Source organism: Nonomuraea sp. NPDC049480, assembly GCF_044465905.1.
Lineage (GTDB): Bacteria > Actinomycetota > Actinomycetes > Streptosporangiales > Streptosporangiaceae > Nonomuraea.
In genome coordinates, this window is the sequence record NZ_JBITMD010000012.1 from 1 (window position 1) to 56914 (window position 56914).

50 protein-coding genes (1 of these 50 cut by a window edge) are annotated in these 56914 nt (G+C 71.1%); 28 read left to right on the plus strand and 22 right to left on the minus strand.

Going from position 1 to position 56914, the window contains the following annotated elements; all coding sequences use genetic code 11:
• The first annotated feature begins 120 nt into the window (after positions 1 to 120).
• Positions 121 to 1629: an AAA family ATPase gene (locus ACIBX3_RS31160; protein WP_397123163.1), complete on the plus strand. Its 1509-nt coding sequence runs from the start codon at positions 121 to 123 to the stop codon at positions 1627 to 1629.
• Positions 1630 to 1664: 35 nt separating this feature from the next.
• Here the strand turns inward: ACIBX3_RS31160 and ACIBX3_RS31165 are convergent, their stop codons facing one another.
• Positions 1665 to 2216 carry a hypothetical protein gene (locus ACIBX3_RS31165; protein WP_397123165.1) on the minus strand — a complete coding sequence of 184 codons (552 nt, stop codon included), beginning with the start codon at positions 2214 to 2216 and terminating at the stop codon, positions 1665 to 1667.
• A 139-nt stretch (positions 2217 to 2355) separates the two neighbouring features.
• On the minus strand, positions 2356 to 3642 hold the full coding sequence (locus tag ACIBX3_RS31170) for a hypothetical protein (protein ID WP_397123167.1): 1287 nt from the start codon (positions 3640 to 3642) through the stop codon (positions 2356 to 2358).
• 150 nt (positions 3643 to 3792) lie between these two features.
• Between ACIBX3_RS31170 and ACIBX3_RS31175 the strand changes: the two genes are divergently transcribed.
• A complete protein-coding gene (locus ACIBX3_RS31175; protein ID WP_397123169.1) occupies positions 3793 to 5901 on the plus strand; it encodes an alpha/beta hydrolase-fold protein in 2109 nt (702 codons plus the stop codon).
• Here the strand turns inward: ACIBX3_RS31175 and ACIBX3_RS31180 are convergent.
• Positions 5898 to 7376, minus strand: a complete 1479-nt coding sequence (locus ACIBX3_RS31180) for an Nramp family divalent metal transporter (protein WP_397123171.1) — start codon at positions 7374 to 7376, stop codon at positions 5898 to 5900. The two genes, ACIBX3_RS31175 and ACIBX3_RS31180, sit on opposite strands and share 4 nt — an antisense overlap.
• Before the next feature lie 275 nt (positions 7377 to 7651).
• Here ACIBX3_RS31180 and ACIBX3_RS31185 point away from each other — a divergent pair, with 275 nt between their 5' ends.
• On the plus strand, positions 7652 to 8485 hold the full coding sequence (locus tag ACIBX3_RS31185) for a hypothetical protein (RefSeq protein WP_397123173.1): 834 nt from the start codon (positions 7652 to 7654) through the stop codon (positions 8483 to 8485).
• A gap of 260 nt (positions 8486 to 8745) precedes the next feature.
• On the opposite strand, the gene glgC is transcribed toward ACIBX3_RS31185, so the two are convergent.
• On the minus strand, positions 8746 to 9981 hold the full coding sequence (glgC, locus tag ACIBX3_RS31190) for a glucose-1-phosphate adenylyltransferase (RefSeq protein ID WP_397123175.1): 1236 nt from the start codon (positions 9979 to 9981) through the stop codon (positions 8746 to 8748).
• Positions 9982 to 10145: 164 nt separating this feature from the next.
• On the opposite strand from glgC, the gene glgA reads away from it, so the two are divergent.
• A complete protein-coding gene (gene glgA, locus ACIBX3_RS31195; protein ID WP_397123177.1) occupies positions 10146 to 11318 on the plus strand; it encodes a glycogen synthase in 1173 nt (390 codons plus the stop codon).
• 220 nt (positions 11319 to 11538) lie between these two features.
• Here the strand turns inward: glgA and ACIBX3_RS31200 are convergent, their stop codons facing one another.
• Positions 11539 to 11910 carry a zinc ribbon domain-containing protein gene (locus ACIBX3_RS31200; RefSeq protein ID WP_397123734.1) on the minus strand — a complete coding sequence of 124 codons (372 nt, stop codon included), beginning with the start codon at positions 11908 to 11910 and terminating at the stop codon, positions 11539 to 11541.
• A gap of 11 nt (positions 11911 to 11921) precedes the next feature.
• Here ACIBX3_RS31200 and ACIBX3_RS31205 point away from each other — a divergent pair, with 11 nt between their 5' ends.
• The gene (locus tag ACIBX3_RS31205) at positions 11922 to 12458 is read left to right on the plus strand and encodes a hypothetical protein (protein ID WP_397123179.1); all 537 of its coding nucleotides are present in this window, start codon (positions 11922 to 11924) and stop codon (positions 12456 to 12458) included.
• Here the strand turns inward: ACIBX3_RS31205 and ACIBX3_RS31210 are convergent.
• Positions 12401 to 12805 (minus strand): nitroreductase family deazaflavin-dependent oxidoreductase, encoded by a 405-nt coding sequence (locus ACIBX3_RS31210; RefSeq protein ID WP_397123181.1) that lies wholly within the window; start codon positions 12803 to 12805, stop codon positions 12401 to 12403. The two genes, ACIBX3_RS31205 and ACIBX3_RS31210, sit on opposite strands and share 58 nt — an antisense overlap.
• A gap of 146 nt (positions 12806 to 12951) precedes the next feature.
• On the opposite strand from ACIBX3_RS31210, the gene ACIBX3_RS31215 reads away from it, so the two are divergent.
• From ACIBX3_RS31215 to ACIBX3_RS31250, 8 genes are all read left to right on the plus strand, one after another.
• On the plus strand, positions 12952 to 13950 hold the full coding sequence (locus ACIBX3_RS31215) for a LacI family DNA-binding transcriptional regulator (protein WP_397123183.1): 999 nt from the start codon (positions 12952 to 12954) through the stop codon (positions 13948 to 13950).
• Positions 13947 to 15224 (plus strand): sugar ABC transporter substrate-binding protein, encoded by a 1278-nt coding sequence (locus ACIBX3_RS31220; RefSeq protein ID WP_397123185.1) that lies wholly within the window; start codon positions 13947 to 13949, stop codon positions 15222 to 15224. The genes ACIBX3_RS31215 and ACIBX3_RS31220 overlap by 4 nt, the downstream gene beginning before the upstream one ends.
• A 67-nt stretch (positions 15225 to 15291) precedes the next feature.
• Positions 15292 to 16191 carry a carbohydrate ABC transporter permease gene (locus ACIBX3_RS31225; protein WP_397123187.1) on the plus strand — a complete coding sequence of 300 codons (900 nt, stop codon included), beginning with the start codon at positions 15292 to 15294 and terminating at the stop codon, positions 16189 to 16191.
• A complete protein-coding gene (locus ACIBX3_RS31230) occupies positions 16188 to 17009 on the plus strand; it encodes a carbohydrate ABC transporter permease (RefSeq protein ID WP_397123189.1) in 822 nt (273 codons plus the stop codon). The genes ACIBX3_RS31225 and ACIBX3_RS31230 overlap by 4 nt, the downstream gene beginning before the upstream one ends.
• Positions 17010 to 17021: 12 nt before the next feature.
• Positions 17022 to 18536, plus strand: coding sequence for a glucoamylase family protein (locus tag ACIBX3_RS31235; protein WP_397123191.1), 1515 nt, complete (start codon positions 17022 to 17024; stop codon positions 18534 to 18536).
• Entirely contained in the window at positions 18523 to 20361 is a 1839-nt protein-coding gene (locus ACIBX3_RS31240) for a hypothetical protein (RefSeq protein WP_397123193.1), read from the plus strand. The genes ACIBX3_RS31235 and ACIBX3_RS31240 overlap by 14 nt, the downstream gene beginning before the upstream one ends.
• A gap of 59 nt (positions 20362 to 20420) precedes the next feature.
• Entirely contained in the window at positions 20421 to 26531 is a 6111-nt protein-coding gene (locus ACIBX3_RS31245; RefSeq protein WP_397123195.1) for a CHAT domain-containing protein, read from the plus strand.
• Between the two features lie 60 nt (positions 26532 to 26591).
• Positions 26592 to 26846, plus strand: a complete 255-nt coding sequence (locus tag ACIBX3_RS31250; RefSeq protein WP_397123197.1) for a hypothetical protein — start codon at positions 26592 to 26594, stop codon at positions 26844 to 26846.
• A gap of 9 nt (positions 26847 to 26855) precedes the next feature.
• On the opposite strand, the gene ACIBX3_RS31255 is transcribed toward ACIBX3_RS31250, so the two are convergent.
• Together ACIBX3_RS31255 and ACIBX3_RS31260 are read right to left on the minus strand one after the other, a co-directional pair.
• The gene (locus tag ACIBX3_RS31255) at positions 26856 to 26981 is read right to left on the minus strand and encodes a hypothetical protein (RefSeq protein WP_397123199.1); all 126 of its coding nucleotides are present in this window, start codon (positions 26979 to 26981) and stop codon (positions 26856 to 26858) included.
• Between the two features lie 22 nt (positions 26982 to 27003).
• Positions 27004 to 27459, minus strand: a complete 456-nt coding sequence (locus ACIBX3_RS31260; RefSeq protein ID WP_397123201.1) for a hypothetical protein — start codon at positions 27457 to 27459, stop codon at positions 27004 to 27006.
• Between the two features lie 98 nt (positions 27460 to 27557).
• Between ACIBX3_RS31260 and ACIBX3_RS31265 the strand changes: the two genes are divergently transcribed.
• Complete coding sequence (locus ACIBX3_RS31265) at positions 27558 to 28076, plus strand: hypothetical protein (protein ID WP_397123203.1); 519 nt, start codon at positions 27558 to 27560, stop codon at positions 28074 to 28076.
• On the opposite strand, the gene ACIBX3_RS31270 is transcribed toward ACIBX3_RS31265, so the two are convergent.
• Together ACIBX3_RS31270 and ACIBX3_RS31275 are read right to left on the minus strand one after the other, a co-directional pair.
• Positions 28073 to 28621 (minus strand): GNAT family N-acetyltransferase, encoded by a 549-nt coding sequence (locus tag ACIBX3_RS31270; RefSeq protein ID WP_397123205.1) that lies wholly within the window; start codon positions 28619 to 28621, stop codon positions 28073 to 28075. The two genes, ACIBX3_RS31265 and ACIBX3_RS31270, sit on opposite strands and share 4 nt — an antisense overlap.
• 43 nt (positions 28622 to 28664) lie before the next feature.
• Positions 28665 to 29372, minus strand: a complete 708-nt coding sequence (locus ACIBX3_RS31275; RefSeq protein ID WP_397123207.1) for a sirohydrochlorin chelatase — start codon at positions 29370 to 29372, stop codon at positions 28665 to 28667.
• Positions 29373 to 29632: 260 nt separating this feature from the next.
• On the opposite strand from ACIBX3_RS31275, the gene ACIBX3_RS31280 reads away from it, so the two are divergent.
• Complete coding sequence (locus ACIBX3_RS31280; RefSeq protein WP_397123209.1) at positions 29633 to 30955, plus strand: MFS transporter; 1323 nt, start codon at positions 29633 to 29635, stop codon at positions 30953 to 30955.
• Here ACIBX3_RS31280 and ACIBX3_RS31285 read toward each other — a convergent pair.
• Together ACIBX3_RS31285 and ACIBX3_RS31290 are read right to left on the minus strand one after the other, a co-directional pair.
• A complete protein-coding gene (locus ACIBX3_RS31285) occupies positions 30903 to 31835 on the minus strand; it encodes an SPFH domain-containing protein (protein ID WP_397123211.1) in 933 nt (310 codons plus the stop codon). The two genes, ACIBX3_RS31280 and ACIBX3_RS31285, sit on opposite strands and share 53 nt — an antisense overlap.
• Positions 31836 to 31897: 62 nt before the next feature.
• Positions 31898 to 33232: an MFS transporter gene (locus ACIBX3_RS31290; protein WP_397123212.1), complete on the minus strand. Its 1335-nt coding sequence runs from the start codon at positions 33230 to 33232 to the stop codon at positions 31898 to 31900.
• Positions 33233 to 33326: 94 nt separating this feature from the next.
• Here ACIBX3_RS31290 and ACIBX3_RS31295 point away from each other — a divergent pair, with 94 nt between their 5' ends.
• From ACIBX3_RS31295 to ACIBX3_RS31315, 5 genes are all read left to right on the plus strand, one after another.
• The gene (locus tag ACIBX3_RS31295) at positions 33327 to 34007 is read left to right on the plus strand and encodes a GntR family transcriptional regulator (protein ID WP_397123214.1); all 681 of its coding nucleotides are present in this window, start codon (positions 33327 to 33329) and stop codon (positions 34005 to 34007) included.
• Between the two features lie 9 nt (positions 34008 to 34016).
• Complete coding sequence (locus ACIBX3_RS31300) at positions 34017 to 34376, plus strand: DUF2203 domain-containing protein (RefSeq protein ID WP_397123216.1); 360 nt, start codon at positions 34017 to 34019, stop codon at positions 34374 to 34376.
• Positions 34377 to 34452: 76 nt separating this feature from the next.
• The gene (locus ACIBX3_RS31305) at positions 34453 to 35205 is read left to right on the plus strand and encodes an SDR family NAD(P)-dependent oxidoreductase (protein WP_397123218.1); all 753 of its coding nucleotides are present in this window, start codon (positions 34453 to 34455) and stop codon (positions 35203 to 35205) included.
• Between the two features lie 11 nt (positions 35206 to 35216).
• Complete coding sequence (locus tag ACIBX3_RS31310) at positions 35217 to 35558, plus strand: ArsR/SmtB family transcription factor (RefSeq protein WP_397123220.1); 342 nt, start codon at positions 35217 to 35219, stop codon at positions 35556 to 35558.
• Entirely contained in the window at positions 35551 to 36021 is a 471-nt protein-coding gene (locus ACIBX3_RS31315) for an SRPBCC family protein (protein WP_397123222.1), read from the plus strand. The genes ACIBX3_RS31310 and ACIBX3_RS31315 overlap by 8 nt, the downstream gene beginning before the upstream one ends.
• A gap of 3 nt (positions 36022 to 36024) precedes the next feature.
• On the opposite strand, the gene ACIBX3_RS31320 is transcribed toward ACIBX3_RS31315, so the two are convergent.
• Positions 36025 to 36726 carry a hypothetical protein gene (locus ACIBX3_RS31320; protein ID WP_397123224.1) on the minus strand — a complete coding sequence of 234 codons (702 nt, stop codon included), beginning with the start codon at positions 36724 to 36726 and terminating at the stop codon, positions 36025 to 36027.
• Between the two features lie 166 nt (positions 36727 to 36892).
• Between ACIBX3_RS31320 and ACIBX3_RS31325 the strand changes: the two genes are divergently transcribed.
• Positions 36893 to 37438, plus strand: coding sequence for a CGNR zinc finger domain-containing protein (locus ACIBX3_RS31325; RefSeq protein ID WP_397123226.1), 546 nt, complete (start codon positions 36893 to 36895; stop codon positions 37436 to 37438).
• A 10-nt stretch (positions 37439 to 37448) separates the two neighbouring features.
• Here ACIBX3_RS31325 and ACIBX3_RS31330 read toward each other — a convergent pair whose 3' ends face one another.
• A complete protein-coding gene (locus ACIBX3_RS31330; RefSeq protein WP_397123228.1) occupies positions 37449 to 38630 on the minus strand; it encodes an MFS transporter in 1182 nt (393 codons plus the stop codon).
• 241 nt (positions 38631 to 38871) lie between these two features.
• Between ACIBX3_RS31330 and ACIBX3_RS31335 the strand changes: the two genes are divergently transcribed.
• Positions 38872 to 39753: an alpha/beta fold hydrolase gene (locus tag ACIBX3_RS31335; protein ID WP_397123230.1), complete on the plus strand. Its 882-nt coding sequence runs from the start codon at positions 38872 to 38874 to the stop codon at positions 39751 to 39753.
• A gap of 40 nt (positions 39754 to 39793) precedes the next feature.
• On the opposite strand, the gene ACIBX3_RS31340 is transcribed toward ACIBX3_RS31335, so the two are convergent.
• Positions 39794 to 40561 (minus strand): VOC family protein, encoded by a 768-nt coding sequence (locus tag ACIBX3_RS31340; protein ID WP_397123232.1) that lies wholly within the window; start codon positions 40559 to 40561, stop codon positions 39794 to 39796.
• Between the two features lie 169 nt (positions 40562 to 40730).
• Here ACIBX3_RS31340 and ACIBX3_RS31345 point away from each other — a divergent pair, with 169 nt between their 5' ends.
• On the plus strand, positions 40731 to 41360 hold the full coding sequence (locus ACIBX3_RS31345) for an alpha-ketoglutarate-dependent dioxygenase AlkB (protein WP_397123234.1): 630 nt from the start codon (positions 40731 to 40733) through the stop codon (positions 41358 to 41360).
• Positions 41361 to 41438: 78 nt separating this feature from the next.
• Here ACIBX3_RS31345 and ACIBX3_RS31350 read toward each other — a convergent pair whose 3' ends face one another.
• The 4 genes from ACIBX3_RS31350 to ACIBX3_RS31365 all read right to left on the minus strand — a co-directional run bounded on the left by ACIBX3_RS31350 (position 41439) and on the right by ACIBX3_RS31365 (position 45650).
• A complete protein-coding gene (locus ACIBX3_RS31350; RefSeq protein WP_397123236.1) occupies positions 41439 to 42500 on the minus strand; it encodes a WD40/YVTN/BNR-like repeat-containing protein in 1062 nt (353 codons plus the stop codon).
• Positions 42501 to 42620: 120 nt separating this feature from the next.
• Positions 42621 to 43502 carry a D-alanyl-D-alanine carboxypeptidase family protein gene (locus ACIBX3_RS31355; protein ID WP_397123238.1) on the minus strand — a complete coding sequence of 294 codons (882 nt, stop codon included), beginning with the start codon at positions 43500 to 43502 and terminating at the stop codon, positions 42621 to 42623.
• Positions 43503 to 43629: 127 nt separating this feature from the next.
• The gene (locus ACIBX3_RS31360; protein WP_397123240.1) at positions 43630 to 44808 is read right to left on the minus strand and encodes a glycosyltransferase family 4 protein; all 1179 of its coding nucleotides are present in this window, start codon (positions 44806 to 44808) and stop codon (positions 43630 to 43632) included.
• A complete protein-coding gene (locus tag ACIBX3_RS31365; RefSeq protein ID WP_397123242.1) occupies positions 44805 to 45650 on the minus strand; it encodes a sulfotransferase family protein in 846 nt (281 codons plus the stop codon). The genes ACIBX3_RS31360 and ACIBX3_RS31365 overlap by 4 nt, the downstream gene beginning before the upstream one ends.
• Before the next feature lie 472 nt (positions 45651 to 46122).
• Between ACIBX3_RS31365 and ACIBX3_RS31370 the strand changes: the two genes are divergently transcribed.
• Both ACIBX3_RS31370 and ACIBX3_RS31375 read left to right on the plus strand, forming a co-directional pair.
• Positions 46123 to 46596 (plus strand): nitroreductase family deazaflavin-dependent oxidoreductase, encoded by a 474-nt coding sequence (locus tag ACIBX3_RS31370; protein WP_397123244.1) that lies wholly within the window; start codon positions 46123 to 46125, stop codon positions 46594 to 46596.
• Between the two features lie 109 nt (positions 46597 to 46705).
• Positions 46706 to 49954 (plus strand): BTAD domain-containing putative transcriptional regulator, encoded by a 3249-nt coding sequence (locus ACIBX3_RS31375; protein ID WP_397123246.1) that lies wholly within the window; start codon positions 46706 to 46708, stop codon positions 49952 to 49954.
• On the opposite strand, the gene ACIBX3_RS31380 is transcribed toward ACIBX3_RS31375, so the two are convergent.
• Positions 49924 to 50550, minus strand: a complete 627-nt coding sequence (locus ACIBX3_RS31380) for a hemerythrin domain-containing protein (RefSeq protein ID WP_397123248.1) — start codon at positions 50548 to 50550, stop codon at positions 49924 to 49926. The two genes, ACIBX3_RS31375 and ACIBX3_RS31380, sit on opposite strands and share 31 nt — an antisense overlap.
• Positions 50551 to 51106: 556 nt before the next feature.
• Here ACIBX3_RS31380 and ACIBX3_RS31385 point away from each other — a divergent pair.
• Positions 51107 to 51799 carry a DUF6348 family protein gene (locus tag ACIBX3_RS31385; protein WP_397123250.1) on the plus strand — a complete coding sequence of 231 codons (693 nt, stop codon included), beginning with the start codon at positions 51107 to 51109 and terminating at the stop codon, positions 51797 to 51799.
• Positions 51800 to 51829: 30 nt separating this feature from the next.
• On the opposite strand, the gene ACIBX3_RS31390 is transcribed toward ACIBX3_RS31385, so the two are convergent.
• On the minus strand, positions 51830 to 52774 hold the full coding sequence (locus ACIBX3_RS31390; protein ID WP_397123252.1) for a LysR family transcriptional regulator: 945 nt from the start codon (positions 52772 to 52774) through the stop codon (positions 51830 to 51832).
• Positions 52775 to 52920: 146 nt separating this feature from the next.
• On the opposite strand from ACIBX3_RS31390, the gene ACIBX3_RS31395 reads away from it, so the two are divergent.
• On the plus strand, positions 52921 to 54327 hold the full coding sequence (locus tag ACIBX3_RS31395) for a M20 family metallopeptidase (protein WP_397123254.1): 1407 nt from the start codon (positions 52921 to 52923) through the stop codon (positions 54325 to 54327).
• 39 nt (positions 54328 to 54366) lie between these two features.
• Positions 54367 to 55674, plus strand: coding sequence for an MFS transporter (locus ACIBX3_RS31400; protein ID WP_397123256.1), 1308 nt, complete (start codon positions 54367 to 54369; stop codon positions 55672 to 55674).
• A 15-nt stretch (positions 55675 to 55689) separates the two neighbouring features.
• Here ACIBX3_RS31400 and ACIBX3_RS31405 read toward each other — a convergent pair whose 3' ends face one another.
• A protein-coding gene (locus ACIBX3_RS31405; protein ID WP_397123258.1) for an APC family permease crosses the window boundary here: on the minus strand, positions 55690 to 56914 show its 3' portion. Its footprint extends 128 nt past the window's final position; 1225 of the gene's 1353 nt are visible here — the last part of the coding sequence; its start codon lies off the right edge, out of view; the stop codon is at positions 55690 to 55692.

Consider the following 56914-nt stretch of genomic DNA (forward strand, 5'->3'; position numbering starts at 1 on the left):
CGCCCTCGGCATACCAGACCTCCCCACCGGGCACCACAACTAGCCGTATCTCCGACTTGACAGCCCACCCCCGCCACTTAACTACGTGGCCTTGGACCGTGCGACCCCCGGCTCCACTACGTGTTGCCATCGCAGCCCCGGCTGCCGGAGGCACGCGAGTTGATCGACCTGGATCGCTTCTTCGTGATCCACGCTCCGCGTCAGTCGGGCAAGACGACCTTGCTCCAGTCCCTGGAGTATGAGCTCACCAAGGAAGGCGCCGCCGTCGCGGTGATGATCTCCTGCGAGGAGGCCTCCGTGGCGGGCGACGACTACGAGGCCGCGGAGTTGATCCTGCTGGACGAGCTCCGGTGGGCCACCGACTCGGCGCCCGGCTCCTGGCTTGAGGCCGCCCCAGGTAGGCGGCTGGGCGCCGCCCTCCGGGCACTCGCAGCCCGGTCCGAGCTCCCGCTCGCGTTGCTCATCGACGAGATCGACGCGCTGAGCGGGGAAAGCCTGAAAGTGGTCCTGCGGCAACTACGCAACGGCCACAACAATCGCCCCAGAGGCGTTCCGTTCGCCAACGCCGTGGTGTTGTGCGGGCTGAGGGACGTGCGCGAATACAAGATCGCCTCAGGTGGCGACCCCACCCGGCTCGGCGCGATCAGCCCCTTCAACATCTCGGTCCAGTCGCTTCGCCTGGGCGACTTCACTCGGGAAGACATGGAGGAGCTCTACAGCCAGCACACCGCCGAAACCGGGCAGGACTTCACCAAGGAAGCCCTCGCGGCGGCCTGGGATTTCACCCGCGGACAACCCTGGCTGGTCAACGCCCTGGGTTGGGAGATCACCTTTTGGATGGAAGTCCCTCCGGAGAAACCGATCACCGCCGAGCACATGGAGCAGGCCAAGGAGCGACTCATCCGCGCCCGCGCCACCCACCTGGATTCTCTTGTCGCCAAGCTGTACGAGCCCCGGGTCAAGCGCGTGATCGAACCGGTGCTCGCAGGCACGCAGGTCGACGTCAACGCAACCTTCACGGACGACTTCTCCTACGTGCGTGATCTCGGCCTGGTGGCCATGGGCTCCTCCGTCGAAATCGCCAACCCCATCTACCGCGAGGTCATCCTCCGCGTGCTGGGCTGCGGTGTGGAAGCCAACGTCGTCCTGGAAGATTCGCGGTCCTTCGTCCTCCCCGACGGCCGTCTGGACCTGCTCAAGCTGCTGCGTGAGTTCACCACCTTCTGGAAGCAGCACGGCGAGGTGATCCTCCGCGGCACCACCTATCACGAGGCCGCATGCCAGATCACCCTCATGGCCTACCTGCACAGGATCGTCAACGGCGGCGGCCTCCTCGACAGGGAATACGCGGCGGGCACCGGGCGGCTGGACGTCTACCTGCGCTGGCCGTACGGCGAGCGGCAGGTGCAGCGGGAGGCCATGGAGCTCAAGGTGTGGCGGCCCGGTCAACGGGATCCGGTGGACGAGGGGCTCGCGCAGCTCGACCGTTATCTGGACCGGCTCGATCTGGACACCGGCTACCTGGTGGTCTTCGATCGCCGTCCCGAGGCCTTGCCGATGGAGGAGCGCGTCCGGTTCGATCAGGACCGCACCCCGGCCGGGCGGCAGGTCACCGTTCTGCGGGCATAAGGCGCCCAGGCACGGGCCGGGACGCCCTCACGCGATCAGCGCGCCTGACCGAACTGGTAGAGGAGGGGGCCGTCGAGCTTCCAGCCCGGCTCACCGGCCAGGATCTTCTGGGTGTGGGACTCGATCGCGAGGCGCCACTTGTTGTTGCTGGACAAGCGGAACACCTTCACGTCACCCCCGGCGCCGGCCGACCCGGGCGCGTAGCCGAGAATTCCCTCGTACCGGAAGTCGCCCGAGGTCACGAGCTTCTCCCGCTCCGCGACCGACGCGGTGACGATGTAGGACGCCTTCTTCTCCCAGCGGAGCCGGAAGAGCGGCTTGCCACCGGGGAAGGGGGCGCGGGACACGTAGTAGAGCGGGGTCCGCGTCGTCGACCAGCCGTGCTTGGTGATCGCGTTCTGCTTCTCCGTCTCACTGGCGGTGTAGAAGTACCCGCCGTCCTTCGTCACCAGCTCATGGACCTTCACCCTCTGCTCGGCGACGCTGGTGGCGGACGTCCCGGCGGTGGAAGAAGCCTGCGCGGCGACGCCGAGGGACAGCGTCGCACCCAGCGCCACCGCCAGCCCGAGGCCGGCAGGGCGGGTCATGCGGCCGAATGACGAGGCCATTTATTCGATTCCCTCCGATGAGCTGACACAACGGGCGCCAAGCTAACAGCGCACCGGACGCCGTTGAGATCATTTCGAGTAACCTCGAAGTGTTCGCTCCGTGACGGCGTGTGTCCCCTCACAAGGCGGTGAAGTCGGCGTTGTTCCTCCAGATCCAGCGGTCCGGCGCGTGCTTCTTTTTCAGCTGGTTGCGCCGGCGCGTGTGCTCGGCCAGCGCCGCCTGGACCGCGGGGCCGAGCCCGTCCACGTCGTCCGGAAGCTCCACGCGCAGCAGCAGGTTGTGCTCCTCGTGAAGCAGCGCCAGCTCCCCGGAAGGCGAGCAGCCGACCGGCCGGAAGCGGGTCAGCGGCTTGTACGCCTTGTCGTCCGCCCCCAGCGTGACCAGCGGCCGCCCGTCGCGGCCGAAGACGTGGAACCCGGCCCGGTTGATGTAGTAGATCCGCCCGCGCACGGGATCGGCCGCGACCGCATAGTGCCTGCCGGAGTACGGTGACCGATCCCCCTCGCCCAGCCCTTCCAGCCGCCCCCGCACCGCGCCGGTGTCGTCCACGAGCGCGAACACGTACGGGCTCCACCGCCGCTCGCCCGGATCGAACAGCGGAACGAGGAACAGATCGTCCCCGGCCACGACCGGGCTGCCGAGCCACGGCCTGATCGTCCAGTGCCGCACGTCCGGCCACCGCCCCGCGGTCAGGGCGCCCAGATCGCGCTCCGGCCGGTTGCCGTGCCCGGCGGGCGCGCCGCGGTGGCCGGTGTACGGGATGGCGTGCGCGGCGTCCTGGTGCAGCGGCGCGCTGTCGAGGCAGGCGAACACCTCGATCCGCGGCCTGATCTCTGGCGTGAGCGCCCCGTCGGCCACCCCGAACAGGTTCGGCTCCATCCGCCCATAGCCGCGTGCGCCGTACTCGGAGACCAGGCACAGCAGCCGCCCCGACGGGGTCACCCTGATCGCGGCCGCGAACGAGCGCGCGTGATGCCGCCGCACGTCGTGATGGACGTCGAAGATCCCGATGCCGCCGTCGCCGTCCCACGCCCCAGTCAGCCGGGTCAAGCCGGGATCGAGCAGGTACGTCCGGTTCGCCGCCGAGCTGACCGCGATCGTGCCGCCGGGCAGCACGCACACGTCCCCCAGATGGTCGGGTACCCGCGATCGGACCTCGTCGCCCCGAGAGAACCCGGCGGCCAGGGACGCGGCCACCGTCCCGTCGGGACGGTACCGCGTGATCAGGTAACCGCTGTTCGCCGGGCCGGAGGCCTGGGACTCGTGGACGGAGGAGAGCACGCAGGCGTCGCCGGACGCGTCGAAGCCCACCCCCAGGTGCCGGAACGTGAACACGCTGGTCATCTTCAGCCCGTACGCCGTCGGCAGCCCCGCCGGCAGCGACAGCGGATGAGTCACGATCATGGCGATACTATGCACCGGTCACAGCGGAAGATCTCGTCAACCGTCACATCCGGCCGCCCGCCGCAAGACGGGTTGACACGGCCCCACCTTCGCCACGAAACTCTCCCGAAACGCCCAGTGCTGTAAACGTTTACAGAACCGGAGTGATCGATGTCCCTGTCCCGCTGGATCGGCGCCGCCGCGCTGGCCGCCCTGGCCGCGCTCTCCCTCCTCGCCGTGCCGGGCGAAACGGACACGCGGGCGGGCGGCACGCTCACCACGGGCTCCGCGCCGTCCCCGGCGCTGGGCGGGGAGCGCATCGCCTACACCGCCTACCTCCCGTACGGCTACGACCGCGGCGCCGCCCGCCACCCCGTCCTCTACCTGCTCCACGGCCGCGGCGACACCATGCAGGCGTGGACCCGCGTCAAGACCGTGCTCGACGACCTGATCCGTACCAAACGCATCCCACCGGTCATCGCCGTCATGCCCGACGCGCCGTGGAACGGGCGCGGCAGCTGGTACGTCGACTCCCGCCACACCGGTGCCGATCTGCCGGGGCGGCCGGTGGAGACGGCGCTGGCACGCGACCTGGTCGCGCACGTGGACGGGACCTACCGCACGGCGCCGATCCGTGAGGCGCGCCTGGTGGGCGGCTACTCGATGGGCGGCGCGGGCGCGCTCCGGTTCGCGCTCGCCCACCAGGACGTCTTCAGCGCCGCCGCCGTGCTCAGCCCGGCCGTCTACACGCCGTTGCCGCCGTCCGACTCCTCAACCCGTGACTACGGCGCGTTCGGGCGGGGGGAGGAGAAGTTCTCCGAGGAGGTCTACCGCGAGCTCAACTACCCCGCGCTGCTCCCCGGCCTGGACCCCGACCTGCCGGTGCGGCTGTTCGTGGCCGTCGGCGACGACGAGTACGCCAACCCCGGCCCCGCCGACGCCCGCCACGACCTGGACTTCGAGTCCGCCGCGCTCTACAACGCCGCCCGCCGCTCGCCCGCGGTCTCCGCGCAGCTCCGCGTCATGGACGGTGGCCACGACTGGTCGGTCTGGACGCCGGCCTTCGAGCAGGCCATGGCCGAGCTGGGCCCGGGCCTGAGCGTCACGCCGCCGACCGGACTGCCCGCCCCGCTGCACGGCACGGCCGCCGCCGACTGGGCGGGCGGCGTCGCCGCCCACGCGGACGGCTCGCTGACCCTCGGCTACGCGGCCGGCGGCTCGGTGAACGGGCAACCGCACGCGGGCCGGCTCGACGCCGTGCTCACCCGTGCCGGGGGCTGGACCAGGCAGCTCGGCACGGCGGCGGACGAGCGGCTGTACGGGGTCGCGCCGCTGCCCGACGGCGGCGTGCTCGCGGCCGGGTACACCAAGGGCGACCTCGACGGGCGGCACGCGGGCAACGCCGCCGACGACGCGTTCGTGGCCAGGCTCGGCCCCGACGGCGCGGTCCGCTGGATCACCCAGTTCGGCGCGCCGGACGCCGCCGACCGGCTCTACGGCCTGGCCGCCGCGCCGGACGGGGGCGCGTACGTGACGGGCTACACCAAGGGCGCGCTGGACGGGCCGAACGCCGGTGACAAGGACGCCATCGTCGCCCGTCTCACGCCCGCGGGCGAGCTGTCCTGGCTCCGGCAGTACGGCGGCGCGGGGGAGGACAAGGCCTACGGCATCGCCGCCGGCGCCACCACCCTGTACGTCACCGGCAGCGCCACCGCCGCCCTGCCGGGCACGACCGCCCTCGGCGGCCTGGACGGCTGGCTCGCCGCCTTCACCGCCGCCGACGGGACCAGGTCATGGGCCACGACGATCGGCGGCGGGGACGACGACCGCCTGAACGCGGTGACCGTCACCACGTCCGGCCTGGCCGTCGCCACCGGCGCCTCGAACGGGGACGCGTACACCGTGGCCTACACCGCGCAGGGCCGCCGGCGCTGGCACCACACCCTCGCCACCCCGTCCGCCGACGAGGGAGCCGCCGCGACGCCCCTGCCCGGCGGCGAAGTGCAGATCACCGGCTACACGAGAGGCCGGGCCGGCGTGCAGGCAGGCGGCGCCGACGTTCTGACGATCCGCCTGGACGCACGGGGCACGCAACGCGCCGCCGCCCAGCTCGGCACCGCGCGAGACGACGCCGTCGACCCCTTCGCCGAGCCCAACCTGTACGCCACCGCCACCCCCGGGGGCCAGGTGGCGATCACGGGCCTGACCTACGGCGCCCCCAAGGGCGGCACCGCCCTGGGCAACGGCGACGTCTTCCTGGCCTCGGCCGACCCGGCTTAGAAGGTCACCAGCGGGTCGCCCACGAAGTCGGCGATGAAGTTGACGAAGAAGAAGCCGAAGAACAGGAAGTTCAGGACGAGGATGATGTAATGCCACGGCCGCGGACGGGCCGGGCGTGGCAGCTTGCTGTTCAGATACATCAGCATGAACGGATAGATCAGCGCGCCCAGGTTGGACATGTTGGCCGACCACTCCACCAGCCCCACCGGCAGCGACTGGAAGATGATGATCGAGATGATCACCAGCAGCAGGATCATGAACGGGTAGTAGAACCGGCGCGGGTCGCCCTCGATCAGGCGGCGCAGGCGGGGGCTGGTGGCGTTGGCGGCGTCCGTCGTCACCCGCACCATCGCCTCGAAGATGCCCAGCTGTGTGGAGAACAGGATCAGCACGCCCACCACCAGCGCGACGTAGAACGCCGTGCGCCCGTACTCCTCGCCGAGCGCGCTGGCGACGAACGTCGGGACGTTGGCGCGCGTGGGCCGCTCGCCCGCCATCTGGACCGCTTGTGCCATGAGGATCGTGGGCAGCAGCATGCCGAGGATGGCGCCGACGAAGAACACGCCCCACATGTCCGTCAGCAGCAGCCGGTACCACCGCCGCCACAGGCTCCGGTTGCGTTCGTCGTCGGGGAAGGTGACGCCGCTGGCCAGAATCCGGGTCCGGTCGCCGCGCAGGCCCGAGATGTAGCCGACGCGGTGACCCATGCCGTAGCCCTTGTCGCGGTAGTGACCCATGACGTACCAGTTGAGTCCTGATGCCAGCGCCGTGAACCCGGCCAGCCCGCCGAGCTGGGTCGCGGTGATCCCGGCGGGCGGAGCGGCGGGGGTGACGAAGCCGCGGATGCCCTCCCACCACTGGCTGAACGGCACCACGAGCAGGTCGACGGCCAGCAGCGCGAGCAGGATGCAGCTGACCAGCACCCAGTTCGCCAGCTCCAGGGCGCGGCTGATGCGGCGCGCGGCCGCGGTGATGAGGAACACCAGCACCAGCAGGCCGATGGCCCACCAGCGCGGCTCCGCGGCGTCGGCGGCCGGGGGCACGCCGTGGATCAGCGCGTAGACGCCCTGTCCCGCCGACGCGGCCCAGCCGCCCGCGATGAACGCGAAGATGACGATGAAGACCGAGAGTGGCACCCAGAGCGGCCAGCCCGGCGGCACGCGGCCCCAGCCGACCACCGGCGTCTCGCCCGTGGCGACGACGTACCGGGAGCATTCGACGTTGTAGAAGGTCTGCAGCACCGCTGACACCAGGATGACCCAGCCGACCCCGATGAAGCCGTACTGGCCGACGTTCAGCGGGCCGAGCAGCCATTCGCCGCTGCCGATCGAGATGCCGAGCGCGATCAGGCTGGGGCCGACGGCATATTTGAAGAGTTCCTTGGGGCCGATCTTGGAGACCTTGAAGACCTCCTCCGGTGTGGGCAGGTCGGCGACTTCGAGATCCGGGCGGCTGACTCCGAGCGGGTGCGACATCACTGCCTCCTGCCGTTCAGGGTGATCCAGAACCGGGGCGGCATCAAGACCCAATTGGCAAAGGAGCGGCCGGGCGCACGGGGGTCGGCGCTGACCATGCGCACGACAACGACGCCCATCTCCCGCCAACCCCTGGCAGTCACGACATATCCGTGATCACATCCGACAACTTCCGTAAAGCGACGAGACGTTCTGCGCGTGGCGTTAAACCGCGTTCCGGGATCGATTACTTAGAGTAATGAAGTGATGTCACTCCGTGACTACAGGGAGAGATCATGAAAGGTAACCTCATAGCCGCAGGTGGCGCGCTTGTCGCCGCCGTCGCGATGGCCGGCATGGCGGGGCCGGCGAACGCCACCCCGGCCAACTGCGACCTCAGCAACGACGACCGTACGAACGTGCTCAGCATCACCGCCTCTGGTGTCCACGCCGGACGCCGCGTCACCGAGGCATGCGGGAGCCACAGGCCGGACTACCAGGTTGACCGCATAGACGACGACATCAACGACGATGACAGTGACGACAACATCGAGGACGACATCAACGAGGGCGACGGCTCCAGCCTGAACCCTGACGAGGCCGGCGGATCCGACCAGAGCCTGGGATCCGATCAGAGTCTGGGGTCTGATCAGGGTCTGGGGTCTGATCAGGGTCTGGAGTCTGACCAGGGCGTCGGGTCTGATCAGGGTCTGGGGTCTGATCAGGGTCTGGAGTCTGACCAGGGCGTCAGGTCTGATCAGGGTCTGGGGTCTGATCAGGGTCTGGAGTCTGACCAGGGCGTCAGGTCTGATCAGGGTCTGGGGTCTGATCAGGGTCTGGGGTCTGACCAGGGCGTCAGGTCTGATCAGGGTCTGGAGTCTGACCAGGGCCTGGGATCTGACCAGAATCTGGGGTCCGACCAGGGCCTGGGATCTGACCAGAACCTGGGGTCCGACCAGGGCCTGGGATCTGACCAGAACCTGGGGTCCGATCAAGCCCTGGGGTCTGATCAGGACCGCGGGTTCGGCAACGTCAACGACGTTGGCTTGGCCCAGCCGGTCAACGGCTTGGGGAATGGGGGCGACTGGAGCACCTACCGTATGCCGCACATCTGGTTCGGCTGGTTCTAGAAGCTCTTGACCGATCCGGTCCCGGGACACACCACGTGCCCCGGGACCCCTCGGCTCTCACCCCCGCGCTCCGCACCGCATGTCTCCGCTCCCTGCCCCCCGTCCACCTCGCTCGCGTCCTGTCCTGCCCCGGCACGCCGAGCCGAGCAGTCCCGCCCGTCCGGCCGCGCGACCACATGCCGTCCATCGCCGCCGGGCACCGGCCGTCCCGCCCGGCCCCGACGCGGTGGCCTGGCGGGCGACGGCCGGCTCGGCTGGCGCTAGCGGTCGACGATCTCGTTCTTGCCGATGACCACGACCCCGCCCCGGGTCAGTGCGAACCGGGTGCGGTCGTAGTCCAGGTCGAACCCGATCCGCGCCCCGTCCGGGATCACGACGTTCTTGTCGATGATCGCCTTGCGCACGATCGCGCCCCGCCCGACCTTGACGTTCTCCATCAGCACCGAGTCCTCCACCAGCGCGTGCGAGTGGAGCACCACCTTGGGCGACAGGATCGACCTGATCGCCGTGCCGCCGGAGACGATCACGCCGGGCGACACCAGCGAGTCGATCGCCCGTCCCACCCGGTCGCCCTCGTTGTGCACGAACTTGGCCGGCGGCAGCGGGTCGTGGCCGGTGAAGATCGGCCACTTGTCGTTGTAGAGGTTGAAGATGGGATGTGCCGAGATGAGGTCCATATGGGCCTCGTAGTACGCGTCCAGCGTTCCCACGTCACGCCAGTAGCCGCGGTCGCGTTCGTTCGATCCGGGCACGATGTTGTTGGCGAAGTCGTACACGTCTGCTCCGCCGGACTTGACCAGCATCGGGATGATGTTGCCGCCCAGGTCGTGCTTGCTGGTCGGGTCGAGCGCGTCCTCGCGCAGCGCGTCGATCATCGACTGCGTCTTGAACACGTAGTTGCCCATGGAGGCGTACACCTCGTCGGGCGAGTCCGCCAGCCCCACCGCGTCCTTGGGCTTCTCCCTGAACGCGACGATCCTGCGCCCCTCGGGGTCGGTCTCGATCACCCCGAACTGATCGGCCAGGGAGATCGGCTGCCTGATCGCCGCCACCGTCACGTCCGCGCCGGAGTCCTCGTGCTGCTCGACCATCTGCCGCGGGTCCATGCGGTAGATGTGGTCGGCGCCGAACACGATCACGTGCTCGGGCATCTCGTCGTAGATCAGGTTCAGGTTCTGGAACAGCGCGTCCGCCGAGCCGGAGAACCACCGCGGCCCGAGCCGCTGCTGCGCGGGAACGGGCGTCACGTAGTTGCCCAGCATCGCCGACAGCCGCCAGGTACGCGAGACGTGCCGGTCCAGGCTGTGATTCTTGTACTGGGTCAGTACGACGATCTTCAGGAACCCGCCGTTGGCCAGGTTCGACAGCACGAAATCTACTAGTCGATATATCCCCCCGAACGGCACCGCCGGTTTCGCCCGATCCGCCGTGAGCGGCATGAGCCTCTTACCCTCTCCACCTGCCAGCACAACCGCAAGCACCCTCCGGGACCTCATGCCGGAGACGCTACCCTCAAATGGCCGATCTATCGACGAATCACGGCAGGGTGAACTTCCTTCGTGTCCTGATTTGCCGCTTCATGGCCGATCCCGAGCCACCGTAAGTGCGACACCCGCTACTTGCGGTGGCCCGCTGGACGCGGTCACCGTAAGGTCATCCCATGCGTGTTGATCTGCTCAGCCGGGAGTACCCGCCAGAGGTCTACGGCGGTGCCGGGGTGCACATGGAATACCTGGCCAGGGAGCTGCGCCGGCTGGCCGACGTACGGGTGCGGTGCTTCGGCGCCGACCGCGACGAGCCCGGCGTCTCCGCCCACCGGGTGCCGGACGGGCTGGCGGACGCCAACGCCGCCCTGCAGGTGCTCGGAGTGGACCTGGAGATGGCCGCCGCCTGCGCGGGCGCCGACGTCGTGCACTCCCACACCTGGTACGCCAACTTCGCCGGGCATGTCGCGAAGATGCTCCACGGAATCCCGCACGTGATCACCACGCACAGCCTGGAACCGCTGCGCCCGTGGAAGGCCGAACAGCTCGGCGGCGGCTACACGATCTCGTCCTGGGCCGAGCGGAGCGCGCTGGCGGCCGCCGACGCGGTGATCGCGGTGTCCGAGGGCATGCGGCGCGACGTGCTGGCCGCCTACCCGGAGATCCCGGCGGACAAGGTCAGCGTCATCCACAACGGCATCGACACCGCCGAATACACCCCCGACCCCGGCGTGGACGTGCTGGAGAAGCACGGCGTGGACCCGGCCAGGCCGTACGTGGTCTTCGTCGGCCGCATCACCCGCCAGAAAGGTCTGGTCCACCTCCTGCACGCGGCGCGGTCCTTCGACCCGGACGCCCAGCTCGTGCTGTGCGCGGGCGCGCCCGACACGCCGGAGATCGCGGCCGAGGTGACGCAGCTGGTCCGCGGCCTCGACCGCGACGGCGTCTTCTGGATCCAGGAGATGCTGCCCAAGCCCGAGGTGATCCAGCTGCTGACGCACGCGACGGTGTTCGTGTGCCCGTCGGTCTACGAGCCGATGGGGATCGTGAACCTGGAGGCGATGGCGTGCGAGACGGCCGTGGTCGCGACGGCCACCGGCGGCATCCCCGAGGTGGTGGCCGACGGCGAGACGGGCCTGCTCGTGCCGATCTCCCAAGGCGCCGACGGCACCCCGCACGACCCGGACCGGTTCGCCGCCGACCTGTCCGAACGCGTCAACGCGCTGCTGGGAGACCCGGATCGGGCCCGGACGATGGGCGAGGCGGGCCGGGCCAGGGCCGTCGAGCACTTCTCCTGGGAGCGCATCGCCCACCGCACCCTGGACCTGTACGCCGCTCTTCGGGACTAGCCCCTTGCAGTCCTGTCCCTTCCTGGCCCGGTGTGGCGCGCCCATAGAGGCTCCTTGGATATGGACCAATGTCCCGGGAGGGGGCGGGACGGGGCCGATCTTGCGAAGAACGGGCAAGCCTCACACGAGGCCCCGCCGGCTGGCCTGAGCGCCAGCCTGGGAGCGGGTCTCGGTGTTCAGCTCGTCGAGAAACGTGGCGGCGATGACTTCTACCACCTGGTCAACTACCACCGGCTGAGGCCGGTTGTTTGCTCTCGCGGTCCCGTCTGGGGGAAGGGAGGCCGGTAGCGTGTGGCTGGTTGACAACAGCCCAGCCCGCAGCGCCGCGTGCGGCGATGTTGCGGGCCGCGATGTGGTCGGCGTGCCCAGCGAGGCCACACCCGGTACAGACAAATCGGCCCCGAGCGGGCCGATTTGCCCTGGTGACGCACCCGCAGTCGGGGCAGGCCTGCGAGGTGTAGGCGGGATCGACCAGGAGGAAGGCGATCCCGGCCCGCGCGGCCTTGTAGCGGGTGAACTCGATCTGCTGGGCGAACGCCCAGCCGTGCAGGGTGCGCCGCTGGAGCCGGTGAGCCCTTATCCGGCCGTGAATACCGGCTCACCATGACCGCCGACCGCGTGGCGGCCCAGACCAAGCTGTCCACCCGGGTCAGCGCCGAGTGGCGGTTCTGGTCGAAGGCGGCCAATCCGAGCAAGAGGCGGGTGCTGCCGCTGCTGGCCGTCAAGATCAGCCCGGAGCTGGACGGCCGCAACCTGGCCGCCGCCGGCCACATGCGCATCCCGCTGCGCGTCCAGCGCCAGGACGGCTCTCCCGGCCTGCCGCTGCGCACGCTCACGCTGGAGATCTCCTACGACGACGGCCGCACCTGGCTGCCCACGCCGGTGCACCCGTCGGGCCGGCACGGGTGGGCCGCGGAAACCTCGCATCCGTTCAGCGCCCGCGGGAAGTTCGTCTCGCTGCGTGTCAACGCCGCCGACATCGGCGGCAACGGGTTCAGCGAGACCGTCATCAGGGGCCTATCAGATCAAGTGAGGCCCGTGAGGCCCCGCCGCGCCTTGACCGGGCGCGGCGGGGCCGTTCGTCATGTCACATGCTCGAGGACGACGACCGGGATCTGCCGGTCGGTCTTGCGCTGGTAGTTGTCGTAGTCGGGCCACGCCCTGGCCATCACCTGCCACATGTCCGGTTTCTCGGTCTCGCTCGCCGTGCGGGCGCGGGCCTTGAACCGCTCACCCAGCACCTGCACCTCGACGTCGGGGCCGGCGACGAGGTTCTTGTACCACTGCGGGTGATCGGGATCCCCGCCCTTGGACGCCACGACCAGGTAGTCGTCCCCGTACCGCTGGTAGATCAGCGGCGTGGTGTACGGCTTACCCGACTTGCGGCCGCGGGTCGTCAGGAGAAGCACGGTGGTGCCGTTCCACTCGTGCCCCTCCGCCCCGTCGGTCTCCTGATAACGCCTGACATGTTCCTTGCCGAAGAGCATGCTTGCCTGCTACCCATCGGCGGCGTGACGTCACCGTTACTCGGCCGGGTCTGTACGAGAAGTTAACAAGCCTGGCACACTGCAGTTGTGTAAGCGCTTACACCGCCTCATGATGAAAGCGCTTACACAATGCGAGGAGCAGCTCCATGGACGTGACCATCTACGAGGTGGCCAAGCGGGCCGGCGTGTCGATCGCGACCGTGTCCAGAGCCCTGCGCGGCACCGGCCCGGTGGCGGCCAAGACGCGCGAGAAGGTGCTCAAGGCCGTCGAGGAGCTCAACTTCACGCCGAGCCGCCTCGGCGTCAGCCTCGCCGAGGGCCGGCACGCCGCCAACGGCGTCGTCTTCCCCGACCTCGCGGGCCCGTACTACACCCAGGTCCTGCTCGGCTACGAGGAGGTCGCCGCCGAGCTGGGACGCTCGGTCGTCATCCTGTCGACCAAGGGCCGCACCCGGGTCGGCGACCTCATCAAGGACCTGGCGGGCCGGGTCGACGGCATGCTGATCTTCGGCCACGCCGCCCCCGACCCGCTGATCAGCGAGCTGGTGCGGCTCGGCGTGCGGCTGGTGATCATCTCGCGTGACCCGCTGTCCGGCGCCGACACGCTGCGCAGCGAGAACACCGCTTCGGCGCGGGCGCTGGCCGGGCACCTCGCCGGCCACGGCTACGAGCGGTTCGCGTTCCTCGGCGCGCCGCTGGCCCGCGGCGACGACGTGGACGAGCGCTGGCGCGGCGTGCGGTCGGTGCTGGGCGGCGCGATCGAGGCCGTGGGCACGCGGGAGTACACCGTGGAGTGCGGCTACGACGCGGCCAAGGATCTGCTCAAGGGCAAAGACCGCCCAGAGGCGATCGTCTGCTCCGACGACGAGGTGGCGCTGGGGGCGCTGCTCGCCGCCGAGGAGCTCGGCCTCGACGTGCCCGGCGACGTGGCCGTCACCGGCTGGGACGACATCATGGCCGCCCGCCACGCCCGGCCGGCGCTGACGACCGTACGCCAGCCGATGCGCGAGCTCGGCGCCCGCGCCGCCCGCGCGCTCGACGAGCTGATCACCGGCATCCGCGACACGCCGCGCCACCTCATCCTGACCACCGAGCTGGTCGTCCGCTCAAGCTGCGGGACCCACCCCCAGGAGGTAAGCACGTGAACCACATCACCCGGCGCGCCGGAGCCCGCGCCACCGGCGGCCTGCTGGCTCTCGCGATCCTGGCCGCGGGCTGCGGCCGCGGCACCGACCGGGCGCCCGAGCAGGCGCAGAACGTCACGACCGGCAACGTCACGGGGGAGGTCACGGTCTGGGCGATGGGGGAGGAGGGCAAGGCTCTCGGCGCGTTCGTCAAGGACTTCGAGAGCGTCAACCCCGGCGTGAAAGTCAACGTCACGGCGATCGGGTGGGACGTGGCGCACGACAAGATCACCGCGGCGATCGCGGGCGGCGCCACGCCCGACGTGAGCATGATCGGCTCGACCTGGTCGGGTGAGCTGTCCAAGACCGGCGCGCTCGACCCGACGCCGCCCAATCTGGTGGACAAGTCCGCGTTCTTCCCCGGCGCGTGGCAGACGGTGGAGGTCAGCGGCACGGCCTACGGCGTGCCCTGGTACGTCGAGACCCGCGTCCTCTACTACCGCACCGACCAGGCGAAGAAGGCGGGCGTGCAGCCGCCGGCGACGTGGCAGGAGTTCACCGCCTTCGCCCGCGCGCTCAAGGACAAGGGCGGCGCCTCGAAGGGCTTCCAGCAGAGCTACACGCTCGGCGCGTCCTGGCAGGAGGTGCTCCCGCTGATCTGGCAGGCCGGCGGCGAGGTCGTCAAGGACGGGAAATACACCTTCGACACCCCCGAGGCCCTGACGGCGCTCAAGCACTATGAGTCGTTGTTCAAGGAGAAGCTCGCGCGCACCGACACCGCCGAGGGCGCCTTCCCGCAGAGCTTCATCAAGGGCGAGGTCGGCGGCTTCTTCTCCGGCCCCTGGATGATCGGCGTGCTCAACAACGACGGCGGCCCCGAGTTCAAGGACAAGTTCGACGTCGCCCCCTACCCCAAGGGCCCGGTCTCGGCCACCAGCTTCGTCGGCGGGTCCGCCATGGCGGTGTTCAAGAAGGCGAAGAACCGCGACGCGGCCTGGAAGTTCCTGCAGTGGCTGAGCGAGCCGAAGGTGCAGGCCAAGTGGTACACGACGGTCAAGTCCCTGCCTGCCGTGCAGGCGGCCTGGCAGGAGCCCGCGCTGACCGGCGACAAGCAACTGGCCGTCTTCGGCGAGCAGCTCAAGGACGCCAAGACGCCGCCGCCGTACCCGACGTGGGAGCAGGTGGCCAAGGTCCTGGAGGCGGAGCTGGAGAAGCTGGCCCGCGGCTCCCAGACCCCCGAGCAGACGGCCAAGTCGATCCAGTCCCAGGCCGACACCATCGGGACCGGCCTGTGAGCAGGCGTAGCGAGCGAACCATCAGACACAGCACGGTTGCTGTCACAGGCCCGGCGGAGGAGGGCCTGTGACAGTGGAAGTCGTCGCGCGGGGCGCGTTACGGCGCAGCTGGATCGGCTGGATGTTCATCCTGCCGTTCGTGGTGCTGTTCGCGGTGTTCTACCTGGGGCCGCTGCTCGTCGGCATCGGCATGAGCTTCACCGACATGCGCAGCACCGACGTGACCGACCCCCTCGCGGTCAACGTCGTCGGCGTCGACAACTACCTGCGGCTCATGAACGACGGCGCCATGCGCAGGGCGGCGGTCAACACCGTCGTGTTCGTGGTCACGGCGCTGCCGTTGACCATCGGGCTCGGCCTGGCCGCCGCCGTTCTGCTCAACTCGGGCATCGCCCGCCTGCCGGCCGCGTTCTTCCGGCTCGGCTACTACCTGCCGAACATCACCAGCATCATCGGCGTCGCCGTGGCCTGGAAGTTCCTGCTGGAGCCGGAGGCCGGACTGGTCAACAGGCTGCTGGAGCTGATCGGGATCCAGGGCCCCAACTGGCTGCAGAGCACGAGCACCGCCCTGCCCTCGATCATCGTCATGACGGCCTGGCGCAGCTTCGGCTTCAACATGGTCGTGCTGCTGGCCGCGCTCCAGACCATCCCGAAGGAGTTGTACGAGGCCGCCGAGGTGGACGGCGCCGGCCGCTGGGCCCGCTTCCGCGCGGTCACCGTGCCCGCGCTCCGCCCCGTGCTGCTGTTCTGCACCGTCTACAGCTCGGTCGGCTTCATGCAGTTCCTTGAGGAGCCGCTGGTCATGACCCGCGGCGGGCCGCTGAACTCCACGCTTTCGGCCTCGCTGGCCATCTTCGGCCAGTTCGGGGTCGGCAACTACGGCTACGCCGGGGCCGCCTCGACGGTGCTGTTCACGGTGATCGTGGCGCTGGCCGTGCTCCAGCTGCGACTGGGGAGGAGAAGGTGACAAGGACCCGCCGCCAGCGCGCGGTCGTCTACGCCGGGCTCGGGCTCGGCCTGGTGCTGGTCATGGGGCCGTTCCTGTGGACGGCGCTCAGCTCGGTCAAGCCCGAGCGGGAGATCCGGCGCGACCCGTCGACGTTCTGGCCCGAGACGTGGACGCTGGACAACTTCGCCGAGCTGTTCGCACGGGTGAACATCGGCACCGCCTTCGCCAACAGCATGATCATCGCGCTCGTGCTGGTGGCCACGAACCTGTTGTTCTGCTCCATGGTCGGCTACGCCTTCGCCAAGCTCGGCTTCCGCGGCAAGAACCTCGCGTTCGGCCTGGTCCTGGTCCAGCTGGCGATCCCGGCGATCGTGCTCGTGGTGCCGCAGTTCGTGTTGATCGCGAAGCTCGGCATGGTCAACACGTTCCTCGGGATCATCCTGCCGACCGTGGTGACGCCGCTCGGGGTGTTCATGATGCGGCAGTTCATCTCCGACCTGCCCGACGAGCTGCTCGATGCGGCCCGGGTGGACGGCGCCAGGGAGTTCCGGATCTTCTTCACGATCGTCCTGCCGCTGTGCGGGCCTCCGCTGGCCACGCTCGGGCTGATCACGTTCCTCGGCGCGTGGAACAACTTCCTGTGGCCGGCCGTGGTCGCGCAGAGCGAGAGCATGTACACCCTCCCCGTCGCACTCAACGTCCTCAACGGCAACGAGGGCACCCACTACAACCTGCTGGTCGCGGGGTCGGTCGTGGTGATCGCGCCGATCCTGTTCCTGTTCGTCTTCCTGCAGCGCTTCTTCATCCAGGGCATCGCCACCACCGGCCTCAAGTAGAGGAGCACCCCCATGCGCAAGACGGTTTTATCTGGATTGGTCGTGCTGGCCCTGACGGTTCCGGCCACCCCGGCCGGCGCCTCCGGCGACAGCACGCTTCTCCGCTACGCCAAGGACACCTGGCGGTCGATGGCCGCCATGGTCGAGCCCGCCACGGGCATGCCCGCCGACAAGGTCACCGGCGACCTCAAGACGCGGGCCAAGGTCACCTCGCCCACCAACATCGGCACGTACCTGTGGAGCACACTCGCCGCGCGTGACCTGCGCCTGATCACTGGAGCCGACGCGCAGGCCAGGGTCGGCCGGGTCATCACGGCCCTGGAGAAGCTGGAGCGCAACGCCCCGACCGGCCAGTACTACAACTGGTACGACCCCGCCACCCTCCAGCTCATCCGCACCTGGCCGGAGACCGGCGAGCCGGTCCGCCTGTTCGCCTCCAGCGTCGACAACGGCTGGCTGGCCGCGGCCCTCATGATGGTCCGCAACGCCGTCCCGCAGCACGCCGCCCGCGCCGGCCGCCTGGCGAACTCGATGAACTTCATGTCCTACTACGACCCGGCCGCCCGCCCGGACGCCGGCACCGGCCTGCTGCGAGGCGGCTTCTGGCCGGAGCCGCCGCCGAACCCCGACGACTGCGTCGTCGAGAGCGACTACGCCGGCACCGGCACGATCGTCTACTCCACCTGCCACCACTACGGCGCGCCCGCCGAGACCCGCATCGGCCAGTACGTCGGCATCGCGCTCGGCCAGATCCCGCGCGAGAGCTACTTCGGCCCGTACCGCACGTTCCCGGACAACGGCTGCGACTTCGGCTGGCAGGAACAGAAGCCGGTCGGGTCGTGGAAGCAGTACCTCGGCGTCAACGTCTGGGAAGGCACGTACGGCTACCGCGGCATGCGCTTCGTCCCCAACTGGGGCGGTTCGATGTTCGAGGCCCTCATGCCCGACCTCGTCGTCCCCGAGGCCAAATGGGCGCCGCGCAGCTGGGGCCGTAACCACCCGGTGTTCGTCAAAGCCCAGATCGAACACGGACTGAACGAGGCCAAGTACGGCTACTGGGGCTTCTCCCCGTCCAACGACCCGCATGGCGGCTACGACGTGTACGGCGTGGACCCGCTCGGCATGGACGAGCCCGGCTACAGCTCCGACCGCGAGAAGACCAAGGTCGACTACGGCTACGAGGGCTGCCGCCCCGCCCAGCCGGAGCCGGCGACCTACGGCGACGGCGTGGTGACGCCGCACGCCAGCTTCCTGGCGCTGCCGTACGCGCGGGCCGCGGCCATGGACAACCTGGCCAAGCTGCGCCGCGACTTCGACGCCTACGGCCCGGGCGGCTTCTACGACGCCGTCGCCGTCCGCTCCGGCGTCGTGTCCAAGTGGTACCTGGCGCTCGACCAGGGCATGGCCCTGGCCGCCCTCGGCAACGTGCTCACAGGCGGCAACCTGCACCGCTACTTCGCCGGCTCCGGCGTGGAAGCCAAACTCCGCCCGGTGATGGAGCTCGAGGAGTGGGATGTCGTCCGATGAAACGGGGAAACCATTGACGCACACACCCGCCCACCGCGACTGGCAGGACCGCATCGGCCAGACGTCCGGTGAGATCACCGCGGCCGACCGGCCCGTCCTGGAGGCCCCGTCCGGCCTCCGGGCGGTCCCGGGCGGCGGCGCGGTGACGCTCACCTGGGACCCGGTCCCGGACGCCATCGGCTACCTGGTGCACCGGGACGGGGCTCCGGTCGGGCAGCCGGACGTGGACGTGCCCGCCGTCCCCTCCTGCCGGTACGTCGACACGGGCCACGGACCGGCGGCCTACGCGGTGGCCGCCGTCTCCGCCATGGACGCCGTCGGCCCCGTGTCACCGGCGGTCCACGCGGGGCCCGCCGGGACACCCGGCGAGGTCGTGCTGCGGGTTGACGCGGGGCGGGTCACGCGGCCCCTGCCGCGGCCGTGGAGGCCCATGGTGGGCTCCGAGCACCTGTCGTACCTGCTCAACACCGGCGAGAGCGGCGGCAGGCCCATCGGCGAGGAGCTGACCGAGGCGCTGCGGATCATGCACGACGAACTCGGCGTCGAGGCGGTCAGAGCGCACGGGATCCTCTGCGACGACCTCGGCGTCTACAACGAGGGGAGCGGAGCGCCCGAGCCAGGAGGAACGGCGGCGAACGTCTACGACTTCAGCGGCGTGGACGCGGTCTACGACAAGATCGTCGGCCTCGGCCTGCGCCCGGTCGTCGAGCTCGGCTTCATGCCGCGCGACCTGGCCGCCGACCCCGCCAAGACCGTCTTCGGGTACGAGGCCATCATCTCGCCGCCCAAGGACTACGAGGCGTGGGGCGACCTGGTCAGGGCCCTGGTCGAGCACCTGGCCGGGCGCTACGGCATCCACGAGCTCGTCGATCACTGGGCCTTCGAGGTCTGGAACGAGCCCAACCTGGCCGTCTTCTGGTCCGGCACGCCAGAGGAGTACTTCCTCCTCTACGACGTCACCGCCGCCGCCGTGAAGAACGTCCATCCGGGCCTGCGCGTCGGCGGCCCCGCCTCGGCCGCCAACGGCTGGGTCGAGGAGCTGCTGGCGCATGTCGCCGAGTCCGGCGCCGCCCTGGACTTCCTGTCCACGCACACGTACGGCAACGCCCCCCTCGACTGGCGCCCCGCCCTGGCCCGCCACGGCCGGGACATCCCCATCTGGTGGACGGAATGGGGGCCCACGCCCACCCACTTCCACGGCGTCGGCGACGGCCCGTTCGGGGCGGCGTTCCTGCTGCACGGCATGAAGTCGGCCGCGGGCCGGATCGCCGCCCTGTCACACTGGGTGGCCTCCGACCACTTCGAGGAGCTGGGCCGCCCGCCGCGGCTGTTCCACGGCGGCTTCGGCCTGCTCACCGTCGGCAACCTGCGCAAGCCCCGCTTCCACGCGCTCTCCCTCGCCGCCCGCCTGGGCGACCACGAGCTGCCCGCCACGTCGGACGGGGACGTGGCGGGCGTGGAGGCGTGGGCGGCCCGGCACGACGACGGGCGGATCGGCGTACTCGTCTGGAACGGCACGCTCAACCACTCCCAGGCGTCCGGCGCTCCCGAGCTGGCCCGCACGATCACCCTGACCGTCGACGGCCTGGACGATCGTCCCCGGACGCTCACCCATCACCGCATCGACCACGACCACTCCAACGTCGAGGCCGCCTGGCGGTCGATGGGCGGCGGCGACTGGCCGGCGGACGAGCAGTGGGCCAAACTCCGCGCCGCCGACACGCTGGACGAGCTGTCCCCGCCCGCCACGGTCACGGGCGGCATGGTCACCGTCCGGTTCGACCTCCCCATGCCCGGCGTCTCCTTCATCGAGCTGACCGGCTGAGCCGGCGCTCCAGGGGGGCGGTTCTGTACGGAGGCGCGCACCGGTGAGAGCCTGTGCGCATGACCGATCCGGCCGGGGCGCTGGCCGCCCGCATCGAGCGGTTCGAGGAGGCCGCGGATCCTGAGCTCATCTGGGATCCCGCGGCCCTCCTCGAGGCCGAGCGGGCGATGCGGGCATGCGCCGGCGACCGCTCCGACGCCGCCACCTGGCGCCTGATCGGCATGCTCCACCTGGCCCGATACCGGCTCGACCCGCGCACCACGCAGGACGCCGCGGTGGCGGGCGCCTTCTTCGCCGCCGTGGCCGTGCTCGACCCCGGACGGCTGCCGGAGAGGCTGCGCGGCTCCAACATGCCGCCCGGCGACTCGGCCGGCACCTGGGCCGGGCTGGTGGAGGAGGTGTTCCGGCATGTGGACCCGGCCGCGTACCCGCACGTCGGCCTGCTCATCCACGCCCTGGTCCGCCGCGCCGTGGCCCACCCCACCGCGGAGGCCGCCGACCGGCTCGGGCAACTCCTGTTACAGCAGGCCATGCGCTCGGCCGACCCGTCCTGGGCGCCCGGCGCGCTCGCCCTGCTCGGCGGCGGCCTGGTGCGCCTGTACGGGCGGACGGGGGCGCGCGAGCTCATCGACGACGCCGTGCACGTGCTGCTCCGGGCGGCACTCGGAGCGCCTGGGGAAGACGCCTACCTCGGGGAACTGGCCGCCGCCCTCGCCCTGGCCGCCCCCGGCGACGAGGACCTGGCCAGGTCCTACCTCGCCGCCGCCGAATCGGCGCCGGGCACCCGGGACAGGTCACAGGCCCTGCTGGCGCTCGTCGACCTCACCCGGGCGAGGGCGGACCGCTCGTGCCTGGACGAGGACCTGCTCGCGTTCATCAGGGCAGGGCAGTGCGCGCTGGACTTCTGGCACGAGCAGTGGGCCCATCCCGGGGTGCTGGCGCCGTACGCGGCGGGGCTGGTCGAGTGGTACGTGGTCACGGGGGACGAGCGCTCGCTGGAGGCCGGCCGGGAGATGCTGGAGGCCCTGGGCGCCGCCCCCGGCGAGAAGTCCCGCCGCCTCGGAGCCGACCCCGTCGCCCGCCTCGTCCTGCTCGCCGGCCGCCGCCGGCGCCGCTACGACGCGACCGGGGAGCGGGCCGACCTGGACGTGGCCGTCGAGACCCTGCGCGAGGCCGCCGAAACCGCCCACCCCGGCCACCCGGACCGCGCCGGCCTCCTGACGGACCTGGCGGACGCCCTGCTCGAACGTGTCACGGTGGCGGGCGGAGACCCGGCCGAACCTATCAGCGCCGCTCGCACGGCCCTGGCCGCCCACGCCGGCCACCACCCCTCCAGACCCGAGGCCCTGCTTCTGCTCGCCCGAGCCCTCACCCTGCGCCTGACCCCGCGTGCCGCCCACGAGGCCGTCGACGCTCTCCGCGAGGCGCTCGCCACGAGCGACCACCTGCCCCTCAGGGCGCGGTCCTACGGCCTCCTCTCACAGGTCCTCAGCTGGCGCGCCACCCACCCTTCCCCCGTACCGCCTGCCGCCCCGCATCCCGGTGAAGCCGGGCGCGAAGCCACGGAGCGCGGCCCCACGCGGGGCGGCCCGGCGGAACCCGCCGCCGCGCAGCGGAGGGCCGAGGACCTGAACGACGCCGTACTGGCCGCCCGCCAAGGCCTGGAGCTGGCCGTGAAGACCTCCAGCGGCCAGGCCCCCGCGCAACGGCTGCTGTCCATGGCCCTGCTCGACCGGTTCTCCGTCCTGGGCGACGCCCGTGACCTGGGCGAGGCGCTGGCGCTGGCCAGGGACGGCGACACCGGCCTGCTGTCCCGGCTCGGCGCCCTGCTCGACGACCCCGCGCCGCTGCCGATGGACGAGCACCTCGCACAGGCCGCGACCGAGCTGGCCCTGCTGTCGTCGGACGAGGACCTGGCGCTCAAGCTCCTCCGCTTCGCCGAACGACGGTTCGAGCCGACGGGAGGACGCGCCGAGACGTCACGCGAGCGTGCCGGCAAGAGCGACGATCCGGGCCGCTGGGCCGGCCAGGGGTCCGGCGGGAGAGGGGCGTTCCTCCTCGACACGGCGGCCCGTCTCACCGAACTGGGCCGCCTCCGCACCGCCAACACCATCCTGACCCGGGCGGCGGCCGCCTTCGGCGAGGAGGGCCGGCGCTCCCAGGCCGCCTACGCACTCTCCGAACTGGGCCACAACCATGAGGAACTGGGCGAACCACAGCAGGCTCTGGAGGCGTTCGGCCGCGCGGCCGCCGCCTACCACTCGCTGGGCGAAACCCGATCCGAGGCCGGGCAACTGGGCAGCATGGGCGCCGTCCTCCTGCGGACCGGCGAGCCCGCTCAGGCGGTCGAGCAGTACCTCCGCGCCGTCGCCCGGTGCGCGGACGCCGGGCTGGCCGAGGAGGAGGCCGCCCACCAGGTGCACGCGGCGGAGGCCTACCTGGAAGCCGGCGACCCGCCCGCGGCACTGGCCTGCGCGGCCCGGGCCCGCGACCTGTACCTGACGCTCGGCGAGACGGAGGCCGCCGCCAAGGTGCTGATCCCCGCCGCCCGCGCCGCCGTCGACCAGGGCGACCTCACCGCCGCCGTCGAACGCATCGCCGCCTGTGCCATCGAGCTGGAGGCCGCCGGAGCCTGGGAGGACGCCTGCCGGGCACTCGACGCCCACGCCGTCCTGCTCGCCGGCCGCGGCCACCGTCCCCAGGCCGCCGCCTGCGAGGCGCGCCTGGTGGAGATCATACGGCGAAGGGGACAGCGCCGCGGGCCCGCCGACGAGTGGTACCGCATCGCTCAGCGCCGCCGCGCCGCCGGCGACGCCGAGGGCGCCCGGGCCGCGTTCGAGCCGGCGGAACGCGAGTACGAATCCATCGGCCACTACGACGGCTCCGCCTCGGTCCGCTACAACCTGGGCGTGCTCGCGTACGCGGAGGGCGACGCCGAGCGGGCCCTGGAGGCGTTCGGGGCGGCGGGGGAGACCTTCGCCCGGCTGCGGGCGCACGCCAAGGAGGCGACCGCCCTGACCATGCGCGCCTCCTGCCTGGCCGCACTGGACCAGATGGATGACGCCCTGTCCGAGCTCGAACGGGCCCTGGAGCTGGCCGCCGCCGAGGGCGACCTCGACGCCCTCTTCACCGCCACGCTGCATCGCGCCGTGCTGGACCTCCGGCGGGGAGAGTTCGAGGAGGCCGGAGAACGCCTGCGCGCGGCCCTCGGCCAGGCCGCCGCCGACCCGCTGAAGGAGGCCGTGGTACGGGACCGCCTGGCGGGCCTCGCCGCCCGTACCGGCGACCTGCGAGCCCAGGTGGAGGCGCTGGACCTGGCGGCGAGAGGTTTCCGCGACGCGGGCCAGGACCGTCTGGCCGCCATCGCCGCGCTCAAGCTCGGCTTCGCCCTGGAGGAACGCGGCGAGCACCGCCGCGCCAGGGCGGCCCTGGAAGAGGGCCTGACGGGCCTCGCGGCAGACGACACGGCCGCCGGCCCCGGACCTCACCCCGGCGGCCCGCCCGCCGGCGCCGGAACACGTTCCCGTGCCCGCCGGCCCGAGGCTCCGTTCGAGGTGGTCGCGGCGATGGCGGCGTGGGGCGGTCTGGACGCGGACGTCCTGGCCAGGATGGCGTCCATCCAGCTCACCATGGGCGACGTCACCCGCGGCCGTGCCACGCTGGCCGAGGCCGTCACCGCGCTCCGGGCCACGGGCGACCGACCGGAGGCGATGAAGAGCCTGGAGGGCCGGCTACGCATCGAGGAGGCGAAGGCGTCAGGCGACCTGCGCCTGGCCCGCGCCGAAGCCGAACAGGCCCTCGCCCGCGCCGGCGACGCGAGCCCCTCACCCCTTCCCGCCGAAGACCGCTCCTACCTCCTCGCCAAGCTGTCCGCCTTCTGCCTGGCCCTGGACGACCCCGCCGCCGCCTACCGCCACGCCGCCCGCGGCTACGAGCTGCACGACGACCGGATGGCCGAACACCTGCGCAACCTCGGCGCCGCGGCCACGGCGCTCGGCCGGCCCGACGAGGCGATCGGGCACCTCACCCGCGCCGTGGAGCTGGCCCGCGACACCGGATCGGCGCTGCCCGCCCAACTCGTCCACGCGCTCGGCTCGCTCGCCCTCGCCCTGACCGGCCAGGCCCGCTGGCCGGAGGCCGCCCGCGCGTACGACGAGGGCCTCGCCCTGGCCGCCGCCCCCGTCTGGCGAGCGCTACGGGCCCCGCTGTCGTCCGGCCGGGCCGCGCTCCACCTCAAGCTGGGTGAGCTGGACGAGGCCGCGATCGCCTACCGGGAGGCCATCTCGATCGCCGAGGAACGGGGAGACCGGGCCGGCCTCGGGGACGACTACGCCGACCTCGGCCTGGTCCACCTCCTCCGCGGTGAGAAGAACCAGGCCGGACCGCTCCTCGAACGAGCCCTGGACATCCACCGGGCGAACGGCGACGGTCGTGGTGCGATCCTCGACCTGATCATGCTCGCCCGCCTTGAAGACCAGGACCACAGATGGCAGGCGCTCCACCCGGAAGGAGCGACTCGGGCGACGGCCCGGCCGGAAGAGTTCACTCAGGCGGCGGCCGACCTGGAAGAGGCCCTCGCCCTGGCCGGCCGGATCGGGTTCGGGCCGGGAGAGGCGACGGCGCTGGCCCACCTCGGTGCGCTCGACGCCGCCCGCGCCGAGCACGCCCGCGCCCACCACCGCCTCTCCAGGGCGATCGAGCTGCTGGAGGAGCCGGGCCACGAGCCGGCGCTGGCGGCCGCCCACCACCACCGGGCCGCCGCCGCGGAGCACCTCGGAGACCTCCCGGGCGCCCTCGCCGACGCCCGGCGGGCCTGCGAGCTCGGCCACGCGCCGGCCCTCGACCGGGCGATCAGGCTCGCCGTACGCCTCGGCCGCGGAACGGCGGCCTGGACGCTCGCCGAACAGGCCAAGTCCCGCACCCTGATCGCCCAGCTCGGCAACGATCAGTGGCCCGGGCCGCCAGGTCTGCCCGCCGAACTCCTGGAGCGCGAGCAACAGGGACTCGACGACGTCCACGCGCTCGTCTCGGCGGCGAGCAGGACACGCGACCCGGTCCAGGCAGCCGCCCTCGTCCGCCGCGCCCACGCCGTGCAGGCCGACGTGGAAGAGCTGTGGCAGCGCATGGAGCCTTTCGCCGCCGACCACGTGGCCATGCGCCGTGGCGCCCCTCCCGGCGAATCCGACCTGGACGCCCTCGTCGCCCCCGCCGACGGCAAGGCGACGGGGTTGCTCGGCTTCCATGTCGGCGACGAGACCGTGACCGTGCTCGCCCACCGCACCGGCTGGCCCGAGCCGCGCGCCTTCCCCACCACCGTCGATCGTGACCTCCTGGCCGGCTTCGCCGGCACCGTCGACGGCGGACGGCCCGGGCTCCTCGATATCGCGGCCCGCCGGCACCGTCTCGGCGTCTGGCACCGCCTGGCCGACCTGCTCCTCTCCGACGCCCTGGACGCGCTGGGCGGCGACGACCTGGACCTGATCCACCTCCTCCCGCACCGCGAGCTGCACCGCGTCCCGCTGCACGCCCTCGCTCCGGGCGGCGGCCCGCCGCTGCTCGAACGTTGCCCCGTGACCTACGCCCCGTCCGCCGCCGTCCTGACCCGCCTGACCCGGCGCGGCCCGGTACGGGCCGACCGGTCGCTGGTCCTGGCCTTCGGCCGGGAGGCGGACACGCACGGGGCGGAGGAGGTCGCCGCCCTGCTCGGCGCGGACCAGCGCACCGGCCCCGCCGCCACCTCAGCCCTCCTGCCGGGGACCTGGGACATGGTGCACCTCGCCGCCCGCGCCGGGTACGACCGGCGCGACCCGTTCGCCTCGGGCGTCCGGCTCGCCGACGGCCTCCTCACCGCCAGGCGGCTGATGAGCATGAACGTGCGGGCCGGCCTCGTGATCCTCACGGGCACCACTGACGATCATCCGGCCGGGGACGACGTGGCGGCGCTCGGCCACGCGTTCCTCCACGCCGGAGCCAGGTCCGCGCTCCTCACCCTCTGGCCGGTCTCCGCCGAGATCACCCGGGCCCTCATGCGGGACTTCCACACCCGGCTGCGCGCCGGCACGGGCCGGGCACAGGCCCTCCGCGCCGCCGTCCTCGGGCTGCGAGAGCTGTACGGATCCGCCGAGCCCGACCTGTGGGCCCCGTACGTGCTCACCGGCCTTCCGGACTGACCCCGAGGCAGAGGGGGCGCAGCCCACGTTTGCCGCCCTGAGCAGGGGAATCAACTCAGGATGGCGTACAGGAGCGACGCGGGGCCGGACGGCGGCTCACGGCACCACAGCCCCTTCGAGGCCATCGCCGGCCGCATCCGCCGCCACCACGAGCGGGTCGTGCGCAGGCGGGAGGAGGAGGCGCTGGCCGAGGCGGCCGAGCACGCGGCCTTCGACCTCGAGTCCGACATCGGCCACCCCAGGATGCACAGCGGTGACCAGCCCTTCGACCTGGACGAGGACCTCGGCGCGGGGCATGAGCCGCCCGGCGGGTGAACCGGCCGCCTACTCGTCCATCCACTTCGAGTCGGGCATCAGCGTGGCGACGACCAGGTAGCCGAAGAACCCGGCCGCGAGTCCCACCGCGTACGCCCCGAACACGTCAGGCCGGCCGAACAGCGCCGTCACCATGGCACGCGGCGGGCCCGCCTGACTAGAGGTACGACTTCGTCGCGCTCACCAGCTCCGCCGCTCCGCCGGGCGTGTCGACGTAGAGGGCGGACTCGGGGGTGCGCTCCCGCACGTCCTGATCGCGGATCGCGAACACGGCCGGAGCCACGCCCACGTCGCCGTAGCGCCCCGCCACGGCCTCGCCGATGGCCTGCCGCACGTCGCCGACCACCTCCCGCGTCGTGTGCCCGGGACCCGAGGCGGCGAGATAGCCCAGCATTCCCGCGAAGCGCGGCTCCGTCTCGGCCGGCGGGCGCTGCTCGGGCAGCACCGGCCGGTCCATCCAGAACACCTTGCCGGCCAGGAACGCCTCGTATTCGCCGCCCTCGCGGCCCAGCACGCGCGCCGTCTCGGCGAGCAACTCCCCGAACTCGGCCAGGTCCGCCTCGGGCGGCAGGTCCGTCGTGACGAACAGGGGCACGATCAGCGAGTCGAGCATAGGACCATCCCTCCGTGAGGTGCCTCATCGTAGGGTGCCCGACCGACAATCCCCGCCCCCGCCACACCGGACGCCCACCCGCCGGTAAGATCACGCGAATGGCGAGGGCTCTGCTGATCACCGGCACTGTGGGCGTGGGCAAGACATCCGTCGCCGACGCCGCGGGCGACCTGCTGGCCGACGCGGGTGTGCCGCACGCGGTCATCGACCTCGACTGGCTGCGCCGCGCCTGGCCCGCGCCACCGGGCGACCCGTTCAACGGCGAGCTGACCCTGCGCAACCTCCGCGCCGTCACCGCCAACTTCCTGGACACGGGCGCCGAGCTCCTGGTGCTGGCCGGCGTCATCGAGGACCGCGACGAGCGCCGCCGCCACGAGGAGGCGCTGGGTGTCCCGCTCACCGTCTGCCGGATCGGCGTCGCGCTCCCCGAGGTGCGCCGCCGCCTGGTGGCACGGCACGCGAACGACCCGAGCGGCCTTGACTGGCACCTTGAAAGGGCCGGGGAATTAAGGGAGATCCTCGACGCGGCAGGCGTGGAGGATTTCACCGTGGACGGCACGCACGCCACCGTCGCCCAGGTCGCAGCCTCGGTCCTCGAGGGCTGGCGCGCCGCCTAGCGTTCGGTCCACTCGTCCTCCAGCGCCGAGTGCACGATCGAGTCGCGCCACCCGTGCGGCGTGTGCACGTGGTGCCGGATGCGGCCCTCCTCCACCATGCCGGCCGTCAGCATCGCGAGCTGGGCGGGCAGGTTGGCGGGGGAGCGGGCGCCCCAGATGCGGTGCAGCCCGAGCTGCTTGAACCCGAACGAGAGCAGCAGCCGCACGAGGTCGGTGCCGACCCCGCGCCCCCACATGTCGGGGTGGAGCCCGAAGCCGATCTCCGCGCTGTGCGGGTGCTCGGTCTCGATGTGCAGCCGGGCCACCCCGATCACGTCGTGGCGCCCGGCGTCGACCACGGCCATCACGTACAGCAGGCGCGGCTCCTCCTCGGCGGCCTCCATGGCCAGGCGGACGAGCGCGCTCACCTCCGGCAGGCTGCGCGGCGCGAACGGCATGTACTGCGTCACGGTGGGATCGCCGTAGACGGCGTGCAGGGCCGGCACGTCGGCCTCCGTGACCTCACGGAGGCCGAGCCGTTCGCCGTTCCACAGCACGTGACGCATGCGCAGACGGTAACGCGAGTCCCGTGATCTTAACAAGCCCTTGTCAAGTTGCGAGTTGACTTCCGTAAGCTCGCGCGACAAGTTCGGCGACGGCGCTGTGCGAGCCGAGCGGTTCGGCGTAGCCGGCGTTGATCCCCGCTGCGGCCCGCTCGACGATCCCGGGATGCGCCTCGTGGCCGATCATGCAGGGGGCGATCGCCAGCCGCTGCGCGCCTGCCCCGCGCAGGCGCTGGGCCGCGACGCTCACGCCGGGGTCGCTGTCGAGCGCGGCGGCGACGACCGGGAGCGTCAGCCGGGAGGCCAGCAGCACCGCGGTGGCCTGCAGGGCGCGCACCGCACGCTCGCCGCCGACCGTGCCGAGGATGACGGCGTCCACGGGACTGGAGACGTTCAGCAGGCGTACGCGGTCGGCCCGGGCCAGACCGCGCTCGGCGAGCCGGATGTGCAGCGCCTCGGCCAGCAGCGGATGCGGCCCGAGCGCGTCGGTCACCACTGCCCCGGTGCCCGTGGCCGCCACGGCCTTGCCGATCTCCGCCATGACGACGGGGTCTTCCCAGGTGAGCAGGGGCACCACCACGGCTTCGCGGCCGGCGGGCAGGGAGTCCGCCAGGTCGGTGACGCGCGTCAGCCGGACCTCGATCTGCGGGTTGTCGACGCGTACCACCGCCGCGATCTCCTCCGCCACGCCGGCGGTCTCGCCCGGCGTGGCGAGCACGAGCAGGGGAGCGTCCGGCGGCAGGGACGTGGGCACGGGGCGACGGTGCCGACCACCGCCCGGCCGGGGGGAACGTTCACGTACAGGCAGGCTCACAGGCGCGCAGTTTATGCCTATTCGGGGTCTGTTGTTCTGTGAATAGATGGCGATTCCGTCACAACCCAGAGCCGGGAATCGAGATCACCCCGTGATCCCCCGAAACGTTGACTTATTCGTACGAAACGGAAAGCTTTGGGGAACTAGAAGCACGTTCTAGAAGCGACGTCCCACGGCTGTCCGTCCCCTGGAGGCGCGGCATGAAGCCCTTCTACGTTCGTGAGCTGAGCGTCTACCCCATCGGCCGCCGCCGGATCTTCCTTCTGTCCATCGCGGTGCTGGCGAGCCTGGTGGCCAACTTCGAGACCACGATCGCCACCATTCTGCCCCTCCTCATGGATGACCTGAGCATGTCGCTCACCGTCTACGGGCAGATCGCCGCGCTGTCGGTGCTGGTGGGCGGCATCTCGGCGGGGTTCGGCGGCATCCTGTCCGACCGGTGGGGGCGGGTCACGCTCCTGGTGCCGACCCTGACGATCACGGCCGCCTGCAACTTCCTGCTGGCCACCGTGGACAGCGTGGCCGGGCTGTTGTGGATCCGCTGCCTGATGTTGTTCATCGAGGGCGCGGGGATCACGATCACCGCCTCGCTGGTACGGGACTTCTCGCCGCGCATGGGACGGGCGCAGGCGTTCGCGTTCTGGACGTGGGGGCCGGTCGGGGCGTCGTTCCTGGCCTCGCTCATCGCGGGGTTCACCCTGCCGCTGTTCGGCAACGCGTGGCAGTCCCAGGCGATCATCATGGGCATCGTGTCGCTGTCCCTGTGCGCGATCATCATCTGGAAGATCGCCGAGCCGTCGGCGGCACTGCGGGCCGAGGTGCTCCAAGCCGAGATGGCCGTGCGTGCCGAGGGGCGGACCGGCCACGGCCGGGTGCGGGAGTTGTTCCGGCATCCGCACCTGTGGGCGCACGTCCTCGGCAACACCGGCTGGCAGGTGCTCTACTGGACGTTCGCGATCTTCGGCCAGACCATCCTGGCCGGCGCGTTCGGCATGGAGACGGCCGCGGCCAACCAGGTGGTGGCGCTCGGCATCGTGCTCAACGCCGTGGCCGTCGTCATCGTCGGCCGGATCTCCGACCGGATCCAGGTGCGCAAGCCGTTCACCGCGGCCGGGACGGTGCTGACCGTGGCGACGCTGGCGTACTTCATCGCCCTCATCGGCCCCGGCGTCCCGGCGGCGCACGTCACCGCCGTGTACGCGCTGCTCTACCTGTTCATGGGCGTCGCGTACGTGCCGTGGATGGCGAACTTCTCCGAGAACGCCGAGGACGTCGAATCCCGGTTGCAGGGCTCCGCCCTCGGCATCTGGGGCATGGTCGTCCGCGTCATGATCGTGGTGCTGCTGGTCGTCTCGCCGGTGGTGGTGGAGGCCGGCGGCTGGCAGACGTGGCTGGGCGTGGCGCTCGCCGGGCAGGTCGTGTTCCTGATCTCGATGGCGGCCTTCAAGGGCAGGTGGCGGCGCACGGCCCTCATCGCGACGGTATCACCACCGACTGCGGATTCCCCGGGGCGTACACCGTGATGCCCTGCGGCAGCGACCTCAGCTTCTCGATCTCGGCGCAGGCCGGGCACTTGTCGTAGCCGTCCTGCCGGGCCCGGTTCGCCTCGGCCTCCGCCTTGGCCTGGGCGACCTTCGCCTGGGCCTCGGACACGGCCGCGGAGGCGGCCAGCGACCGGTCGACCGCCTTCTGCACGTCCGCCGGCAGCGTCACCTTGACCAGCGTGAACCGCAGCCCGGTCAGGAACTCGCCGCCCAGCGTGACCGGCAGGTCGCGGGCCAGGGAGGCGTTGACCGCGTCCTGAACCTTGGCGATGCTCGTGTTGCTGTCGCCCGCCTTGAGGTCCGAGCTCTCCAGCAGCGCGCAGGAGGGCACCAGTTCGGCGCAGCGCATGGCGCCGATCTGGCCGCGCAGCGCATTGTCGATCACCGGTCGCACCGCCTGGCCGAAGAACGCCGACCAGCCCTCGTCGCCGTCCCACGGGTAGAGCGAGTTGTCATCCTGGGAGCGGAAGGTACGGGTGCCGTACTTGTCGTCGAATCTCTTCAGCGTCTCGTGGTCGAGGTTGAGCGTGAAGTACAGGGTGCCCTCGATGCCGAGGTTCACGCCGTCGCTGCTCGGCACCGTCACCACGTCGACCCCGAGTGTGGTGGCCCGCTTGGCGTCGGCGGTGATCGTGTAGAAGCGTTGCTGGGCCGGATAGAGGTGGACGGACGACCACATGCCGGTCCAGGTCAGCCCGGAGCCGGGGTCGATCACCTCGCGTACTTTGTTGTCGTCGAGCGGCCCGCCGTCGCGGACGACGGCGACCTGCCCGCCGTCGGTGCTCTCCAGGCCCCCCACGCCCCCGATGAGCAGGGGGAGGGCGATCAGTGCGGCGATGACGGCCAAGGCGATTCTCATCCCATACCCTTCCGCGCGGGCGGCGTCGGCAGCCGCCGCCCGCGGCTTTCGCGGCAGTCGGATTACGCGAAGGGCCCGATCTGGCCCGGGATCCCCCGCCGAGGGGCCGGCTCGGGCTCGGCGGTGAGGTCGAGGTCCCGGGTCTCCGGCGCGATCGCCAGTCCCAGGGTCGTGACGGCCAGGGCGACGACCACGTAGATCGACACCGCCACCGTGGTCTGGTACGCCTGGAACAGCTGCAGCGCGATGATCGGCGCCAGCGCGCCGCCCACGATCCCGGCGACCTGGTAGCCCATGGACGCGCCGCTGTAGCGCAGGCGGGTGCTGAACAGCTCGGCGATGAACGCGGCCTGCGGCCCGTACATCGCGGCGTGCGTGACCAGCGCGACGATCGCGGCCACGGCGATCAGCGGGAACGACTTCGTGTCCAGCAGCGGGAAGAACGCGAACACCCACACCGCCGCGCCGGCCACGCCCGCGAGGTACACCGGCCGCCGCCCCACCCGGTCCGACAGCGCGCCGAACAACGGGATCAGCGCCAGCTGCAGCGCCGAGCCGATGAGCACGGCGTTGAGCGCGTACGAGCGCGGCAGGCTCAGCTGGGTGGTGATGTAGACGATGATGTACGCGGTGAACGTGTAGAACGCCACGTCCACCCCGATCCGGGCGGTGAAGGCGGACAGCAGCGCCCGCGGGTGCGTGCGCAGCACCTCGACCAGCGGCATCTTCGCCTTGGCCCCCTGCTGATCGACCTCGGCGAACAACGGCGACTCGGTGATCTTCAGCCGCACCCACAGGCCCACGAACACCAGCGCGCCCGACAGCAGGAACGGCACCCGCCAGCCCCACGACAGGAACGCCTCGTCGGACTGGACGAACGACAGGAGCGTGAGGAGCCCGGTGGCCAGCACGTATCCGGCCGGCACGCCGACCTGCGGCCAGCTCGCGTTGAAGCCGCGCCGCCGCTCGTCGCCGTGCTCCAGCGACATGATCACCGCGCCGCCCCACTCGCCGCCGAGCCCCAGGCCCTGGACGAACCGCAGCAGCGCCAGCAGGATCGGCGCGATCACGCCCACGGCCGCGTAGCCGGGCAGCACGCCGATGAGGAACGTCGAGACGCCCATCACCAGCAGCGTCACCACCAGCACGGTCTTGCGGCCCACCCGGTCGCCGAAGTGGCCGAACACCACGCCGCCGAGCGGCCTGGCGACGAACGCGACGGCGTTGGTGGTCAGCGACGCCAGCGTCGCGCTGAACGGATCGAGGGACGGGAAGAACAGCTTGGGGAAGACCAGGGTCGCCGCCGTGGTGTAGAGGAAGAAGTCGTACCACTCCAGCGACGTGCCGATCAGGCTGGCGAGGATCACCCGCCGGGTCTGTTGCGTGGAGCCTGACATCGATCGCTCCTTGCTTGTCGAAGGGGGAGTAGTTTCAACATAAGAATCGTTGAACAATTCGACAAGAGGTTTGCTCCATGATTCCCTGTTAATTGTGGATGACGTCGTCGCTGACCTCTCCCGGGACCGCTCCCGGCTGGGACGCAGCAGCATGGCCGAAGGGGTGGCCGACATCCTGCGCGACCGCATCAGCCAGGGCTTCTTCCGCCCCGGCCAGCGGCTGTCGGAGGAGTCGATCTCCGAAGGGCTCGGCGTGTCGCGCAACACGCTGCGCGAGGCGTTCCGGCTGCTCGGCCACGAGCGGCTGCTCGACCACAAGCTTAACCGGGGCGTGTTCGTCCGCCTGCCGTCCGTCGAGGACGCCCTCGACCTCTACCGGGTGCGCCGCGTGCTGGAGGGCTCGGCGGTGCGCCGGCCGCCGTCCCCGCAGGCGCTGGTCGTGATCAGGGAGGCCATGCGCGACGCGGAGCGGGCCGCCGCGCAGGACGACTGGCAGGCGGTCGGCACCGCCAACATCCGCTTCCACCAGGCCCTCGTGACGCTGAACGGCAGCCCCAGGATCGACGAGCTGATGCGCCAGCTGCTGGCCGAGCTGCGCCTGGTCTTCCACGTGATGGACAATCCACGGGCGCTCCACGAGCCGTTCGTGCACCGCAACCGGGCGCTGCTGGAGCTCATCGAAGCCGGCCGGACGGACGACGCGGCGGCCTATCTGGACGACTACCTGGAGCACGCGGAGAAGCTGCTCGTCCACGCGTACGAGCCGAACCGCTAACGTTTGCGCATGGACCGGATCTTCACCGTCGACGAGGCCCGGGCCCTGCTGCCCGGCGTCGTGGAGGACGCCCGGGTGCTGATCGCCGCCCGCGCCGACCTGGCCGAGATCACCTTCGACCGGCAGGCCAGGGGCGGCTCCGAGCTGGGCGGCATCCCCGAGATCAAGGCGCTCGAGGCCCGCATCGAGGAGATCGTCAGCGGATGGGCCAGGCAGGGGATCGAGGTCAAGGGCATCGCTCCCGTGCTGGTCGACTTCCCCGCGGTGCTGGAGGGGGTGTCGGTGCGGCTGTGCTGGATCGAGGGTGAGCGGGAGCTCGCCTGGTATCACCGTACCGACCTGGGCTTCGCGGGCCGCCGCCCGCTCTGACGCCGCTTTCCCCTTGACGGGCCGTCGGCCGCCGTGTATTCAACTTATAAGTTGATAAACCGAAAGGTTGATTACGATGCTCCTCGAGAACAAGGTCGCCGTGGTCTACGGGGCCGGAGGCGCGATCGGCGGCGCGGCGGCGCGGGCCTTCGCCCGCGAGGGCGCCCGCGTCTTCCTCGCCGGCCGCACCACGGCCGCGCTCGACAAGGTCGCCGCCGACATCCGCGCCGCCGGCGGGACGGCCGAGACCGCGCAGGTCGACGCAATGGACGAGGACGCCGTCGGCGCCTTCGCCGACTCTGTCGCCGGGCGGGCCGGCGGCATCGACGTCTCCTTCAACGCCATCGGCGTCCAGGACGTGCAGAAACCGCTGATGGAGATCACCGCCGAGGAGTTCGCGCGGCCCATCCGGACCGCCACGCGCACGCAGTTCCTGACCACCAGGGCCGCCGTCAGGCACATGATCCCGCGCGGCGGCGGGGTCATCCTCATGTTCGGCGGCGGCGGCCCCCAGACCATGCCCGGGCTGGGCGGGTTCAAGATCGCCCTCGATGCCATGGAAGGTCTGCGGCGGCAGTGGGCCTGCGAGGCCGGACAACACGGTGTGCGCGTCGTCACCATGGTGACCGGCGGCGTGCCGGAGAGCGTCCCCGACGACTTCCCCGCCAGAGACCGGATCGAGGCCGGCATACGCGAGGGGACCCTGCTGGGCCGGGCCGCGACCCTGGACGATGTGGGGAACGTGGCCGCGTTCGTGGCCTCCGACCGGGCCAGGACCATGACGTCGGCGACCGTTAACATCTCCTGCGGCGCGATCGTGGACCACTAGGAGCGGCCTGGATGCCGGACGACGAGCTCAGCCTCACCTTCGCCGCCCTGGCCGATCCGACCAGGCGGGCGATACTCGCCCGGCTGGCCGACGGCGAGGCCACGGTCAACGAGCTGGCCGAGCCGTTCGACATGAGCCTCCAGGCGGTCTCCAAGCACCTCAAGGTGCTCGAGCGGGCGGGGCTGATCAGCAGGGGCCGCGAGGCCCAGTGGCGGCCCTGCCGCCTGGAGACGGCCCCCCTGGACAGCGCCTCGGACTGGATAGGCCGGTACCGCGACCGCTGGACCGACCGGTTCGACCGCCTCGACCGGGAGATCAGGCAGATCCAGCGAGGAAAGGACGACCATGAGTGACACCGAGTTCGTCATCGAGCCCGGTCGCCAGGACATCGTCATGACCCGTGTCTTCGACGCGCCCAGGGACGTGGTGTTCCGGGTGGTCACCGACCCGGAGCTGATCCCGCGCTGGTGGGGACCGCGCTTCCTCACCACCAGGGTCGACCTCATGGAGGTCAGGCCGGGCGGCCGCTGGCGCTACGTCAACAGCGACGCCCGTGGCAGGGAGTTCTTCTTCCGCGGCGTCTACCACGACGTCGTGGCGCCGGAGCGGTTCGTGCGCACGTGGGCGTTCGAGGGCCTGCCCGAGGACGTGGCGCTGGAGACGGTCACGCTCGTCGAGCTCGACGGCCGGACGAAGTACGTCGCCCAGTCCGTGCACCAGTCGGTGGAGGCCCGCGACGCGATCATCCGGGCCGACGGCCCGAGGGGCGGCCGGGAGTCCATGGACCGGCTCGCCGAGGTGCTCGCCGCACTCTGAGCTCTACTTCTTCGCCAGGCCGGGCGGGACGTCCGGCCGGCCGCGCTTCCCGGGATGGGCGCCGTTCCCCGGGCCGGCGCCGTTGCCGGGGTCGGCGCCGTTGCCGGGGTCGGCGCCGTTGCCCGGGTTGTCCGCCTTGCCGACCCCCTGCCCCGGCGGCTCCCTGGTCTGTCCCGGCGGAGTGTGCCGGACCTTGGGGGACGCGGCGGCGGACGGCTCGGCGGGCGGGATGGTGACCGGCCGGTTCGTCCTGCCGGGCCGCGCCGTCGCCGATGCCTTTCCCCGGGGCGTGCGGTGGACGGACACGGGCGCGGGGCGTACGGGGGCGGGGGTCGGGCGGACGACGGCCGGTCTCGTGCCGGCGCCGGGCGGCGGCGTGTGCCCGCGGTCCCGGCCGGGCTCCGCGTGGTCCTTCCCGCGATGGGTACGGGGTGCCGAGATCGGCAGGGGGGGCGGTGTGCGGGCGATCGGCGTGGAGGCGGGGCGGGCGCTGATCGTGCCCGGCGGGGGCGCCGTGGCGTCGCTCTCGGGCACGGGCACCGCGTCCAGCGTGGGAGCGCTGCCCGGGACGCCGATCAGCACCGCGGCCATGGCCAGATTGAGGATCCCCGCGAGAACGACGGAGATCCGCACCGCATGTGCCCGGTTCCGCCGTCGCTCCGCGGTGACGTGCCGGCTTCCGTCCGTCACGACGGAAGTGCCCATGCCGATGTCATGCCCAGTTCCTCCGATCGAGGCGATCAACCTTTCCGATCTAGACATGGATGACCACGGCGGTCAAGGGAGTTGGCGCGGCGATCATTCCGGCGACTGTGACTCATCCATGACCAACCGGACACGCCACGTGCGACGCCGGGCTTACGCTGCATGGGTGGAGGTTCACTCGACCAAGGCGATGGCCGTCAGAGCCGTCGACCTGTGCGTGGCGCTGCTGCACGAGCAGCCGTCGACCGAGTCGGTCTCACGCGTGCTGCGCGAGCACGGCGAGACCGGAGACCTCGACCTGGGCGAGGACGACATAGCGGCCATGCGCACGGCGGCGGGGCGCCTGCGCGAGGTCCTGGGCGCGCCGGACCCCGACCAGGCGGCGGCCCTCCTCAACAGGCTGCTCGCCGGAGCGGCCCAAGCCCCCAGACTGACCAGCCACGGTGGCACAACGAACTGGCATCTGCACGTGGACAGCGCGGACGACGCGCCGTGGGGGGAATGGTTCCTGGTGTCGTCGGCGATGGCGCTGGCCGTCCTGCTGGCCGACTACCAGCGCGTTCCCGGAGGGTTGTGCGCGTCGGCCGGATGCGGGCGGCCGTACATGGACTTCGGAGGCGGCAGCCCGCGTCGCTACTGCAGCACCCGCTGCGCCACCCGCGAACGCGTCGCCGCCCACCGCTCCCGCGCCTCATCCGGCGTGCCGGGCTGACCGTCCGGGCTCATCCCGCCGGAGCCTGGGAACCGCGCCGTGACGCCAGCACGGCCACCGCCGTCGCCTGCAGCGCCGCGCCCGTCAGCAGGGCCGCCGTCACCGAGTACGCCGCCAGCGGCCCGGCCAGCGCCGACCCGATGGCGAACGAGGTGATCTTGAGACTGGCTCCGGTGGTGAACACCTGGGCGCGCCGGCGGGCGGGCGCCTCACGGTGCCGTACCGAGAACAACGCGGTCAGCTGCGGCCCTTCGCCCGCCCCCGCCACGGCCGCGGCCACCACCGCGACCCAGAACGACCCGGACACGGCCGCCAACGCCGTCCCCGCGCCCAGTGCAGCCGTCCCCCAGACCAGCACCGCGTCCCACCGCCATGCCCGGCCACCTGCCGCGATCACGGCGTTCGCGGCCAGCCCGCACGCGGCGGTGACGGTCAGCAGCAGCGCGCCGTACCCGCTCTCGCCTGTGAGGCGGACACCTAACACGGGGGCCGACACCACGAGCACGGCCAGCCCGGCACACGAGATCATCGATCCGGCCGTCGCCCGCCGCAGTGCCCCGTTCCGCACGATGACGGCGAACCCCTCGATCAGCTCTCCCCACACGGACTCACCCGGCGCCCGGTCCCACCCACCGGATCCACCGTCGCCGCGTGGGGGCAGGGTCCAGGCGACGGGAAGCGCGGCGACGAGCAGCCCGGTGCACACCAGCACCGCCGCCCCGCCGTCATCAGCCGCCGCCATCACGCCCACCACGGCCGGACCGGCCAGCCCGGCCACGTTGTAACTCATGGAATCGAGCGCGTTCGCCCTGCCCATTCTCCCGGGCCCGGCCACCAGGGGCAGCTGCGCCGTCCAGCCGCCGGCGAGCGCGGGTCCCAGCAGGCCGGCCACCACGGCCACCGCGACCAGGGCGGCGTCGGGCGCCCGGCCCAGCCCGTGCAGGATCAGGAGGAGCCCGGCCGCGTACCCGCACAGGCACCACGCCAGCAGCCGCCCCGGCCGCCGCGTCCGGTCGAGCAGCACCCCGAGCAGCGGCCCGCCGACGGCGGCCGAGACGGTCAGCCCGGCCAACAGCCAGGACGCCGTCACGGGAGACCCCGTGACGGCCAGCCCCGTGACGAGGAGGGCGGGCCCGGACATCTCATCGCCGGTACGGGCCGCGACGGCACCGGCCATGTAACGCCATAACATGCAGGAGACGTTACAGGAGGACCTGCGTCGCAGTGTTAGGAGCGGCGGACGCAGGGAAAGTCCCTGACAGGTCGCCCGGCCTGTACGAACTGCGTGCCGCGCAGGCCGGGCCACGCCTCCGGACGTACCTGGCGGGTGCCGGCCGCGGACGCGTTTTCCCCGATTCCCGATTGACGCCTTAGCAACGCTAAGGCACCTTGGCGGAGAAGGGGCTTAGCATCGCTAAGGGGAGAGGGAAACCATGAGCGACAGCGTCGCACCACCCACGACCGGCACGGTGACCTCGGCGGACGGCACGACGATCGGCTACCGGCAGGTCGGCGGCGGCCCCGGCGTGATCCTTTTACACGGCGGCATGCAAGCGTCCCAGCACTACACGCGCCTGGCGCGAACCCTCGCCGAGGCGTACACCGTCTACGTGCCCGACCGGCGGGGCCGCGGCATGAGCGGGTCGCACGGCGACGACTACGGCATGGCCAAAGAGTGCCAGGACCTGGAAGCCCTCGTGAACCAGACGGGCGCGCATCTGGTGTGGGGGCACAGCTCGGGCGGGCTCGTCGCCCTGCAGACCGCCCTGACGCACCCAGGCATCCACAAGCTCGCCGTGTACGAGCCGGCGCTGTCCATGTACGGCGCCATCCCGCTGGGCTGGCTCCCCAGGTTCGAGCGCGAACTGGACCAGGCCAGGCCGGCCGACGCGGTGATCACCTTCACCAAGGGGACGAAGGCCCACTGGGCCTTCGCCGTGCTGCCGCGCCGGCTGCTGGCGCTGATGCTCAACAGGTATCTGCGGAAGGAGGAGCAGGCGCTCAAACCCGGTGAGGTCTCCATGCGGGCGCTGATCCCCACCCAGCGCTACGACGGGCGGATCTTCGCTGAGGTGGCCTCGAGCGAGGGCTACGCCGAGCTGGACCTGCGCGCGGACCTGGACGTCTTGCTGATGAACGGCAAGCGGACCCCGCCGCCGTTGCGCAACGCCATGGACGCCCTGCAGCGGACGCTCCCGCACGCCCGGCGCGTGGAGTTCCCCCGCATCGGGCACGAAGGCCCGGCCACCGGCGACCCGGAGCGCGTCGGCGAGGAGCTGCGGGCGTTCTTCGCCCAGCCCCATGAGCGGCGATGATCAGGATCGGGCGGGCCCGATGCCGGTCACGACGGACCGTTCATGCGGAACTGGTGATGACCGCGAACCGGGCGCCATGCGGGTCGGCGAGGATCGCCATGCGCCCGACCCCCTCCATGCTCAGCGCGGGAGCCCGCACCGTGCCACCGAGTTGCTGCGCCATGGACACCGTGGCGTCGCAGTCGGACACCTCGAAGTACGGCAGCCAGTGTGGACTGCCTCCGGGCTGGAGCTGGACGATCCCGGCCATCGACGACGTCTCGTCGCCCACGGAGGGAGCGGCCACGGGATAGGACATGTCGCCCATCGGCATGTCGGTGATGGACCAGCCGAAGACCGCCTCGTAGAAGGCGCGCGCGGCGGCGACGTCGGAGACGTGCAGCTCGATCCAGGCGAGCGATCCCGGCTCCGTGACCAGACCGAGCCCCTCGGTCTCGCCCGGCTGCCACACGGCGAACCCGGCTCCCGCCGGATCCGCGAACACCGCCATGCGCCCCTGTCCCTCGATGTCGCGCGGCGGGGAGAGGACCGTGCCGCCCGCCTGCTCGATCGTCTTGGCGACGCCGTCGGCGTCGGACGTCTGGAAGTACGTCAGCCACGCCGCGGCGGGGTTGTCCTCGGTGGCGCGGTTGATCCCGGCGACCGTCCTGCCGCCGACCTGGCAGAACCGGTAGTCCCGGTGCTCGGGGCCGAGCGTGATCGACTGCCAGCCGAACAGCCCGGTGTAGAACGTGTCGGACCGCTCGACGTCGGGGCTGTTGACGTCGATCCAGCAGGGGACGCCCGGGCGGTAGTCGGTGGTGAGCATCGCGTTGCTCCTTCGCGTGACGAAGCGGCGGGTGGCCTCCCACCTCACGGCGCGGTCTGAGGCGACGCCACTCGTATCCGGCGCATGACAGCGTGACACGAGGCGCCGACAAAAAGCGACCACCACCACAATCGAATGCGTGTTTGAGGTTTGGCGTAGACTCGGCACCATGAGAGCCGCGTTCCAAGCATCTCTGCTGGGTCTCGACGAGGAGCTCGGTGTCGGCCCGCTCGGCTCCACGGTCCGCAGGACGCATCTCGGCCGCGGTGCGTGGATCGACCTGCGGCCGGGCTGGCTGTCGGGCGCCGACCTGCTGTTCGAGCGGCTCGCCGAGGCGGTGCCGTGGCGTGCCGAGCGGCGGCGCATGTACGACAAGGTCGTCGACGTGCCCCGGCTGCTGAAGTTCTACGACGAGGACGAGATCCTGCCGGATCCTGTGCTCGCCGACGCCAGGCGGGCGCTGAACGCCCACTACGAGGAGGAGCTGGGGGAGCCGTTCCGCACGGCGGGCCTGTGCCTCTACCGTGACGGCCGTGACAGCGTGGCCTGGCACGGGGACACGATCGGGCGGGGGAGCAGCGAGGACACGATGGTGGCGATCGTCTCCGTCGGCTGCGCCCGGCCCCTCCTGCTCCGGCCGCGCGGTGGCGGACCCTCGATCCGGCACGACCTCGGCAATGGGGATCTCATCGTGATGGGCGGCAGCTGCCAGCGCACCTGGGAGCACGCCGTCCCGAAGACGACCCGCACGGCCGGACCGCGCATCAGCATCCAGTTCCGCCCCCGCGACGTCCGCTGACGCCTCTCGTCCCTCCGGCAGGCGGTCGCCCGCCGGTCGAGGGCGGGCGTGGCGATGAGGACCTGGACGAGGACAGGACTACTTCAGGGTCAGTCTGGCGACGCGGCCCTGTTCGCCCGCAGCCCAGCAGGCCCCGTCCCGCGCGCACGACACCGCGTCGAAAGAGCCGCCGTCGAACGTCTCCCAGTTCCTGCCGCCCGAGTACGTCACATCACTCCCGGACGGCCCCACCGCGACAGCGGCGAACGGCGGCCACGGCAGCCAGGTCACGCCCGAGCGGTAGGCGGGCGGCGGTGCGGCGGCGGCCTGCCAGGTGGCCCCGCCGTCCCTGGTCACGGCCCCGGCACTGGGTGACTGCTGGTCCGGCCGGAAGTCCCCGCCGACCGCGATGCCCCGGTGCCGGTCGCGAAAGGCCAGGCCGAACACGCCCCGCGCCGGGTCTCCGGCCGGGATGGGCGTGTCGGCCACGGTCCACGTACGCCCGCGATCCCCTGAACGGAACACCCGCGACCGCTCGGCCCCGCCGCTGGCCAGCCACACGTCCCGGCCGCCCGCCGTGACCAGGCACTGCCCGCTCGCCGCGAACCCGGCCTCGCCCGGCAGCGCCTCCGGCATGCCGTCGGAGGGCAGCACCCGCCAGCTCCGCCCGCCGTCCTCCGTGGCCAGGATCCGGAACCTGCCGTCCACCGGATCGCTCATGGCCAGCCCGTGCCGCCCGTCGAAGAAGGCCAGGCAGTCGTAGAACGCCCGAGGCTCGTCGTTCCTGAAGGTCTCCGTCCAGGTACGCCCGCCGTCCTCCGTACGGTAGACCCGCGAGTTCGTGCCCTCGCCGATGGACAATGCCACGGCCCGGCGCGCGTCGAAGGCCTCGATGTCGCGGAACTGCAGGTCGGCGGTGCCTGGCGGCGAGACGTTCTGCCAGCTCCGGCCGCCGTCCACGGTCCTCAGCACCGTGCCGCCCGAGCCGGAGGCCCAGACCACGTCGCGGCTGACGGGCGACAGGCCGCGCAGGCGCGCGGTCACCCCGGTCTCCTTGAGCTCCCAGCCGAGTCGGGGCGGGCCGGCGTGGGCAGCGGACGGGGACGCGGCCGCGAGCACGAAGGTCACTGACATCGCGCTCAACGCGATTCGAAGCTTCATGTCGGGCAAACTAAACCAAAGGATCAACGCCGTCCATGGTGTGAAATGTCCGGCAAGGTCTCCCATCCCGGTCCTCCCGGCTGCGCCAGGCGGGGCCTGGCGGATGCCCGCCGGCCCGGCTCATGCGGCCTGGCGGGCGGCTCCCCAGCTCAGCAGCGCCTCGGCCGTGCTGAACCGGCGGCTCGAAACCGACTCGCCGAGCAGCACGCCGACCAGCCGCCGCCCCTCCCGCTCACCCGCGAACGCCAGGCAGAATCCCGCCGCCCGCGTGAACCCGGTCTTCACCCCGATCGCCCCCGGCGTCCCGAGCAGCCGGTTGGTGTTGCGCCAGCTGTAGGAACGGTGCTCATCGGTGGCGTCGAGCGAGTGGTACCGGGTGCCGGTCGCCTGCTTGATCAGCGGGGTCCGCAGTGCCTGGGCGGCCAGCACGGCCTGGTCCCGCGCGGTGGAGTAGCCGTCGCCGCCCGGCGTGGGCAGGCCGTCGGCGTTGACGTACCGGGTGTCGTTCATGCCCAGTTCGCGGGCGGTCGCGTTCATCTTGGCGACGAAGCCGTCCACGCCGGGGCCGTACGTGCGGGCCAGGGCGTGCGCGGCGTCGGCGCCCGAGGGGAGCATCAGGCCGTACAGGAGCTCGCCGACCGTGAGCCGGTCGCCGGCGCGCAGGTCGGCGGTGGTGCCGCCGCCGTCCTCGGCGTACGCGACGTCCGCCGGCGCGATCTGCACCACGTCCGCCGGTCTGGCGGTTTTCAATACGACATATGCCGTCATGGTCTTGGTGAGGCTGGCGATCGGCATGCGCTCGCCGCCGTCCTCCTCGAACAGCACCTCGCCCGACGAGGCGTCGATCAGGTACGCCGCCCGCCCGTACACCGCGGGTGCGTCGAGTGCGGCGGGGGCGGCGGCGAGCGGGGCCGGCGCGTCCGCGTAGGCAGGCGCCGCGAGGCCCGTGACCAGGGCAAAGAAGCCGGCCAGTACGGCCAGGCGGGCTTTCCGGATACGCATGGGCCCAGGCTGCCGCGAACTTTAGAGTGCCTTTGACGAAATAGCCGAAATTTCGCCACAAAGGGCCGGGAAATGCCGACGCGGCAGGAGATTTCGGCAGGTAAATCTTTTCCGGCGAACGAAGCCGTCAGCGAGCGCTCCAGAAGTTGTCGGCCACGCGCTCGCCCTCAAGAAGCTCAGCGAACAAATCCTCCCACAAAGGCATCACCAGCTCCGGCGCGTACGCCCGCGACGTCTTCACCGCCTCCTTCCCCATGCGCACCCGCAGTTTCCGGTCGGCGACGACCCGCTTCAACGCGGCGGCCAGCGCGTCCACGTCCCTGGGCGGCACCAGCACCCCGTCCACGCCGTCGGTCAGCACGTCGCCCGGCCCGGTCGGGCAGTCGAACGCCACCACGGGCAGCCCGTGCGTCATGGCCTCGATCATCACCATGGGCAGGCCCTCGAACCGCGAGCTCAGCGCGTACACGGAGGCCTCGGTCAGCTCCCGCTCCAGCTGGTCGGCACGCCCCGTCAGCGCCACGTGCTCGCCCAGCCCGTACTGCTCGACGAGCCCCTCCAGCTGCCCCTTGCGCGGCCCGGCCCCGCAGATGCGCAGCCGCCACCCCGGATGGTCGGCCACCACCTGCGCGAAGGCCTGGATCAGCAGGTCGAACCCCTTCTGCGGCACCAGCCGCCCGGCGGCGACCACCACGGGATCGACCTGCCGGGAACGTTCCTGATCGCTCTTGTGCACGGCGTTGGGGATCTGCACGATCGGGGTCCGGGGGAGCAACCGCTGGTATTCGAGCCGGTTCGTCCCCGTCAGCACCGTGATCGCATCCAACCGCCCGTAGTGGCGGGCGATCTCCCTGCGGATGGTGTCGGGGTAGGCCGACAGGTTCATGTGCTCCTGGGCGACCCTGACGACGCTCTTGGGCGTGCGGCGGGCGGAGATCAGGTTCAGCGCGGGCCGCGTGGTGACCAGGACGCCGTCGCGCAGCCGGGCGCAGTAGTCCATCGCGGCCCACTCCACCCGCTCGGTGAAGTAGTCGGCCGCGAACTCCCCGCGCGGCACGATCTTCCCGCGTACCCGGCGCCAGGCCCGGCGGCCGATCGAGTCGGGCGCCCGGCCGGCGCGCTGGTCCACCAGCGTGGTGATGGTGATCCGCGGGTCCAGCGCGAACCGGGGGGTGTCGCGCCGCCGTACCACGCTGACCAGCTCGACCTCGTGCCCCGACGCGGCCATCGCGTTGGCCTGGTTGACGACCGTGCGGTTGGTGCCGCCCATGCCGTACGCGTGCAGCATGAGGTAGCGGATCTTCACGAGAGGTACCCCCAGGTCCGGGAGATGGGCTTCAGCGCCTCAGGGATCTGGTCCTCGCGGGGGAGCTCGCGGGCGGGCTGCACGGCGCCGGAGCGGATCTTGTCGCGCCAGTCCCCGAGTCCCTTCTCCAGGACCGGCTGGCTGCCGTACGCGAGCATGTCCGGCTCCCACTCCAGGCCCAGGAACGCGCAGATCTCGCGGGTGACCCGCTCCGGCTCGGCGCTGAGCTCCTCGTACCTGACGGTCAGGCCGGGCAGGGCCTTCCTGGCCCGTTGCACGGCCTTCATGTACCGCAGCGCGTCCAGCGTGGCCTCCTCGGGAGTACGTTTGTCCGGGGCGGCCTCGTGCCACGACGTGGCGATCGAGGCGGGGTGGCGGAGCAGGAAGACGAAGCGCGCGTCCGGCCAGCAGGCGGCGATGCGCTCGTAGGCGAAGGCGTTCGCGGGCGTCTTGTCCACGATGTACTGCTTGCCGCTGCGTACCAGCTCGCGGTGCAGGACGCGGTCCCACAGCAGATGTTCCAGGTCGGCCTGGTTGTGCCCGAGCGCCGCCATCGCCTTCGCGGCCAGATTCGTGTCGAAGTGCACCCGCAGGCGCCGTACGTGCAGCTCATGGGGGGCGTGCAGGGACGAGTGGGCGTTGAGAATCGACCGCAGGAGCGTCGAGCCGGACCGCACGGGCGACAGGAGGAACACGGGGGCGTCGAGCAGCCGGTCGGTTAGCGGATCCGCGGGCGGTCTGATCTCGGGGGCGGGAGGGGCGGGCGGCGCTTTCCCAACTCGTTCGATCTGGAATCCGGTGAACCTGACCAGCGCTTTGTTGACCTTACGCTGCCAGTTCATGCCGACGCAGATTACCGTTGCTTCCTGGTGATTACCTGGCAACAATACGGGTTCGCATGCGAACAGGCAGGTTTTCCGAGCGGCCGCCCGGGCAGGGCGGGTTTCTCCCACGGGCGGCGCAGGTCCTCGACCAGGTGGCGGGTCAGGCGGCTGGGTGCAGGCGATGATGACGATGTCCGACTCGCAGCGAAGGTGAGACGGTGGCCGCACGATGTCATGGCGACACGCCGCGACTTTAAGGACACCGTCCGCTATATGTGGATGGATGCCATAAGTCCTGATCAGGGCATACGCCCAGGATTTTGGTCGAGAACAAGCTCCCCAAGTCACCGTTAGGTAGGCATTTAGCGCGTCGAGTCACGGTGTTCCAGACAACTCGACACGAGGGAGAACCAGCATGAATGCCCTTGACCTCACGGGGATCCGCATCGTTCACCGTGCCCGGCGACTCGGCTTCGGGAGCTGAGCGGCCATGGCGAAGCGATCACGTTTCCTCGTCGCGCTCATCAGGTATGTCTGCGACAGGCAGGTGAGCACCTATCGCAAGAGCGGCGGACGCAGGCCCGCCACCGTGCGTGGCATCCCCGTTCTGCTCCTCACCACGAGAGGCCGGAAGAGTGGCCTGCCTCGGACACGACCGCTCGGGTATGGCAGGGACGGCCGTCGATTCGTTGTGATCGCCTCGAACGGCGGAGACGACGCTACTCCCGCCTGGTGGCTCAATCTCCGTGACGACCCCGTCGCGGAGATAGAGGTGGGCGGCGCGGATGGGCTGAGCGCGGTGAAGGTGCGCGCGAGCCAGGCCGCGGGCGAGGAGCACGAACGCCTGTGGCAGGTGATGAGCAGCCGGTATCCCGCCTACCTGAGCTATGTGGCCAAGACCCGGCGCCCCTTCCCCATCGTGGTGCTCGAACCAATCGACGGCCTCCCGGCTTCATCTTGGTGATCGGCACCGCGGCATCTATGCCGGTAACGTCGTGGAAGTCTATGCTTCTCCCGATATGGTCAGATTGCGGGTTCTTGGGCAGTTCAGAGCTGAAGTCGCAGGTCGTCCGGTGGATCTGGGCGGGCCGCAGCAGCGCGCCGTCATCGCGCGACTGGTCTGTGCCCGCGGGTACGTGGTCTCCACCGATCAGTTCATCGACGACCTGTGGCAGGGCCAGCCCCCGCCGAAGGCGACGGCGACGCTGCAGGTCTACATCTCCAACCTGCGTCGCGTCCTGGAGCCCGGCCGCACCCCCAGAACCCCGGCCACGCTCCTGATCAGCGCTCCGCCCGGATACCGGCTGCACCTTGACGCCGATGCGGTCGACGCCTGGCATTTCCCCAAGTTGATCGCCGCCGCGGCGGCGTCGCTCAACAGCGGAGAGCCGGCACGCGCGCTCGAGACGATCGACGAGGCGCTGGCGCTTTGGACCGGTCCGGCCTACGCGGAGTTCGCGGACGAGGAATGGGCCGTTCCCGAGGTCGTGCAGCTCGAAGAGCTCAGGATGGTGGCCGTCGAATACCGCGCGGAGGCCGGCCTCACGCTGGGCCGGCACACGGAGACGATCCCCGAGCTGGAGCGCCACGTCACCGGGCATCCCCTCAGGGAGAACGCCGTGCGGCTGCTCGCCCTCGCGTACTACCGGGCCGGGCGGCAAGGAGAAGCTCTCGCCGTGCTCCGCAGGACCCGCGACACCCTCGCCGACGAGCTGGGCGTCGACCCTGGACCCGACCTGAGGAAACTCGAGGCCGACATCCTCGTCCACGCGGATTTTCTGCACCGTGCACCTCTCACGCCGCCTCCCGACAGGCCGCAGGCCGCGCCCAGCCCCCCGCCTTCATCTCCCGCGCCTCCCCCGACGTCGGCGATGATCGGCCGTACGGCGGAGCTCGCCCGTCTGAAGACCGCCGCCGCGCAGGCGACGCGGGGGTTCCGCGTGGCCTGGCTGGGCGGCGACGCCGGTTCCGGGAAGAGCACCCTGGCGGAGGCCCTGGCCCGCGCTCTCTCCGCAGAGGGATGGCAGACCGTGGTCGGCCGCTGTCCGGAGACCCAGGGCGGTGTGCCTCCCGCATGGGCGTGGAGCGAGGTGCTGCGCCAGCTGACCGCCGACCGCCCGCCCGATCCCGAGATCGCCGTACGACTCGCGCCTCTGCTGACCGACGACGCGGCCCAGGTCGGCCAGTTCTGGCTCGCCCAGGCGGTGGGCGACTATCTGGAGAGTGTCCCGGGTCCGCTGCTGATCGTGCTGGAGGACACCCATCGGGCCGACGAGGAGACGTTGCAACTGCTCCGCCACCTGGCCAGCCGGATGGCGGTCACGCCGGTGCTCGTGCTGCTGACGCATCGGCCATCGGAGGCGGACGGCGACCTGCTGGCGACCGGTGCCGCGCTGGCCGTACAGGCGGCGGAGAACGTCACCCTGCCCGGCCTCGGCGAGGAGGAGGTGGGCCGGCTCCTCCTGGAACGCTCCGGTACTGCGGTCGACGCCGCCACCGTGCGAACCGTCACCGAACGAACCGGGGGAAACCCGCTGTTCGTCTCCGAGATCGCCCGGCTGCTCGCAGCGGAGGGGCCGTCGGCGGCACATGGTCTGCCGCCGGGCGTCCGTGGCGTGATCCGCAGGCGCATCGCCCGGCTTCCCGCCACTGCCCAGACGACGTTGCGCAACGCGGCGATCCTGGGCCGCGACGCCGACGCCGACGTACTGATCGCCATGAGTGACGCCGACGAGGACATCGTGCTCGACGGGCTGGAGATCGGAGTGCTGTCCGGCCTGCTCACAGAGCCCCTCCCGGGCCACGTCCGCTTCGCCCACGTGCTCGTACGCGAGACCCTCTACGAGGACGTTCCAAGGCTCCGCCGTACCAGGCTGCACGGCAGGGTCGTGGAGGCGCTGGAGCGGATCCGGCCCGCCGACGTCGGGGCGCTCGGTCACCACGCCCTCGCCTCCGCGACCTCCGTCACGGCGCGCAGAGCCGCGGAGTACGCGGGACGAGCGGCGGCCCAGGCGTCCAGCCTCTACGCCCACCGCGAGGCGACGGCCCTGCTGACGGGTGCCCTCGAAGCGCTCGACCTGAGCACCGATCCAGCCGACGAGCCGCGGCTGGATCTCCTCTGCCGCCTGGTCTCCGCACACGCGCATTCAGGCGATGTCATGTCGGCGCTGCGGATGCGGCACAAGGCGTTGGCGATCGCTCGCCGGCTCGGTGACCCACTGGCGGTGGCTCGCGCCGTGACCTCGTTCGACGCGCCGACCATCTGGACGATCCAGCCGGACACCAAGGTCGACCACGACATCGTGCAGGCGATCCGGAACTCGCTCCCGGCCGACGCCGGCGAATTGAGGTGCCGTCTGCTGGTGGCTTTGAGCCACGAGATCTATGACAACGACCTCGACCTGGTTGAAGCCGTGAGTTCCGAGGCGTTGGAGATCGCCCGGAGACTGGGCGATCCCCAGCTGGTCTGCATGGCCCTGAACGCCCGCTTCTGGGTTCTGAACCTCCCCGGCCGAGGAGAGGAGCTGGAGCAGCTCGGCGACGAAATGCTGGAGCTCTCGGCCGAGAGCGGGCTGCTCGGCTACCAGACGTTCGGCCACTACGCGCTGGTCATGGTGAATTTGGGTCGCTGCGAATGGGACAAGGCGCGATGGCACGCCGATCGGGCGGTCGAATATTCGACGGGCGGCCAGCTCGCTCTGATCTTGACCATTCTGAACTTCCTCGACGCCGTCCATCATCTGCTTATGGGCGAGTTCGACCACGCCGAGGCCGTCTACACGGCCATGGCTGAGCGGATGGGCGAGGCGGGCGGAGCCAACGCCATCGTCTTCGGCGCGCTGGGCAGATTCGCGGCGCGGTTCGCGTGCGGCCGTGACGCCGAGTCCGTGGCCGACCTCGCCGACGCCCGGGCACGAATCCCGCAGGTGCTGGACGAGGCGTTCGCACATTCGCTGATCGCCGCCGGGCGCCTCGACGAAGCCCGGGCTGCCTGGCCTTCCCGCCACCCTTATGAGGGGGCGTACCAGCAAGTCTTCACGGTCTTGCGGGCGGAGAACGCGATCGCGCTCGACGCTGCTGAGGCTGCCGAGGAGTGCTACCGCCTGCTTCTCCCCTGGGCGGGAGAGCTGGCCGGGTTGCACAGCGCGTCGATCACACTGTGCCCGATCGCGCACACGCTGGGCCAACTCGCCGGATATCTCGGCGACCCGCCCGCCGCGGCAGGACACTATGCCACCGCGTTGGAGGTCGCCACCCGCATCGGGTCCCCGCACTGGGCCGAACGGGCACGTCAGGCGCTGGCGCCGAAGACGACCCGCTGACGGCGCCGATGGCCCGGCCGAAGCAGCGGCATGAGGATCGCCAGCGCCGGCCCGGTGATCTTGCGGAGCTGTGCCATCTCCTCCCGCGTGGCGTAGCGGTCCACCCACGCGAGATCAAACCGTATCTCTTTCATGGTGGACTGCTTGCCGATGACGTCTTCCGACTTCTTCCAGTCCTCGGCGGACACGTACTTCTCGATCACGGGAAAGATCCTTCGTTCTTCCTCCTCGATGTGCTCGTCGAGATGCTCGGACAGTTGCCGTACGGATGTGGCCAGCTTCGAGACGTCGCTCGGGTTCGCGGCGAACGAATGGGCCGCGGCCCGGAGCACGTCGAGCATCGGATCAAGCCCGGAATGATCGTCGGACAGATCGGTGAGATCGACGGCGGCTCCGGCGGAGCTTTCGATGAGCGGCCAGGTGATGCTGTCCTCTCTTGTGTGGTGGAGATGGATCGCATGGCACACGTCACTGATGAAGCCTGCCAGCGCCGCGGCCCGGGCCAGTCCCACGATGTCCCGTCCGGCGCCGATGTCGCCGGTCAGCTCGACGAGACGGTGCAGGTCGCCACGCATCGCGCGATGAAGGATGCGCACAGCTGTAAGGTCTGGTGTGTTCATGCCACCACGGTGTGCCATCGCACTTAGTGAAGGCCTAACGTCTGCTTGGCATGGTCCTCGCCGCACATGTGTGCAACGCCGGCGGCGGGCGGACAGGGAGACGGCGGTCGAGTGCTGGACGATCCTGGTCCCATCAGGGCAGAACCTGGGCCAGGCAACCGGCCGGTTCGCCCGGCCGCGACAGCATCACCATGCGGCTGCCGGGCATCTCGTCCGGGATGATCCCGAGTCGCTCCTTCACGTGGCGGCGTACGAAGTCGAGAGGGAAGCAGCGGTCGCGGCCCTCACCGCGACCGTGATGAGCAGGCCGCTGGTGTCGGTGATTCGGTGCGGCCGGCCTGCCGGCGGGCCTGATGCGTGGTTCGGCCGGCAGCGTCTCAGCGAGGCCGGCATGTCCCCACTGCTGAAAGTACCAGTACACGGTCTGCCAGAGCGGAAGGTCAAACACGCACTAAGATCGAAAAGTGCCGGACGCCCGCCCGCAAGGCATGGCGACGGGCCGGTCGCGCGGCTGAGGCGAGGGGAGAGCGGCATGGACGAGGCGCGCCTGCCGGACGAGACGGTCCTGGGCATGCTGGCCGGCCGGCTGTCGGCCGCGACGGGCAAACCGTGGCAAGCCCAGGACGGCATCGCGAAGGGCCCGGGCACGCTCGCCGTCGTCCTGCGCGACGACCACACCGGCAGCCCCGGCCACCTCGACCTCGACTTCGTCCTCGACATCGACAGCCCGGCAGACACCACGATCGCCGACTGCGTCTCAGGCTACGGCGACACCGCGGAGGAGGCCGTCGAGCGCGCCCTCCAGACGTGGCTGGACACCACCGGCAGCACGATCCTCGAACTTCTGACCCAGGACGGCTCGTTCGCCGGCCACTTCGGCCCCGGCCACCCGGACGGATTCCCCGGCTGGCATGCCATCCACGGCGCCATCACCGGCTGGGGCACCGGCGACGACCACGACGCCGTGCAGCGGTGGGCCCTGCAGCACGTGCTCCTCCCGCACCTCGCCCCCGCACTCAAGGGCACGTTCGACCGCGACGACCTGATCGGCGTCAAGGCGTTCTTCGGCGGCGGAGAGGGAAGCGAGACCGCCGAGATCCGGGTCGGCGGCGAATACCACGAGGCCGGATCCCTGGCCCTGGCCGACCTGGACTGGCCCCGCCCGGCCGTCGGCGTGTCCTACGCCCGCACGTTCGTGCTGCTCGTGCACCACGAGAGCGGCTGACCCTCCCGCCCCCGGCCCGCCCCCGGCGAGTCACCCGGATACGGTCGCGCTCGCAGGGGACGTGCCCAGGCGGTCCGGCGGGCACAGCAGCGAGACCAGCAGCCCCGTGAACTGCGACACCGACCAGGGCAGCCGCCGCCCCAGAGCGGTCTGCACCTGCGCCTCCCGCTGGCGGAACACCGGATGGTCGAGCCGTACGTAGGCGACTCCTTCGACCGACGCGTCCCGCTCCAGGTCCCCGAGATCTCCGACGAGCGCGATGCCGCCCGAGCAGCGGACGAACTCGTGCAGCGGGCCGAGCCCGTCACAGACCAGCACCGGGCGGACCGCCAGGCCCTCGATCTGCGCGCCGATGTCGAAGAGCTCGCGCTGGCTCGTCCCGGTCGGGGCGAGCGCGAGGGGGTGCTCGCACAACTCCGCCAGCCCGACCCGATCCCGGCCGGCGAATTCATGCCCGAGCGGGACGATCGCGACCACCGGGAACACGACGGCGCACTCCACCCGGACGTCGTGCTGTGGCCCCATCGCGTACGTGACGGCGACGTCGGCGATCCCCTCGGTCACGCGCCGGGTCGCCTCCTGGCGCGGGACGACGTCGAGCTGGAACGTCACGTCGGGGTGGTCGCACCGGAAGGCCGCCATCGCCCGCGGGACGAGCCGGCGCGCGAACCCCTCCGAACAGGCCACCGTGACGCTGCGGGCATCGGCGCCCCGCCCTGCCCGCAACTCCTCCACCAGAGTGGACGCCTCGGCCTCACTGCGGCGGGTATGCGCGAGGAGCCGGGACCCGGCCTCGGTCAGCGTCATCCCGCGCGGATGCCTGACGAACAGCGGCACCCCGAATCCCGACTCCAGTTTGGTGATCTGCCTGCTGATCGCCGATGGCGCGACGGTCAGCGAACGGGCCGCCTCGGTCACCGACCCGGTCCGCGCCACCTCCAGGAAGTACGACAGGCCCACTGGCAGAAGTTGCATGGGACCTCCCGGTCACGGCCTTGCCACCTCGGCACAGGTTTGCCAATAGTAGAACGCCGGATGCAGTAAACGGCAATGGCCGAGGCCTGGGAAACCGCCCTACTCTGCTGCCAGCGCGGCACCGCCGATTCCCAGGAGCAACCCTCGTGATCCCCGCGAACCTCATCGAACAGGCCGAACAGTACGTCGACTCGGGCGCATTCTTCGCCGACCTGGCCGCGATGGTGGCCTACCCCACCGAGAGCGCCAAGCCCGGAAGCCGCGTTGCTGTATGGGCATACCTCGATGAGGTCCTGACACCCATGCTGACCGATCTGGGCTGTTCCGTGACCGACCACCCCAACCCCCATCCCGCCGGCGGCCCGTTCCTGGTCGGCACCCGGATCGAGTCCGCCTCCCTTCCGACGCTCCTCTGCTATGGCCACGCCGACGTGGTCGACGGCCAATCCGGCCGGTGGAGCGACGGCCGCGACCCGTGGACGCTGAGCGCCGACGGCGACCGTTGGTACGGCCGCGGATCGGCGGACAACAAAGGGCAGCACCTGGTCAACCTCGCGGCGCTGCGGCTGCTGCTCGCCCGGCAGGGATCGCTCGGCTTCAACCTGATCTTCCTGTTCGAGACCGGCGAGGAGATCGGCTCGCCGGGGCTGGCCGAGTTCGCCGCCGCGCACCGCGAGCTGCTGCGGGCCGATGTGCTGATCGCCTCGGACGGCCCGCGCCTGGACGCGGCGACACCGACGCTGTTCCTCGGGGCACGTGGCGGCGTCCAGATCCTCCTCGACGTCGACCTGCGCCCCGACGCGTACCACTCCGGCAACTGGGGCGGCGTACTCCGCAACCCCGCGACCACCCTCGCGGGGGCGATCGCGAGCTGCGTCGACGGGAACGGGCGCATCCGGGTGCCCGCTCTGCTGCCGCCGGCGCTCCCGGACGCGGTCCGCGAGGCACTGGCCGGCGTCACCGTCGCGGGCAGTCCCGGCGACCCTTCTCCCGACGAAGGCTGGGGCGAGACCGGCTTGACCGCCGCCGAGCGGCTGTACGGCTGGAACACGCTGGAGGTCCTGGCGCTGGGGTCGGGCGACGTCGGCAACCCCGTCAACGCGATTCCCGGCCAGGCCCGCGCGGTCCTGCAACTGCGGTACGTGGCCGGGACCGATGTGAGCGAGGTGGAGAAGGCCATCACCGAGCATCTCGCCGCGCACGGCCACCTGATGGTCGACGTCAGCGTCGTGGGTCACTTCCCCGCCAGCCGTACGCCGCTCGACGACCCGTGGGTGGGGTGGGCCAAGGGATCGCTGGAGCAGGTCACCGGCAAGCCCGTCGCCGTGCTGCCGAACATCGGCGGTTCTCTGCCCAACCACGTCTTCACCGACATCCTCGGCCTGCCGACCCTGTGGCTGCCGCACTCCTACCCCGGCTGCCTCCAGCACGCGCCCGACGAGCACATGCTCGGCACGATTGCCCGGGAGGGCATCGTGCTGGCCGCCACGCTGTTCCACGCCCTCGGCAACCCCTCGGCCGATCACCCTCTCCCCGCCCCCCGCCCGGCCTGACGAGCGTCAGCCGGCGCCCCACCGGAAGGAACCCCCCCGATGGCCGTCGCCCCGACCGATTCCACCCAGCCCGCAGAGGGCGTGCCCGCCAGACGGGGATCCTCCGGACGAGCGATCGCGGCGGCGACCATCGGCAACGCGCTCGAGTGGTTCGACCTCGCCGTGTACGCGCTGATGGCGGCCTACATCGGGAAGGTGTTCTTCCCCGGCGGCGACCCGGGCGTCCAGCTGGTGCAGGCGTACGCGGTGTTCGGCGTGACGTACCTGATCCGTCCGCTCGGCGGGCTGCTCATCGGCGCGTACGCCGACCGGCACGGGCGCAAGAAGGCGCTGATGCTGACGATCTGGCTGATGGTCGTCGGCACCTTCATGATCGCGATCATGCCCGGCCACGCGACGCTCGGGCTCGTCGCGCCGCTGGGGATCGTGGTCGCGCGGCTGATCCAGGGATTCGCGGCCGGCGGCGAGTTCGGCGCCGCCACGTCGTTCCTGGTCGAGCAGGACGAGAGCCGCAAGGGCTTCCTCGGCAGCTTCCAGTTCGCCAGTCAGGGGCTCGCGACCCTGATGGCCGCCGGGTTCGCCGCGGGCCTGACGGCGGTGCTGTCCGATGCGCAGATGGCGTCCTGGGGGTGGCGGATCCCGTTCGTGTTCGGCCTGCTGGTCCTGCCGGTCGGTCTCTACATTCGCAGGCACGTCGAGGAGTCGCCGGCGATCACGCGGGCGCCCGAGCCGGCGGCGAAGGGCCCCTCGCCGATCTGGTCCGTGTTCCGTCACCACTGGGGCGGCCTGCTGATCGCCGGCGGCGCGCTGGTGGTCTCGACCGCGCTCAACTTCATCCTGCAGTACATGCCGACCTTCGGGATCGAGCAGCTGGGTCTGAACGATTCGCTGTCGTTCGTCGCGTTGCTCATCACCGGTGTCACGCTGACCGTCGCGACCCCGTTCGTCGGCCTGGCGGCCGACCGGTACGGCCGGCTGAAGATCATGATTCCGGCCGCGGTGCTGATCGGCGGAAGCGTCGTCCCGCTGTTCGTCTGGCTCACCGCGTCACCGTCGTTCCTGACCCTGACGCTGTGCATGACGATCCTCGGCCTGCTGAAGGCCGCCTACTTCGGCGCGCTGCCGTCGGTGATGGCCGACGCGTTCCCGGTCGACGCCCGCGCGACCGGCCTGTCGTTCAGCTACAACACGGCGGTCGCGGCGTTCGGTGGCTTCACCCCCGCGATCTCGGCGGCGCTGGTCTCGGGAACCGGCTCCCAGGTGTCGCCGGGGTATTACCTCCTGGCCGTCTCCTTCCTGAGCATCGCCGCACTGGCGGGTGGATACCGGACCCGCGGCATCCGCTGAGCCGTCTCGGATCGATCACTCGCCCGGAGCGGCCGTCGCGGTCTGGCGGCGCACCACCAGCCAGTTGATCACCCACAGCGCCAGCCCGATGGCCAGGAGCACTCCGGCCCGGATGTAGACCTCGGCGGGGCGGCCGGTCAGCGGGCTGGCCAGGACGAAGGCCAGCACGGCGCCGATCACCGGCAGCGCGGTGGGCGTCTGGTAGTGCGCGTGCTCCACCCTGTCCTTGCGCAACACCAGGACGGCCACGTTGACGACCGTGAAGACGCACAGCAGCAGGAACGCGGTCGTGTCGCCGAGGCCGGCTATCTCGCCGGTCGAGATCAGCGCGATCGCCAGCGCGGTGGTGAAGACGATGCCGATCACCGGAGTACGCCGGCGCGGATCGACCCAGCCGAGGCCGCGCGGCACGACCCGCTCGTTGGCCAGGCCGTACACGAGCCGGGACGCCATCATCATGTTGATCAGAGCCGAGTTGGCGACGGCGAAGATGGCGATCGCGGCGAAGAGTTGCGGCGGGAAGCTGAGCCCGCCCGCCTTCACCACTTCGAGCAGCGGGCCGGAGGACTGCTCCAATACGCCGGGCGCGACCAGGAGCGAGGAGGTGATGGCCACGAGGATGTAGACGGTGCTGGTGATCGCCACCCCCAGGAAGATCGCCCGCGGGAAGTTGCGGGAGGGGTCCTTCGTCTCCTCGGCCATGTTCACCGAGTCCTCGAACCCGACGAACGCGAAGAAGGCCAGCGCGGTGCTGCCGAGCAGGGCGTACATCAGGCCGCCCGCCTGCTCGGCGTGGATCTGGGTCAGCCTGGAGGGCTCCCCCGCCCCGGTGAACACGGCGTAGACGCCGATCAGGACGATCACCAGCAGGCCGGTGAGCTCGATCAGCGTGAACACGATGTTGGTCTTCACCGACTCCGAGACGCCCCGGTAGTTGAGCGCCGCGACGGCGACGATGAAGACGATGCCGACCACCACGCTCGGCAGCGTGAAGAACGCCTCCAGGTAGTCGCCGCCGATCGCACGGGCCGCCGCGCTGGCCGAGGTGAGGCCGGAGCTCATCACGGTGAACGCGACCATGAAGGTGAAGAAGGGCTTCTTGAAGGCGAGCTGGGTGTAGAGCGCCGCGCCGGCCGCCCTGGGGTATTTGGTGACCAGTTCGACGTAGGACATCGCGGTCAGCAGCGCGATGAAGAAGCCGATCAGGAAGGGCAGCCACAGGGCGCCGCCGACCTTGCCG

Coding starts and splice junctions, on each gene's coding strand:
- ACIBX3_RS31165 (WP_397123165.1), bottom strand. CDS start 2,216: ATGACCCGCCCTGCCGGCCTCGGGCTGGCGGTGGCGCTGGGTGCGACG.
- ACIBX3_RS31170 (WP_397123167.1), bottom strand. CDS start 3,642: ATGATCGTGACTCATCCGCTGTCGCTGCCGGCGGGGCTGCCGACGGCG.
- ACIBX3_RS31175 (WP_397123169.1), top strand. CDS start 3,793: ATGTCCCTGTCCCGCTGGATCGGCGCCGCCGCGCTGGCCGCCCTGGCC.
- ACIBX3_RS31180 (WP_397123171.1), bottom strand. CDS start 7,376: ATGTCGCACCCGCTCGGAGTCAGCCGCCCGGATCTCGAAGTCGCCGAC.
- ACIBX3_RS31185 (WP_397123173.1), top strand. CDS start 7,652: ATGAAAGGTAACCTCATAGCCGCAGGTGGCGCGCTTGTCGCCGCCGTC.
- glgC (WP_397123175.1), bottom strand. CDS start 9,981: ATGAGGTCCCGGAGGGTGCTTGCGGTTGTGCTGGCAGGTGGAGAGGGT.
- glgA (WP_397123177.1), top strand. CDS start 10,146: ATGCGTGTTGATCTGCTCAGCCGGGAGTACCCGCCAGAGGTCTACGGC.
- ACIBX3_RS31205 (WP_397123179.1), top strand. CDS start 11,922: ATGACCGCCGACCGCGTGGCGGCCCAGACCAAGCTGTCCACCCGGGTC.
- ACIBX3_RS31210 (WP_397123181.1), bottom strand. CDS start 12,805: ATGCTCTTCGGCAAGGAACATGTCAGGCGTTATCAGGAGACCGACGGG.
- ACIBX3_RS31215 (WP_397123183.1), top strand. CDS start 12,952: ATGGACGTGACCATCTACGAGGTGGCCAAGCGGGCCGGCGTGTCGATC.
- ACIBX3_RS31235 (WP_397123191.1), top strand. CDS start 17,022: ATGCGCAAGACGGTTTTATCTGGATTGGTCGTGCTGGCCCTGACGGTT.
- ACIBX3_RS31240 (WP_397123193.1), top strand. CDS start 18,523: ATGTCGTCCGATGAAACGGGGAAACCATTGACGCACACACCCGCCCAC.
- ACIBX3_RS31245 (WP_397123195.1), top strand. CDS start 20,421: ATGACCGATCCGGCCGGGGCGCTGGCCGCCCGCATCGAGCGGTTCGAG.
- ACIBX3_RS31250 (WP_397123197.1), top strand. CDS start 26,592: ATGGCGTACAGGAGCGACGCGGGGCCGGACGGCGGCTCACGGCACCAC.
- ACIBX3_RS31255 (WP_397123199.1), bottom strand. CDS start 26,981: ATGGTGACGGCGCTGTTCGGCCGGCCTGACGTGTTCGGGGCGTACGCG.
- ACIBX3_RS31260 (WP_397123201.1), bottom strand. CDS start 27,459: ATGCTCGACTCGCTGATCGTGCCCCTGTTCGTCACGACGGACCTGCCG.
- ACIBX3_RS31265 (WP_397123203.1), top strand. CDS start 27,558: ATGGCGAGGGCTCTGCTGATCACCGGCACTGTGGGCGTGGGCAAGACA.
- ACIBX3_RS31270 (WP_397123205.1), bottom strand. CDS start 28,621: ATGCGTCACGTGCTGTGGAACGGCGAACGGCTCGGCCTCCGTGAGGTC.
- ACIBX3_RS31280 (WP_397123209.1), top strand. CDS start 29,633: ATGAAGCCCTTCTACGTTCGTGAGCTGAGCGTCTACCCCATCGGCCGC.
- ACIBX3_RS31285 (WP_397123211.1), bottom strand. CDS start 31,835: ATGAGAATCGCCTTGGCCGTCATCGCCGCACTGATCGCCCTCCCCCTG.
- ACIBX3_RS31290 (WP_397123212.1), bottom strand. CDS start 33,232: ATGTCAGGCTCCACGCAACAGACCCGGCGGGTGATCCTCGCCAGCCTG.
- ACIBX3_RS31300 (WP_397123216.1), top strand. CDS start 34,017: ATGGACCGGATCTTCACCGTCGACGAGGCCCGGGCCCTGCTGCCCGGC.
- ACIBX3_RS31305 (WP_397123218.1), top strand. CDS start 34,453: ATGCTCCTCGAGAACAAGGTCGCCGTGGTCTACGGGGCCGGAGGCGCG.
- ACIBX3_RS31310 (WP_397123220.1), top strand. CDS start 35,217: ATGCCGGACGACGAGCTCAGCCTCACCTTCGCCGCCCTGGCCGATCCG.
- ACIBX3_RS31315 (WP_397123222.1), top strand. CDS start 35,551: ATGAGTGACACCGAGTTCGTCATCGAGCCCGGTCGCCAGGACATCGTC.
- ACIBX3_RS31320 (WP_397123224.1), bottom strand. CDS start 36,726: ATGGGCACTTCCGTCGTGACGGACGGAAGCCGGCACGTCACCGCGGAG.
- ACIBX3_RS31330 (WP_397123228.1), bottom strand. CDS start 38,630: ATGTTATGGCGTTACATGGCCGGTGCCGTCGCGGCCCGTACCGGCGAT.
- ACIBX3_RS31335 (WP_397123230.1), top strand. CDS start 38,872: ATGAGCGACAGCGTCGCACCACCCACGACCGGCACGGTGACCTCGGCG.
- ACIBX3_RS31340 (WP_397123232.1), bottom strand. CDS start 40,561: ATGCTCACCACCGACTACCGCCCGGGCGTCCCCTGCTGGATCGACGTC.
- ACIBX3_RS31345 (WP_397123234.1), top strand. CDS start 40,731: ATGAGAGCCGCGTTCCAAGCATCTCTGCTGGGTCTCGACGAGGAGCTC.
- ACIBX3_RS31350 (WP_397123236.1), bottom strand. CDS start 42,500: ATGAAGCTTCGAATCGCGTTGAGCGCGATGTCAGTGACCTTCGTGCTC.
- ACIBX3_RS31355 (WP_397123238.1), bottom strand. CDS start 43,502: ATGCGTATCCGGAAAGCCCGCCTGGCCGTACTGGCCGGCTTCTTTGCC.
- ACIBX3_RS31365 (WP_397123242.1), bottom strand. CDS start 45,650: ATGAACTGGCAGCGTAAGGTCAACAAAGCGCTGGTCAGGTTCACCGGA.
- ACIBX3_RS31370 (WP_397123244.1), top strand. CDS start 46,123: ATGGCGAAGCGATCACGTTTCCTCGTCGCGCTCATCAGGTATGTCTGC.
- ACIBX3_RS31385 (WP_397123250.1), top strand. CDS start 51,107: ATGGACGAGGCGCGCCTGCCGGACGAGACGGTCCTGGGCATGCTGGCC.
- ACIBX3_RS31390 (WP_397123252.1), bottom strand. CDS start 52,774: ATGCAACTTCTGCCAGTGGGCCTGTCGTACTTCCTGGAGGTGGCGCGG.
- ACIBX3_RS31400 (WP_397123256.1), top strand. CDS start 54,367: ATGGCCGTCGCCCCGACCGATTCCACCCAGCCCGCAGAGGGCGTGCCC.